Below are 57,671 nucleotides of genomic sequence, written 5' to 3' on the forward strand. Positions count from 1 at the left end.
CCCGACGCATAACCAGCCACCCCGGCTACGAGCTATTCGCCCGGTTCAGCCACGACGGCAAGCACATCGCCTTTACCGGGCATTACGACGGCAATACCGAAGTTTTCGTCATACCAGCAACAGGCGGCGAGCCAAAACGCATCACCTATACCGCCACCCTGGGCCGCGATGATGTGGCCGACCGCATGGGGCCGAATAATATTGTGATGGGTTGGACCGCCGACGACCAGCACGTGATTTACCGAGGCCGCGGCACCTCGTTCAATGCCTTCAAAGGTAAGCTTTACCTCGCCCCGCTCAGCGGTGACCTCAGCCGGGAACTGCCGTTTTCTGTGGCTTCATGGGCATCTTACAATGCCGACGGCTCCAAACTGGCGATGAACCGCGTATTCCGTGAGTTCCGTACGTGGAAATACTACCGCGGGGGAATGGCCGACGATATCTGGCTCGTCGACCCTGTGACAGGAACATCCGAGAATATCACCAACAATCCGGCGCAGGATGTATTCCCGATGTACTATAAAGATAAAATATATTTTGTGAGTGACCGCGATCGGATTGCCAACCTGTTCGTATACGATACACAAACCAAACTAACCGAGAAGGTGACGAGCTTCACTGAGTACGATGTGAAGTTCCCGACTTTGGGTGGCGATGCGATCGTCTTCGAAAACGGCGGTTACATTTACCACCACAATCTGCTGACTGGCCAAACCAAACAGCTCCATATCACCATTGCCGAGGATTTCGCCTCAGGCCGATCTAAACAGGTGGATGCGTCCAAATTTGTATACAGTGCCGACCTCTCCCCCGATGGCAAGCGGGCAGTGTTCGGCGCCAGGGGTGATGTATTTACCGTACCAGCCAAAACAGGGGTGACCCGCAACCTGACCCAAAGCAGCGGGGCACACGACCGAAACGTGGGGTGGAGCCCCGATGGCAAATGGATAAGCTTCATCTCAGACCGCACGGGAGAAGACGAACTGTACATCCAGCAGCAGGATGGGGCCTCTGCGGCAAAACAGCTTACCAAGGACGGGGGCGCGTATAAATTCAACCCCGTATGGAGTCCTGACAGCAGATACCTGCTTTATGGCGACCGTGGCCAAAACCTATATGCTGTGGATATCCAAACAGGCAGCAGCACATTGGTTGTACACGCAGATGAAGGCACCGTAGGTTCCTACACCTTTGCTCCCGATAGCAAATGGATCGCTTACACGTTACCAGGCAAAGCACGCGAATTTACCGTAATCAACCTCTTTAACCTAGATAGTAAAAAGACGGTGGCTGTAACCGACGCATGGTATAATAGCGGCCAGCCGGAATTCAGTCCCGATGGCAAGTTGCTTTATTTCGTGTCGCAACGCGATTTCAACCCGACCTACGGAAGCACGGAATGGAACCATGTATACAATGACATGAGCCGGCCATATTTCGTACGCTTGAGTGCCAATAGCAAGTCGCCATTTGTGGAAAAAAGCGACGAGGTAACGATAAAAGAAGATAGCGATGGCAACGACAAGGGAAAAGACGACAAGAAAGACCAAGACTCGTCAACGGACGAGGTCGCGGTAACGGTGGACGAGGAAGGGCTGGCCGACCGCATCGAGAGCCTCCCGGTTATGCCCGGGTCATATTTCGGCCTTGTAGCCACAGACGAGGGCCTCTACTATTCGAGCCGTGGGCGTGGCCGCGGCGGACTCAAGTATTTCAATCTTAAAGACAAAAAAGAAACCGATATCGGGGATTTTGGAAACTACAGCATCACCCTCGACCGTAAAAAGATCCTTATCCGTACCGGCGATGGCTTTTTTATCGAGGACCTCGGCAAATCGAAATTGACTCCCTCAAACAAAGTGGATTTAGGCGGGCTGAAAATAACGGTCGACTTGAAAGCCGAATGGAAGCAAATCTACGACGAAAGCTGGAGGCAAATGCGCGATTACTTCTATGCCCCCAACATGCACGGAGTAAACTGGGCAGCCATGCATGATAAATACGCACCGCTACTGCCCTATGTAAACCACCGTGACGACCTCACCTACATCATTGGCGAGCTGATTGCCGAACTGAATATTGGACATGCTTACGTGAACAGCGGGGACCGACCCGACGTGGACCGGATTCCAATGGGATTACTGGGTGCGGTATTGAGCCGTGATGAAAGCGGACATTACCGCATTGACAGCATACTCTCCGGCCAGAGCTGGAATAAGGACCTAGTGTCGCCGCTCCGTGCACCCGGCGTAGGGGCCAAACCAGGCGAATATATCATTGCCATCAATGGCACTTCGATGAGAGACGTAGACAATATCTACGAGACACTCATCGGCAAAGCGGGGCAATTGGTAGAGGTTGAAATAAGCGGTGATGCCTCGGGCCACGGTGCCCGCAAGGTATTGGTAAAACCTATAAGCGATGAATCGGCCCTATACTATCACGAATGGGTGCAGCAAAACATAGCCAAGGTGACGGCGGCCAGTGGTGGCCGTATCGGGTATGTGCACATCCCTGATATGGGTCCGGATGGCCTCAACCAATTCGCCCGGTATTTCTATCCGCAGCTGGACAAAGAAGCGCTTATCATCGATGACAGGGGTAACGGCGGTGGCAACGTATCGCCCATGATCATTGAACGGTTGCTCCGCAAGCCAGGCTTAGGCACGATGCGACGAAATAGCAAAACGGCATCCATCAAACCCGATGCACACGTGGGTCCAAAAGTGTGCCTCATCGACCAGTACTCCGCATCCGATGGTGACCTGTTCCCCTGGCAGTTCAAGTATTATGGTATCGGCCCGCTTATCGGCCAACGTACCTGGGGTGGGGTAGTGGGTATCAGCGGATCGTTGCCGTTTATCGATGGCGGCGACATGCGTAAACCCGAGTTTGCACATTTCGCAGCGGACGGTTCATCCTTCATAATCGAGGGAGAGGGTGTTCACCCAGACATCGAAGTGGTAAACGACCCTTACGACGAGTACCAGGGCAACGACAGCCAGTTGGCTAAGGGTATCAGTGTATTACTGGATAAACTAGCTGAAGGCGGTACAACAGGAGTCCCCACGATACCTGACTTTCCGGATAAATCAAAATAAAACAGAAAGGTTTCCCGATGGCTTTGCTCCCTTATCGCAAAGCCATCGGGATTTTTTATGACTTTATATCAAACCCGTGAGCCAGGCAGGATAAACACCGAGCAATAAGGTGATGAGCGCCGCCAAGAAAAACACCACACGATAAGGCCCACTAACCACTATTGCATCACGGTCCAACGGTTTGAAATACATGGCCACAATAACCCGGAAATAATAGAAGATACCCATGGCGGCATTGATAACGGCAAGCACTACCAGTAGCACCTGATAATCTGCCAATACGCCTGAGAACATCATAAACTTACCTACGAATCCTGCCGTAAGCGGTATCCCTGCCAACGATAACATGGCGATAGCGATGGCAAGCGACAAGTATGGGTTCTTTTTTGCCAAACCGTTGAACGCCTCAAAATGTTCGCTCCCCGTTGCCCTTTTAACAAGAATCAGTGACCCGAAACCGATAATGGTAGACAGTGAATATGCGGTGACATAAAACAACACCGAATTGGCTGAGGTAGCCCCGATGGCCACAATGGCGAATAATAAATAACCGGCGTGCGAAATACTGGAGTAAGCCAGCATCCGCTTCACACTCTGCTGCACAATTGCTGTCAAGTTACCTACAAATAAAGTGATAATGGTCATCACCAGAAGCACCGGTACCCAGAAGTCCTGCAAGGGAATAAAACAAAAATAGAATAGCCGTAGGAACCCGGCGATAGCCGCTGTCTTAACAACAGTCGCCATGAATATTGTAATCAATATCGGCGAGCCGTCGTAGACATCGGGAGTCCAGAAATGGAATGGCGCAGCACCCAATTTAAAGGCTAAACTAACAATCAACAGTAAGATACCGGCGTAAAATAATGGCGATATTCCTTGTGGATTTGATACAACATATTCCTTGATGGCAGCCAGATCAAACGAACCGCTGGCACCGTACAATAAAGCAATACCAAACAGCAGAAATCCCGTGGAATATGCGCCCATCAAAAAGTACTTTAATGCTGCTTCATTAGAAGCAAAGTCCTTCTTCCGGATACCTGCCAGAATATACAGTGCCACGGACATGATTTCTATTCCGATAAACAGCATCGCCAGGTTGTGGAACGACACGACCAGCACCGCACCGGTGAGCGAAAACAGGAGGAGTGCGTAGTACTCAGCGACATGCGGACTTGATTTATCGAAATAATCTTTGGATAATAGTAATACCAATATAGTCAGGATCACACATACTACCGAGAATACTACTGCAAAGTGGTCAAACAGCACCATACCGCTATACAGTGGTTCGGCGGTTTTACCCCATTGTACGCCGTATAGTACCACGGTGGCAACAAGGCCAAGCAGCGATACCGGCAACAGTGCTCTCCGGGCTTTAAATAGTCCTAGGTATAGCACTAATATAGCTAACAAAGACAACGTAATGATTGCACTCATGTTTCGTTTATTATCTTAATCCCTCCGGTAAATCTTCCGTGGGGTATGATTCTTTCGTTCTATTTAACCAGACTCACTTTATTGATTAATTCGGTAACTGCCGCCTCGGAGATACCCAGCAACGGCTTCGGATACACTCCGATACCGATCACCAATACCACTACCACTGCCAGTACAATCCATTCCGTCCCGCTGACGTCTGCAAAGCCACTGGTTTGGGCGTTCGGCTCGCCCAGCATCACTTTCTGATACATCCGCAACAGATACACGGCGGCCAGGATGATAGTAAGCCCACCGAATACAGCATACCAAATCCCGTATTGGTAAATACCTATCAGCAATAAGAACTCGCCGACGAACCCATTAGTAACCGGCAAACCGATTGCCCCCATCACAATGGTCAAAAACATAATCGCCAGTGCCGGTGCCGATTTGGCGATCCCTCCCATGGCTGCCAAATCACGTGTGCCCAACCGGCGGATAAGAATATCGGCAACAAAGAAAAGGCCCAATACGCTGATCCCGTGGTTGACCATCTGGATGATGGCTCCCTGCAATCCCTGTACGTTCCATGCAAAAACCCCGGCCCCTATGAGCCCTACGTGTCCAATGGATGAATAGGCAATCAGTCGCTTCGCATCGTTCTGCTTGAACGCGATGATGGATGCATAAACCACACCGATTATACACAGCACCAATGCCAACTGTCCATAGGCAGCTACCCCCAGCGGCGCAATCGGAATCAACCAACGGATAAGGCCGTAAACACCCATTTTGAGCATGATGGCAGCCAACAGCATGGTACCGGCTGTAGGTGCTTCGGTGTATGTATCCGGCTGCCAGGTATGGAAGGGGAAAATCGGCATCTTGATTGCAAAGGCGATGAAGAATGCCCAGAAAATCCACCGCTGCGTACTGGCGTCGAGTGCCAGCTGGTAAAACGAGCTAAGCTCATAATCGCCCGATGGTACTTGCACATGCAGGTAGATAATTGCAACCAACATCAATAGGCTGCCGAAAAAAGTATAGATGAAAAACTTAATATTTACACGGATACGGTTCTCGCCACCCCACAGCGCGCAGATAAAGTAAATCGGAATCAATGCCACCTCCCAGCCCACGTAAAATGCAAATGCGTCCAATGCGGTAAACACCAGCAGCAGCCCGGCCTGCATGAACAGCACCAACGCGTATAATCCACCTTTGTATTCGTAGCTGAACGCCGAAAGGATAATCAACGGAATCAGTCCGTTGGTAAGCAGCACCAATGGCAAGCTGATACCGTCAATACCGATGTGGAAGTTAATACCCAAGGCAGGTATCCACGCAAACCGCTGTTCGAATTGCATACTGGCATCGGGCACGAAATTGACCAAAAAAGGGATTGTAGCCGCCACGGAAATCAGCGAAACCAGCAACGCGAGTTGCTTAGCCGCACGCGGCTGCCTTACAAAGGCAAGTGCTATGGCTCCCAGTACCGGAATTAGTAATAGTATAAATAAGTTGTCCATGTACACGATATAACTTCGTCTCGATTAACCGTTAAAAACACCAAAGGCCAGAATCAGTACGGCCGCGATGACCATCATAAAGATATATGACCCCACATTGCCGTTTTGTAAGAGCCGTATCCCTTGGGCCGACTCGCCTACGCGCTTACCCAAGCCATTAACCAGACCATCGATTCCAGCCCTATCCACTATACGGTAGAAGAATACCGATAACGCATTAAGTGGGCGCACAACAAGGGTATCATATAATTCATCCACATAAAACTTATGGTAAGAGAGCTTGGCCAGTACCCCACGTGGAGCATCGTCTGCTTTCGGCACGGTACCTTTGACAGCATATTGCCGATAGGCCACCACGGCCATTACAATTGCCCCAACCGCCGAAACCGCCATAAGAACGTACTCAGTACTATGGTCTAAATGGAATGGCCCCGTAACTGCTGCGGAGTCGGCAAATACCGGGGACAGGAAATTGGCTAGCGCCTGACCTCCACCCAGTGCCGACGGCACATTCAGCAAGCCTCCCACGGCAGATAATACAGCTAGAATAATCAACGGTACCGTCATCGATGCCGGCGATTCGTGCAGATGATCGGCTTGCTCCGTGGTGCCCCTGAATTTGCCGAAGAACGTAAGGGATAACAACCGGAACATGTAAAATGCGGTAAACAGCGCCCCAACGAAACCAAGTACCCACAGCAGCTTATTCGCGGAAAAAGCATGGGCCAGTATCTCATCTTTGGAGAAAAAACCAGATAACGGCGGTATGCCAGCTATAGCAATTGTGGCTACTAACATGGTGACATAGGTGATGGGCAAATGCTTTTTCAGGCCGCCCATGTGGCGCATATCCTGTTCATCGCCCATGGCATGGATTACGGATCCCGCTCCTAGAAATAGTAACGCTTTAAAAAATGCATGGGTGATTACGTGGAAAAAAGCTCCCGTAAATGCGCCCACGCCGAGCCCCAAAAACATATAGCCCAATTGGGATACGGTGGAATATGCCAATACCTTCTTGATATCATTCTGTGTAATGGCAATGGCTGCTGCCAGCAGGGCCGTACAGATACCAATAGCGGCTACTATTTGAAGCGTGACCGGCGAGAGGGTAAATAGGATATTAGACCGAGCAATCATATAAATACCTGCGGTAACCATCGTAGCCGCGTGGATCAATGCCGACACCGGCGTTGGGCCGGCCATCGCATCGGGTAACCACGTAAACAATGGGATCTGGGCCGACTTACCTGTAGCTGCCACAAACAGCAATAGTGTGACTAACAACAGCGTGGTATCGCCCATAGCCATACCGGCAGCTTGGGGAAAGACACCGGTAAATTCCAGCGTACCGAAGGTATTGAATATCAAGAACACCGCAATCAGGAAACTGAGGTCGCCGATACGGTTCATCACGAATGCTTTCTTTCCGGCACTGGCAAATTCTTTATTCTTAAACCAAAACCCGATCAGAAGGTATGAGCACAGCCCTACGCCTTCCCAGCCAATGAACATCACGGCGTAGTTTGACCCCAGTACGAGCACTAGCATGAAAAAAACAAACAGGTTGAGGAATGCGAAAAACTTGGCAAACCCTGCATCATGTTTCATATAGCCTATGGAGTAGACATGGATAAGAAATCCGATACCCGTGACAATGAGCAGCATAATCGCACTCAGGGGATCCACCAAGAATGAAAGCGATACTTCCAAGCTTCCTGCAGCAATCCACTCGAAAACAGACTGTATAAAGACGGCGGGCTCACCAGCCTGCCGGGCTGTGTACACCTCGGCGAACACACCGCAGCTCAATAGAAAGGACGCCAGTACCACCCCGCTACCCAGCAGCCCTACCAAGGGCTTCGACAGCACATTCCTCCCCAATCCGTTGAGCAGAAAACCGACCAAGGGTAATAGTGGAATCAACCAAATTAAATCTATCATCTTTGTTAATCGTTCAAAATCTTCTATTCTCAAATCGCCAAGTCAACATTTCGCAATCACCCCCTTAGCCTGTTCAGCGCGTTGATGTCGACCGACCGTGTATTCCGATATACCATCACGATGATGGCCAAACCCACGGCAACCTCCGCAGCCGCCAGCGCCATGATGAAAAATACAAATACCTGCCCGGCTGCATCGCCATGGTGTACGGAGAATGCTGTCAGCAGTAAGTTCACCGAGTTGAGCATCAACTCGACGGACATCATGATGATAATGACGTTGCGTCGTATCAATACGCCCATAACGCCGATAGTGAAAATAATACTACAAAACAGGATATAATGATTGAGGGGCACACCCTGTATGTTTTGTACGATGGTTTCCATTTATACTTTCTTTGGATCGTTCTTGGCCAATAACACCGCTCCTACCATGGCGGTCAACAATAGAATCGAGGATATCTCAAAAGGTAACAGAAAATCGCTAAACAGCACCTTCCCGAGATTAGACACGAGCCCGATATCGGGGTTTTTAAGCACTACTGGATCTGAGATCTGCAATAGCCGGAAGGAGGCCGCTAAGGTCACCAGCAAGCACATCCCTGCAATTACACCCATAAATTTCACCAAGTTGGATTTAAGTGGCTCCGTATCCTTATTGAGGTTGAGCAGCATCAGCACGAAGAGGAACAGCACCATAATCGCACCCATGTACACGATGAAATTGACAACGGCCAGAAACTGTGCGTTCAAAAGGATATAATGCACCGTAAAGGTGAAAAAGGTGATAACTAGATAGAGTACGCTGTGCACCGGATTCTTGGTGAAGATGGTCATCAGCGCAAAAAAGATAGACAAAAAGGCTACAAAATAAAAAACGCTCATGCTGCTTTACTAGGGGTTATCCGCGGACTAAGCCGTGGGTTCATGTTTTTCTTTATAATCAAACCGGGGTTCCACCAATTTGTCTTTACCATAAATAAAATCCTTGCGTAAGTAATCGGCTGTCACATGCGGGCCATCCAAATAAATGGCCTCTTTGGGACATGCCTCCTCGCATAACCCACAGAATATACAGCGGAGCATATTGATTTCATATACCGCAGCATACTTTTCTTCCCTATACAGGTGTTCCTCCCCCTTTTGACGCTCGGCAGCGATCATGGTGATGGCCTCGGCCGGGCACGATAGCGCACATAATCCACACGCCGTGCACCGTTCACGACCCTCTTCGTCGCGCTTCAGCGAATGCTGCCCACGGAAATTCTTAGAATAGGGCCGCTCCACCTCCGGATACCTTACCGTAGGGATAGGTTTAAAAAAATGCTTGATGGTAATGGATAACCCTTTGAAAATTGCCGGGAGGTAAATGCGCTCCCAAAAACCCATGGGCTTCTGCTCAAAAACCTTCTTCCTATTACTTAGAGACTGCATATCGTTTCCCCCAACCAAATTTCATTAAAAAAACGTATCATTGATAATAGTAATAACTCCTGTCAGCACGATATTGGCTATTGCCAATGGAATCAAGACCTTCCACCCTAGATTCATCAATTGATCGTAGCGGAATCGCGGCAATGTCCACCGAATCCACATAAAGAAAAAAATGAAGGCAAAAATCTTCGCGAAAAACACGATGACGCCAATGATCGTAATCCAGTTCTGGGAGAGGCCAAGGTCGTACATGAAGGGGAAGTTATATCCACCGAAGTAGAGCGTAGCCATCAGTGCTGAGGAGACAAACATATTGATGTACTCGGAGAACATGTAAAGCCCGAGTTTCATCGATGAATATTCAAGGTTATATCCCCCGATCAACTCGGTCTCGCACTCAGGCAGGTCAAATGGTACACGGTTGCATTCCGCAAACGCGCACACCAGGAAAATCAGGAAACCCAGGGGTTGCACCCATATATTCCAGTTGACAAATCCCGATTGCTGCTCGACGATTTCCTTTAGCGAAAGGGTTTGGGTAACCATGAGCAACGCAATGAGGGCAAGGCCCATAGCCAGCTCGTAGCTGATGCTTTGGGACGCCGCGCGTACCGCACCCATCAGCGAAAACTTATTGTTTGAAGCCCATCCACCCAGCATGATGCCATACACACCCAAGGCAACCACTCCGAACATATACAGAACGCCGATATTCACATCCGTCACCTGCAGTTCTATCACGCGGTCGCCGATGGTAAGTGACTGTCCCCATGGAATGACTGCACTACCTATACAGGCGGTGATGATGGCAATGGTGGGGCCGAGGATAAACAGCGATTTATGGGCACCGGCCGGTATGATCTCCTCTTTGAAGAAGAATTTGCCTCCATCGCACAGTGGCTGTAGAATTCCAAAAGGGCCTGCTCGGTCGGGACCAAATCGGTCTTGCATGAACCCCGCCACCTTACGTTCGGCCAAAGTCGAATACATCGCAATCACCAAGGTGACCACAAAAATGAGGGTGACCAATACTACTTTTTCAATGACAAACGCCAATTCCATATCTTGTACTTCCAATTTTCCAAGTCAACACATTTTCTCTTCAACACGCCTTACGGTAGCAGCCGCTCTGTCCGTTCAAGCTGTTCCTTATTCGCCTCTTGCAGGGCTAAATTCTTTTTGACCACCGGTGGTGGATTGAACTGTTCGTAGTGGTTTGCAGAAATTACCGAAGTCCGCTTCACTTTCCGTGGTCCTTCAATGACCCAGTCGGCGGTCGCTTTCTTATCAAACCGGCATGTATTGCATATAAATTCTTCTGCCTCGCCGTAGGTATCCTTCCTTGCGGTAACTCGTAGCACCTCTTCTCCTTTATACCAGAGTGTCACCTTGCCGCTACATGTCGGGCAATCGCGGTGGGCCTCGACCGGTTTAGTAAACCACACCCTGTTTTTGAAACGGAATGTCTTGTCGGTCAGTGCGCCTACCGGGCATACATCAATCATATTACCCGAAAACTCATTGTCTACCGCTTTTTTGATATAGGTAGAAATCTCGGCGGCATCTCCCCGGCCCAACACACCGTGCACACGTTGTGGCGTAAGTTGGTCGGCCACCATCACGCAGCGGTAGCAGAGGATGCATCGCGTCATGTGGAGCTGTATTTTATCTCCGATATCAATCTTATCAAACGTACGCCGCTCGAATTCGTAGCGGGTATCTGCTAGACCGTGTTGATAGCTGAGGTCCTGGAGATGGCATTCTCCGGCTTGGTCGCATATAGGGCAATCGAGCGGGTGGTTAATCAGCAAGAACTCCACTACTCCTTTCCTGGCTTCGAGCACTTCCGGTGAGGTGATGTTCTGTACTTCCATCCCATCCATCACGGTCGTGCGGCACGAGGCTACCAACTTTGGCATCGGACGTGGGTCTTTTTCCGACCCTTTGCTTACCTTTACCAAGCACGTGCGGCACTTCCCGCCACTGCCTTCCAGTTTGGAGTAATAGCACATTGCCGGCGGCACCACGTCGCCACCGATCTGGCGGGCGGCATTCATTATCGTCGTTCCGGGAGCAACCTCAACCGGAATACCATCGATAGTCACCTTCAATTTAACATCTTCGGCCATATCATTTCCCCTATCAGCCAAGGCTTACGGTTTCCTGCCCGTGGCTATGTATTCAATCACTTTATACTCAGGCTACCGGTTCCAGTGGATCAGCGTAATGGGCCAGCCCATAATTACGGTGCTGGGCCTCCTGACCATGGCTCACGTGCCATTCAAATTCATCCCTAAAATGCCGGATAGCACTAGCTACCGGCCATGCCGCCGCATCGCCCAGTGGGCATATCGTATTGCCTTCGATATTCTTGGCTACATTCACCAGCAGGTCGATATCGCTTGATGAGCCGTGGCCATATTCGATATTATGCAATACTTTCTCCAGCCATCCGGTCCCCTCGCGGCAAGGTGAACACTGGCCACAGCTTTCGTGGTGGTAAAACCGCGAAAAGTTCCACGTGTTCCGCACGATGCACTGGTCTTCATCAAATGCAATGAACCCGCCGGATCCCAGCATTGTACCACTTTGGAAACCTCCATCGGCCAACGACTCGTAAGTCATCAGGCGCGGCTCGCCATTCAGTGTTTTCAAGATAAGATTGGCTGGCAATATCGGCACCGACGATCCGCCGGCCACCACCGCTTTCAGTCTTTTCCCATTGGCAATACCGCCGCAATACTCGTCGGAATAAATAAATTCCTCCACGGGCACCCCCAGTTCGATCTCATAAACCCCAGGCTTATTCACGTTGCCTCCGGCAGAAATCAACTTGGTTCCGGTGCTCCGTCCCACTCCGATTTTCGCATATTCCGCACCACCATCGTTGATAATGGGCACTGTGGCGGCGATAGATTCGACGTTGTTTACCACCGTGGGGCAATTATAAAGTCCGGATACGGCAGGGAACGGCGGTTTGATCCGTGGATTACCCCGCTTACCTTCCAACGATTCCAGCAGTGCTGTTTCTTCCCCACAGATATAAGCGCCTCCGCCGGGCTGTACATACAATTCAAGATTGTAACCGGTGCCTAGGATATCCTTTCCCAGGAAGCCGGCATTTTTCGCTTCGGCGATGGCCCTTTCGAGGATACGTATCTGGGGCATCATCTCACCGCGCACGTAGATGTATGAAGTATTGGCTCCCAGCGCATAACTCGACACGATCATCCCCTCAATCAACGCATGGGGGATATGTGTCATCAGATACCGGTCCTTGAACGTACCCGGTTCGGATTCGTCGGCATTACATACCAAATAACGGGGCACCCCTTCCGGCTTTGCCAGAAAACTCCATTTCATCCCCGTTGGGAAGCCTGCACCACCACGGCCCCGCAAGCCTGATGCCTTAACCTCTTCAACCACCTCGTCGGGGGTAAGCGTCTTCAATGCTTTCTCGACAGCCCGATATCCTCCCTTTTGACGATATACGTCGAAAGTCTGGATACCTGGAACATCGATATGTGTCAATAATAACTTACGAGCCATAATTATCAGCTTTCTGCTGTCAGCTCTCGCCCTTCAGCTTTATTCTTAAGTTCGTCAATCAGTTTGTCTATCTTTTCCTCGGTCAGGTTTTCATAAAAGGTGTATTCAGGCCCGATTTGCAGTACGGGACCGTAGCCGCATGCGGCCATGCATTCCACACCCCGCCAGCTAAACAACCCGTCGGGAGTAACCTCGCCTTCCTTCACCCCCAGCCGCTGCTCGATGTGTGCCATGATGCGTTCCGCACCCACCAGGCAACAGGGTCCCGTGCGGCATACTTCCAAAACGAATTTACCCGGTGGCTGCAGGAAGAACATGGTATAAAAGGTAGCCACCTCATACACCTCAATGGGTTCGAGATTGAGGTAAGCCGCTACGCTGTCCATCGCGGGTACGCTCAACCAGCCATATACCGCCTGCACTTCATGCAATATCGGTAACAGTGCCGACTTTTGCCTTCCTTCCGGATAGCGTGCTACGATTTCGGCAAATTTGCCCAGCATCTCTTCCGTGAATTCCACGGGCTCATTATGTTTTACACTAAGCATCCAATTCTCCTGCTATAATGTTTAAACTACTCATATTGATTATAGCATCGGACAGCAACATCCCGCTGCTCATCGGTGCATACATCTGATAGTTGATGAATGATGGCCTGCGGAAGTGCAGCCGGTAGGGCGATCTACCGCCATCACTGATCAGGTAAAAGCCCAATTCGCCGTTTGCCCCTTCCACGCAATGGTACACCTCATTCTTCGGTGGGTCAACCTCGCCCATCACAATCTTGAAATGGTAAATCAGGGCCTCCATGTTGTTATATACCTGTTCTTTTGGCGGCAGGTAGAAGTCCGGCACATCGGCATGGAAAACACCTTTCGGCTCCCTGTCAATTTTATCGAGCGCCTGCTCAATGATTTTCAGGCTCTCCCACATCTCGTTGTTACGAACGATAAAACGGTCGTAAACATCTCCTTTAGTACCCACGGGGATATCGAAATCAAACTCTTCGTATGATGAGTAAGGTTCGCTTACCCTTACGTCGTAATCGACTCCTGCTGCCCGCAATAGGGGGCCACTCCAACTGTAGCTCAACGCCGTTTTGGCGTCTACTGCTGCCACATCCGCCGTGCGGTCGATAAAAATCCGGTTACGGTTAAAAAGATCTTCAAATTCGCGCAGCACCGGTGGGAACCGCTTTAGAAACTCGCGGATCTTGGCAAATGCCGTATCGTTGAAATCGCGTTCAAACCCGCCTATCCGGCCAATATTGGTGGTGAGCCTGGCCCCACAAATCTCTTCGTATATTTCGTAAATGAATTCGCGTTCCTGCAACACATACAAGAAGCCGGAAAACGCTCCTGTATCCACACCCAGAATACCGTTACAGATGATGTGGTCGGTAATACGCGCCAGCTCCATGATAATCACCCGCATATACTGGACCCGCTTGGGTATCTCGATACCGAGAAGCTTCTCGACCGTCATATGCCAGCCCATGTTGTTAATGGGTGAGGAGCAATAGTTAAGCCGGTCGGTCAATGGCGTGATCTGGTAAAACGGGCGGTGCTCGGCAATCTTTTCAAAAGCACGGTGGATGTATCCAATGGTGGACACCCCACTGACGATGCGTTCCCCATCCACTTGAAGGACATTCTGGAATACACCATGTGTCGCAGGGTGTGTGGGCCCAAGATTGAGCGTAAACAGCTCGTCTTGCGGATCGTTATCGCTAAAAACAGGCTTATTGTGCGTTATTTTAGAAACCGAGTCGCTCATAATATCTTACCTTCCGAAGAAATAGTCTTTCTTGTCTACTTTATTGGAATCCTCCAACGGATACTCTTTCCGCATTGGGAACACCTCCATATCGTCTACATTCAATATGCGGCGGAGATCCGGATGCCCCACAAACTGTATCCCAAAAAAGTCGTATGTTTCACGTTCCATCCAATTAGCGCCATCCCACAGCGCTGTGGCCGTTGGTATCGCCGGGTACTTGCCATCAACGAAAACCTTGATGCGGATTCGCATCCTGTTGATCAGGCTGTGTACATGGTAAACCACAGCCAGTTCCTTATCCTTTTCAGGGTAATGCACTGCCGTAATGTCCGTTAGGTATCCGAATTGCAATTCCCCATCGGTTTTTAGGAATTCGAGGACATCCAATAGCTGCGTTGTATCGGTTTCAACGGTGAGCAAACCGAAAGGCTCCGACACATTGCGGATAGCATCGTCGACAAACCGCTCCTGAAGCCGCTGCAATATACCGTTATTATCGAGTTTAGCCATAAGTCTGTATTCCGTACTTTTCCAGCATCGCTTTGTACTCGGGCGAATTACGTCTGTTCAATGGTTCGTTTTTAACGATTTCCTGCAGGCGCATCACACCATCCAGTATGGCCTCGGGCCGCGGCGGGCATCCGGGCACATATACGTCTACAGGGATAACCTCGTCAATACCCTGCAACACCGAATAGGTATCGAATATCCCACCGCTCGATGCGCAAGCACCGACCGCGATGACCCAACGTGGTTCGGCCATCTGAATATATACCTGTCGAAGTACCGGCGCCATCTTCTTTGCGATGGTACCCATTACCAACAACATATCAGCTTGCCGCGGTGAAAAACTGGGTCGCTCGGCACCAAAACGGGCCAAATCGTAATGGGCGCCCATCGTTGCCATAAACTCAATACCGCAGCACGATGTTGCAAATGGCAATGGCCACAACGAATTGGCCCTAGCCAACCCGATGACCTTATCCAGCTTCGTCGCGAAAAAACCCGACCCTTCCACGCCAGGCGGCGCTGGCGCCAATTTAATATCACTCATGCTTACTCCGGTCTTACCTCAAAAAAAACTCACCTATATTTAGATATAGACGAGTCACAAAATTACAATATATTGACTGCTTATCGGGCTAATTGTATTATTTAGAAACGTTCTAACGTGCCCGGTTCAATCCCACTCTAACGCTTTACGTTTGATGATATAAATAAATCCAAGCAGCAATAACCCCATAAACACAAACATCTCAATCAGCCCAGACAACCCAAATTCTCGGAAGTTTACTGCCCATGGGTACATAAAAATCACTTCGATGTCAAAAATCACGAATAAGATGGCTACGATAAAGTATTTGATGGAAAACGGTTGACGCGCATTCCCGATTACTTCAACGCCCGACTCAAACGCTCCTAGCTTATTCTCGGTCCTTACCTTGGGTCCGATAAGGTGTGTGATGATAATTGTTCCTACGCCAAATCCGGCAGCTACAATCAATTGGATCAATATAGGTACAAAGTCTTGGGGGGTACTCAATAGTTCCGATTCCATCGCGTATACATTAATTAAGGTGGGACAAAGCTAAAAAATAAAGCGCTAATTCAGAAATCAGCGCTTTATTAGATTTGTTGTTCACTTAGCCCCCACGGGGGGACTGCTAATTATGCTATTCGCCAGTGGTGTCCGCTGCCGTTGCTTGTTCCAAGAATTGCATTGTTTGTTTAGCGTATGCATTCTCAGGATCCAGTTTCAATGTTTCCGTTAGGTAATCCCGGGCTTTTTGGTATTCACCGTTTTTCGCACTGATAGCAGCGAGGTTATTGTAAATCTCGATGAAATTGTTCTTGGCCTTTTGCACTTCTGCATCCCCTTTTTCCTTCACCACTTCGATATATTTTTCGAAATAAGGAACTGCCAGCCCCTTAGGTTGCTCATTGTCGTCCAACAGGTTGTTGATCCTGGCTTTGAACAGGTACGCATCTTGCGTGGTTGGTGCCTTTTCAATGACCACACCAAAAGCCGCATCCGCCTTATGCAATAATTCGGTTTCTGCCTGGCCCCGCTCAGCTACAGGTTTTGTAGCAACGGCATAATATGCAGCGTATCCAAGGTAGAAGTTATCGTAGATAAAATTACGCGACGCGGGGGTAGATGCGGCAATCTCAAACACTTTGGACGCATCCACGAATTTCTTGTCGGCGAAAAGTTCTTTACCCACATCGTTCAAGTCATCAGCGATGGACGAGTCGGCGGCAACCGCCTTCTTCAGCTGGGCAATCCCTTCGTTGAACAGCGCTTCTTCCGTAGGGTTACTTTGGGTTGCCAATTTAATATCGGCGAGCCCCAAGTGCAGGTAATCACGTGGAATGATCCGCTCAGCTTCCATACGGGTAAACAGCTTATCCAACGCTTCCTTACTTTCCTGGAATTGTTTGTTCTCATAGGCAGAATAACCCAGGTAGCGCAATACTTTCGGATTGACATCTTCCAGCTGTGCTAATTCCGCTGCCTGTACCTGCAGCTCTTCGTAGTCTTTTACATACACCAGGAAGTCTGCATAACGGATCCGCGAATCTACTGTGTAATCAGTTTTATCCATGTACTGTTTGTAGTACTTCACGGCTTCCTGGTTGCGCGCGTTATAATCTTCAATCGTTGTTGCCGTATTGGCCCACGCGTGGTAGGTCTCGGCCAGTTCGCGGAATGTAGGTGCGTAATCAGGCACCTCTTGGGCAATCTGGTTCAGTCCATCAATCGCTTCTTGCCATGCATGAGACAACCGCGTAATCACTTGCAATTGAACACGTGCGCGCGTCAGTGTGTTATCCAGCAGCGATGCATCGCGGTAGTTCACGTATGCCGGGCTAGCGCTCTCCAGCCCGAAATAAGCGTCGCCTAATGCGAGGGGAATCATGGGGTCGGTTGTGTTTTTCGCTTTCGCCTGGTCCAAGTACTCAACAGCTTTTTGGTAGTTGGGCTTGGGCGCATCAATATAGGCCCGCCCGATATGGTACAGTTCCAAGTAGTCCTTACGTTTTAGCTTGGTGGTCGCCTCTGCAAATTTGGCAGCGGCAGCCGACTCATTGCCTTCGTAAAGCGCAATGATTCCCTGTCCTACCTTATTCAAATTATTCTTTGGATCGGCTACCAACCCTTGATCGAAAAGGACTACTGCAGAATCCAAGTGGTCGTTATGTACGTATACGAGCCCCAAATAAAAGTAATTTTCACCATCTTTAGGCTTATTCTTTACAAGCGTCTCCAACATCTGCTTGGCTTTAGCGAACTGCTCCGCATCAATCGCTTTCTTCGCGTCGTCCAAGCTTTGCGCTTGCACTCCCGTAACCACAAAAGCAAGGGATATACCCCATATCATTGCTTTTTTCATCATTTTTACTCTATTTAGTGTTAAATCTATTACTTCCTAATAATCAATTCCCTCGGCGGCAGGCTATCCGGCATCAGCCCAGACTTCAAGATAATCCGCTGTCCCGACAATCCTGTGAGGAAAGCTGCAAACCCCATGCCTAAACCCTTACGGGGTTCGGCATTGATAATGTAGACCGAACGCGACAATGGGTAAATACCCTCAGCCAAATTCGACTGGGAAGGCTTGTAGAACCCATCCGACCCCGGCTTACCGGCCTGGTTGCGCACCCCGAGTACCTTTATGCCTTCTGCATACCGCTGCAGCGCACTATCAGGCCTTACTACCCAGTTCAAGCCCAGCACACCGATGGTTTGGGGTGTCTCATAGACGTATTTCAATACCTCGCTATTCGACTTCATCGCATATACCCCCTCTGCTGGCAACGAATCCACCTGGGCCAAATCCTTTAGGTAACGTACCGTACTGGAATTCGGGTTATCAAACACCAGTCTTACATCGCCTAACGAACCTCTTCCCCGCATCACATCGATGATGTCATCGACGGTGATTATCGAATCGGCACTGCTTGCATTCACCACCAGCGCGAGCGCATCTTCAGCAAACCGATGCACCCTAGGCCGAAACTGGCGGGCTTCAAAGAACGTCATTTCCTCCGCATTCAACAGCCGGGTCAGCACTGCGACCTCCACTTCGTTGTTCACTAGTTTGGTCACAATCTGATTCTCTTGGGCAGACGACAATTCCACGTCTGCGGCCCTATACAAGTGCTCGAAAACCGCCACTTGTTCTTCCATAATCGGAAGCAATGTCTCGTCTACCAAGACCTGCAGCTTACCGCCCACGATAGTTTGGTTTTCTTTCGGTTTCGGGTTGCTGCATGCCCCCAATACCACCAAGAGTCCAAAAATGTGCCGTAATATTACTAATTTTTTCATAGCTATGAAAAAAATAACCTTTTTTTACTAGCCATTCCTCCTATCGGTTTTGCCAGAGCCGCACAAAACGAAAGAACGAGTATACCACCAATAACAGGCCGAATAACACACGATACGTACTATCCAACTTAAGCGGAAAATCCTTCCAGAAGATAATCACGAGGCCTAATGCGAGGTAAAAACCAAACATAAACAGCCCTAAAATAGACAGAAACCGCTTGGTGGGCGATTTCTGTCTGCCATTATTATCTTTATGATAGTGCGGCACCTTTTTTTATTGCTGAAGGTTAAGCCGGATTGGCAGGGTATACGCTACCCGTACCGGCCTTCCGTTCTGGATACCGGGGCTCCACTTAGCGGCCTTTTGAAGCAGCTTAACCGCCGCTTCGCCCGTACCGTATTTCAAATCCCTCACGATTTTGATATCCGTTAAGCTACCGTCGCGTTCTACAACGAACGACACTTGAACCTGGCCATTCACACCGGCTTCAATAGCAGCCTGCGGGTAATCGTAATTCTTACCTACCCATTCCATGAATGCCCTCATCCCTCCTGGGGGATTCGGATCAATTTCCACCGATTGGAAAATATGATCTGATGCCGTTTCGGTCACTTCAGCGTCTATTTCGCCCTCACCTACCGGCAAATCAATCCGGATTTCTGCATTCGGGTCACCTTCGATGGTCTTCGACCCAGGGTCGGCCAGCTTCAACTGTTCGACCGTAGGCGGCTCTTCATCTTGTACCTGCTCGGCCGGCACCACTTTAGGTTCTGGCATACGCACCTGGTCTACCCGTGGTGGTGGGGGCTCTACTGGTGGAGGTGGGGGTGGCTCCTCCTCGTTCACCGGCGGCGGTTCCGAAAGCACAACTTCCGTCTCTATCAGCCGTTCGACCGGCGCATCTGACTTCATATCCACACCCAACCACCTTGCTATCGCGGGAGCCATGAGCAACAGCACAAAGGCTAGCGAGGCAACCACCAAGCCAATATTGGTGGCCTTGGATGAGAGTTTTCGAAGTTCATAGGCCCCATACTCCTTATTCCGCCCCTCAAACACCACATCGAGCCATTCCTTCTTAAAAATATCTAATTTATTCGTACCAAACATGATCTATTGTTTTGTGTGGTGATTGTTAATCATTGTATAAGCCATCCCGTTCCAACACTTCTATTTCCGGCTCGCTAATGGTTCCGATCATATATTGCTTAGCCCCCACAATGTTCATCTCGTCCAGTATATCCACGAGATTACGGTGTGTGGATTTATCACTGGGCCGTATCACCACGATGAGTCCCTCTCCGGTGCGTTGCGGTATCTCTTCCAGCTTCTGAAGCAAAATCGGGCGGATCCCGTCTTTACCATAGCCTACCACTTCCGGCCCCTCAATCGGGTTACTGTACTCACCCAAGTACCACTCGATTTTATTATTCGAGCCGAGCAACAGGGTCATTGTGCGGGTGTCGGCAATCTCCAACCGGTCTTCTGGATCCTCTTCGTTTTTATCCGGCATAGCCACATCCATGGCATTCGGCTTGTTCAAAGAGGTGGTCAGCATAAAGAAAGTAATAAGCAGGAAGGCCAAATCCACCATCGCAGTAAGGTCTACCCTTCCACCTTGCTTTTTGCTCCTTATCTTGCCGCCTTTCTTGTCGCCGCCGCTATCTTGATTTAATTCTGCCATTGCATTAAAATCTTAATCTATTTAAAAAAACCACCCTAGAAATCCTCATTCCGCAGCGCTGTGATCAGGCTGAACTTATTCACCTTCTGGCTTTGCAGGATATCCATCACCTTCTTTATAGATGGGTATTTCTCATCGGCATCTCCTTTTATCGAGAGCCGCATTTCCTCATTTTTCAGCTCTTTGGTAGCCACCCGTGCGGAATAAATCCAGTGGAACAGCTGATTGGAGAGCTCCTTGGTGGTATCGGCCGGGATACCCGGCTGTAACCCTGGGCGAACACGGTCATTGGCATCCATATTGATGATTTCCTTCAAATTTCCCATCGGTACACCAAATGTTTCCATAACGGCAAAGCGTGTCCGTTCTTCAGGGGTAAAGGGGATGGAGTACTTTTCTGACATCAACTCCAGCATCCGCTCCCTGATATCGCGTCCTTTTACACCGAAGAAAATCTTTCCGTTATCGCCTACGGTGATCAGCCCGAAGTTTTCATCCGGCACCTTCACTTGCGTTACAGACGCTGGCGTATCTACCTCCACTGGCTCCGGCTGTCTTGCTGTGGCCGTCAATATAAAAAATGTAAGCAGCAGAAAGGACACATCACACATGGCGGTCATGTCTATTGTCGTACTTGCTCTTTTAACTTTTGCCCTTGCCATAACGTTTTCCTTATAATTACTATTTACTGATAAGATGCATAGTTATCCGGCTTTCCATAAAACCGGATAAAAAATATGCTACTTGTGGCTCGCCGCATAGGTTTGTACGATGGAAAAGCCCGCTTCATCTATCGAGTAGGTGAGCGTATCTATCTTAGAAGTAAAGATATTGTAGAAAACGATTGCAACTGCAGATGTAGCGATACCTGTTGCCGTATTTACCAAGGCTTCAGAGATACCGTTTGCCAGCTGTGCCGAGTCTGGCGAACCGCCCGTTGCCAACGCTGCAAACGCCCGAATCATCCCGGTTACTGTACCTAATAGACCGGTCAACGTACCGATAGACACCAATGTGGCGATAATTGTGAGGTTTTTCTCAAGCATCGGCATTTCCAACGCGGTAGCCTCTTCGATTTCCTTCTGGATAGCCACGGTGGCCTGCTCGGTGTCTAGGTTCGGATTGGCAGATACATCTTTGTATTTCAACAGACCCGCCTTGATCACGTTCGCTACAGAACCTTTTTGTTTATCACATTCTGCAATAGCTGAATCGATGTTACCACCACCGATCAACGACTGGATGCGGCGCACGAAGTTGCCCACGTTGCCTTTACCTGAAGCCCGGCCTATCACGATGAAACGCTCGATCGCAAATACCCACACCATTAAGAACAGACCCAATAACACAGGAACAATCACACCAGCGTGATAAATCATTCCAAAATAGTTGCCCGGTTTTGGCTGGTTCTCCGGGTCATTATCGATAAAGTTGTTCGGATCGCCCATGATATACTTCCAAACCAATGCCCCGATTATAAAACAGATGATAATCGCCAGGCTTGCAAAGACATTCGAGCTTGAATTGCTTTTCTCCTTTTTTGCTGTACTTGTTTTTGGTGCGTTTGCCATTTTTCTGAATTTTAGACTTTAATGTTGTTAACTATGATTTTTATGTAATTTGTGCAATTTATTCCACGGTCGGCCGCCATCACGGCCAAAGCAAATATAGTGTTTTAAACCAATTATAAAATCTTCGTCAATAATTGTTTAGTAACCCTCTCAACATGCTAGGGGCACGCAGCAGCAGCATCAGCACACCCTAAACAAACCTTGCTTCCGTAACCCAGAGGCAATTTTTTTACAATGAAAACTATTTTTTTTTGTAATTGCAAATTAAACATTCAAATAAATTGGTTTTAGTTGGATACAAACGGCATTTATACATTTATTTTAATAGGCCTGATAACCTCCTGTTTCTACAATAGATTAGGAATCAATAAATTAAACTAACCCTGCCTTAATTACACCCACTCCTTATATATGTTACAATTGTTACGTATGTTGCTTCCTGCTTATCCGCCCACTGGTTTCACCCGGTAACCATCATCCGATAGAAGTTGCACAATGCGCTGTTTGAAATCGCCCTGAATGATGATTTCACCATCTTTTGTGCTGCCTCCCACTCCGCATTTTTGTTTCAGCTTTTTCCCCAGCGCCTCCAAGTCGGCCACAGAACCAACGAATCCTTTCACCAATGTCACCGTTTTTCCGCCGCGCATTTTTCGGTCCAGCATCACACGTAGCTCTTGCTGCCTATTCGGCCGCGTTTCCTCCGTTTCCGTTTCCAGCTCTTGGTAAGCGAAGTGTTCGTCTGTGGAGTATACAATCCCACTGTACCGTTGTCTCTTTTTCATATTTCCTCACGCTCCATGTTTTAGTAAACGATGGTTCTTCGAATAAATTGTCTATTGCTGGCCGATTCAGCAAAGTATGCGCAATGTAGCGGGTTTTATCACAATATCCAACACTGTTCCCATTTCCTTTGGCTCGCCGTCTATATGTACAGCGTCGGCGGTTTCCCTTTCTATGCGGATCTGCTTAGCCGGAATGATTTCCACATACTCGGATTGGTCGGCTGTTTTGTTAAACAGGTGGAACACCATCATCGGAATCGTATACAGCGGGAATTTGTGGATGATACAGACATCCAACATACCATCTGTTACGGATGCCTGTGGTGCCACATAAGCGTTGTTGCCGTACTGGGGTGAGTTAGCCACACTGATCATGAACGCTTCCCGCTCGATAACCTGTCCGTCTATATCCAGTCGATACCGCTTTGGTTTATAGGTGCTGATTTCCCTAAGTACAGCCCTCAGGTAGCCGATAGGCCCACGGATGCTGTCGTTTGCAAACCGATCGCTGACGGAGGCATCAAATCCGATACCGGCCATATTGAAAAACGGGAACTCATTTATCATACCGCTATCAATGGTCAGGTATTCGATTTTGTTCAGCCGCCGTATAGCGGCCCGCTCATTCAGCGGGATGCCCAGGTACAATGCCAATCCATTTCCCGATCCCTCGGGGATGATGCCGAGTACTGTTTCCGTGCCGTTAAGCGCTGCGGCGATCTCATTGATGGTGCCGTCGCCGCCTACGGCAACCACTACATCCACCCCGTCGGCTACCGCCTGAGTGGCCAACTCATTGGCATGGCCTGCATACTCCGTGAAATGGAACGAACTGTCGAACAACGCCGTGTCGAGTTCGGCCATCACCCGCTTCTCGAAACCGGTCTTCCTCCTTCCTCCCGATATCGGGTTGACCACAAATAGAATCCGTTTTTTCTTACCCATTCCGTCGGTATATTCCCTACAAATGTATCAGCATTGTCCATATGTTGCATGGATTGCCATCATAATTTATATAAACTTAACACGGACGACCGTTTTATTTCCATTTTGAAAAACACAAAAGTATCGTAGCTTTGCAACTTTAAACAGAACTGTACATGCCTTATTTATTTACTTCAGAGTCTGTCTCCGAAGGACATCCAGATAAAATAGCCGATCAGATTTCCGATGCACTTATCGATAATTTCCTTGCGTGGGATGCCGATTCGCGGGTAGCCATCGAAACGCTGGTCACCACCGGGCAGGTTGTCCTGGCAGGTGAGGTCAAGTCCAAGATATACCTTGATGTACCCAAAATTACCCGCTCGGTTATCGAACGTATCGGGTACACGAAATCAGAATACATGTTTGAGGCCAATTCGTGCGGTATCCTATCCGCTATCCACGAACAGTCGCCCGATATCAACCAAGGGGTAGACCGCAAAGAAAAGCAGGAGCAGGGTGCCGGCGATCAGGGGATCATGTTTGGCTATGCCAGCAATGAAACCGAGAATTTCATGCCCTTGGCCCTCGACCTCGCACATCGCCTGCTTTTCGAGCTCGCTGCCCTACGCCGTGAAAACAAACAGATAACTTATTTGCGGCCAGACTCCAAGGCCCAGGTCACGCTAGAGTATGACGACAACCACAAGCCCGTCCGTATCGATGCCATTGTGGTGTCCACGCAGCACGACGACTTCGATAGCGAAGCGGCTATGCTCGAAAAAATCAAATCAGACATCATCCATATCCTCATACCCCGGGTAAAGGCCCAACTGAAGCCTGAGCTGCAGCAGCTGTTCACTGATGACATCAAATACCACATCAACCCGACAGGGAAATTTGTCATCGGCGGCCCCCACGGTGATACAGGGCTAACCGGAAGGAAAATCATTGTGGACACGTACGGCGGCAAAGGTGGCCATGGCGGTGGCGCATTTTCGGGTAAGGATCCTTCCAAAGTAGACCGTTCAGCGGCATACGCCACACGGCATATCGCAAAAAATCTCGTAGCGGCAGGCGTGGCAGACGAATTGCTTGTCCAGATATCGTATGCCATCGGTGTAAAAGACCCAATTGGCATTTATGTCAACTCCTACGGTACGGCTAAGGTCGGCTTCACCGACGGTGAAATTGCCCGGAAAATCCACGAGTTGTTCGATATGACACCTTATGGCATCGAAAAACGCCTCAAATTACGCAGTCCGATATATTCCGAAACAGCAGCTTATGGCCATATGGGTCGCGAACCGCAAACGGTAACGAAGACTTTCGAAAACAGCAATGGCAAAACCGTCACAACGGAAGTCGAGCTATTCACTTGGGAGAAGCTCGATTACGTAGATAAGGTAAAAGTAGCGTTCGGTCTGTAACTACACCCTTTTTATAATACGGCAGCAGCTGTTTCCGCTTGGCGGTTTATCTTTTTGACCAATCCCTGCAACACGTTGCCCGGCCCCACTTCGATAAACGAGGCAGCTCCGTCTTCGATCATGTGTACGATGGTTTGTGTCCACCGCACGGGACCGGTAAGTTGTTCGATGAGGTTGTGCTTAATCGCTTCAGGGCTGGTGTATGGTTTAGCATCTACATTCTGGTATATTGGGCATACCGGTTCACTTATCGTTACCGCCTCAATAGCCGCCTGCAATTCCACTTTCGCTGCTTCCATCAGTGGAGAATGAAAAGCCCCTCCAACATTGAGTTTTAGTGCCCGTCTCGCCCCCGCTTCTAAAAGCAGCTCACAGGCCCTATCTACCCCCTCAACGGTTCCTGAAATAACCAGTTGCCCGGGGCAGTTATAATTGGCTGGAACCACCACGTCACTTACGCGTTGGCATACATCCTCAACGGTAAAATCGTCCAATCCCAAGATGGCAGCCATGGCAGACGGCTGTATCTCGGTAGCTTTCTGCATGGCGTTCGCCCTCGCTGCCACCAAACGCAGGCCATCTTCGTAGCCAAGTGCCCCGGCAGATACCAACGCCGAGAATTCGCCGAGAGAGTGTCCTGCCACCATGTTGGGAGCAAAACCTTGCCCCAACGCTTTCGCCAGGATGACAGAGTGCAGGAAAATAGCCGGCTGTGTGACCTTGGTCTGTTTAAGCTCTTCGTCCGTACCATCAAACATCACGTCTGTAATCCGGAAGCCCAAGATCTCATTGGCCTGCTCAAACAGGAATTTGGTTTCCTCGTTATGGTTGTACAGGTCTTTGCCCATACCTACGAATTGGGCCCCTTGCCCGGGGAAAATATATGCTTTCTTCATGTCGTCGTTCTAGTTTATTTGCATCGCCAATGCGTACGTGCAGGGGCAAAGATAGGGGAATATGCGGTAATTGTGGAAGAGATTCAAAAGAATAGTCCCATCAGGCTCCAATACGTTCAAAATCCTTAGGCAACACGCCAAACTGCTTTTGGAAACACTTCGAAAAATATGATGCCGAGTTAAAACCAACCAGATATGCAATCTCACTGATTCGGTAATCCTTCTCCCGCAGCAATTCAGCCGCCTTTTTTAAACGTACCAACCGAATAAAATCATTGGGCGTCAGCTCGGAGATCTGCTTAACCTTCCTATAGAAAGTTGCACGGCTCATATTCAGCGCAGCGGCTAGTTTATCCACATCGAGGTCTACCTCGTCCAAGCGGGCGTGAATTGTCTTGATCAGTTGGTTCAAGAAACATTCGTCGGCTTTGGAGTGGGCAATCGTTTCATAGGCCGTTTCCGGCCGCCGTTGGTAGGCTTCCCGTATCTTGCGGCGTCCCTCTAGGAGGTTTTCAATACGGGCACGCAAATAATCAATCGAATACGGCTTCTCAATATATTCGTCTGCTCCGGTTTTCAGTCCGGCTATCTTCGATTGGAGACTCGTTTTGGCGGTTAATAGGATGACGGGGATATGGCTAAATTTCAGGTCTTCCTTTACGCATTTACAAAATGTGATGCCGTCCATCACGGGCATCATGATGTCACAGATAATAATATCCACTTGCGTTTCGGCCAGTATGTTAATCGCTTCTCGGCCATGGTCGGCCGCTAGCACGTGGTAATCGCTCTGAAGCTGGCTAGCAACGAATTGCCTAAATTCGACGTTGTCCTCCACGAGAAGGATGGCCCTTTTTACGTCAAGCCGAAGCAATTCGTCCACTTCAGCTATTTGTTGAAGAGGATAATCTGCCGTGGCCGTTCCTATCGTATCTTCAACCCGTTCGTGGCAGGCCTGGCGGATGGGAAGCTCGAAAACAAAACAGGTTTCCGATGCAGATTGGGGCAAATACAAATCGCCGTTATGCAATTCGGCAAGTGACTTGGAGAAAGCAAGACCCAATCCCGAACCTTGGGTTTTCTCATCGAGTTTGAAAAACGGAAGGAAAATCTTGTCGGCAGCTTCCTGGGCGATAGGCTTGCCGTCATTTGCCACGGTCACCTTTACACACCCATCATGCTCGACCAACGAAACGCTGACGCATCTGTAAGCGTGCTTCAACGCATTGTGCAGCAGGTTGCTAACCACCTTACTGAAAATCTCGACGTCCAAATCGACGTAAACGGCTCCAGGAGGAAGCTCCATATCGATTTCAATCCGATTGAGTTTGGCCGAAGAAATGAACCGGCTGACCGTTTCGCGGATAACAAACACCAGGTCTGTTTGGACAAAGTGGACGGCTACACCCTTCGCTTCCGCTTTGCGGAAATCAAGTAGTTCGTTCACCAGTTTAAGCAAACGGTTCGTGTTGCGTTCCATAATCGAGAGGTTCTCCCAGTGAGTGTCGGTCGGGTCGGTATGCTTCATTATTTCTTCCAAGGGTGCTTTTATTAAGCTAAGTGGTGTACGTATCTCATGCGTAATGTTGGTAAAGAAATCGATCTTCGTGTCGTAAAGCTCCTTCTCCTTCCGACGGGCAATTGCCTGCAGCATTCGCTTGTTGCGCGCACGCGTACGATCGGTAAAATACCGCACCACCCCATAGGTTAATAAAACGAAGAGAACAAGGTAAATAAAATAAGCCCAGCCTGTGCGGTAAAAGGGCGGAAGCACACGAATAGTTACGTGGTCGCCCTCATCGTTCCATACTCCATCACTATTTGACGCTTTCACGCGGAAAATATAGTTGCCGGGCGGGAGATTCGAATACGTGACCCGCGGTTGATAATCCGTATATATCCACTCTTCATCCTTGCCTTCTAACCGATATGCATATTGGTTGCGTTGTGGTGACACATAACTCAATGCAGCAAAACTGATACTGAAAATAGAGGCATTGTGGGGGATCTCCAGCTCCCGCACACCAACCAGCTCCTGGTTGTGAAGTTGGATACCATTGATCACCACAGGTGGTGGCACTTCGTTCTGCCAAATAGTATACGGGGCGAAAGCGACAAACCCTTTGATGCCTCCGAAATAAAGCTTGCCTCCCCTGCTGCGCAAGCCGGATTTGTAATTAAATTGGTCGCCAAGCAGGCCATTCGCATGGGTGTAAACCGTGATACTACGACTCTTATTATCTAGCTTAAATAAGCCGTTATTTGTGCTGCCCCAAATATGCCCCGATAGATCCACAACCAGCTGGTAGATGACATTATTGGGCAGCCCGCTATCTTCGGAATAAAAATCGGTAAACACATCACGTTCGCGATCGTAGCGAAACAACCCTGCACCTTCGGTACCCACCCATAAATGGTTGTGTTTATCGAGCAATAGGCAGGTCACTTTACCACTGGTCGCGTTGGTAGGAATCGGTGTGGCATAATGTTTCCAAGTGTCCGTATTGCGGTGGTAGGCATAGAGGCCTCCGCCAATCGTGGCAAACCAAAGTACGCCCCTGTGATCTTCCACGATATCATTAACCTGGGCGGTAATCAATGAATCCTGTACCGGAACGAACCCGTCGGTCCGTTCATCATATCGACATAACCCCATCATGGTGCCTACCCAAATGACGTTCATGTAATCCTTGTAGATGGAATAGATGTTATTGTTAATCAACGAACCTCGGTCGGATGAACTCCTATATTGTTTGTATCGTTCGGTCTTCGAGTCCAACACAAATAACCCTTCGGTAAACGACCCCACCCACAACCTATCCCCGTCTTGCATAAGCGCATGCACGTTGGTGGCTGGCAAATAGCCATTCGTAAACCGCTTGGTCTCTGGGTCAAATCGGTGTAGACCAGCATCTTCCGTACCAATCCAGATATGGTCGTCATCCGCCTCACAGAATTCACTGATACTTTTGCCTTTAATGGAATTGCTCCCCGTGACGGGGTAATATTTCTCAAAGAGGCTATAAGGCTCAATATAATAATTGACGCCTCCAAAAAAAGTACCCAACCACATCCCTCCCTCGCGATCTTGGTAAACGGAGTGTACGGCATTGTCAGTGATAGAAAAGGTATCTCCGTTCACATGACGTAAGTTCTCGTACTGACGGGTTTGCGGATGGTAAATATAAAGGCCACTTTCCGACCCTATCCATAGATCGCCATTGTCTGCGCGGGAGATGTGTCGTACATACAGCGGTCTGTCGCGACTGTCTCGCTCAAGTAGCGGCGAAAATGACCGCGTACGCAGATTAAAAATCTGGACCCCACCGGTGGTCGTTCCTACGAGTAGGTTTTCGGCATCGAGCGGGGAGATGTCATTGACATCGTTGTCTTGCCCGGTAACCGAATTCGGCCGGATAAGAAACTGGGTGACGCGATCTTGCTCTGTATCTAGGCAATACATACCTTGGTGATACGTACCTATCCATACGTGGCCGGCGGTATCGAAGGCGATGCACCTGATCCATACCGGAGCTGGGCTACTACCGCTGGTCAAATCAAAATAAGTGAGTTGTCCCGATGGTGTTGCACGGAATACACCCTTATTAAAAACAGCCATCCAGATATTCCCATCGCGGTCTAGTTTGATGTCACGTACTAGTCCCGATACGTTTTTACCGTCAGCCGTCTCAGCGTTGTACCGCCGGAATCGTTCTGTACGCGGATTGTATAGATACGCGCCATCGCTCGTACCTATCCAGAGTATGCCGTCAGTGTCTTGAGCAATGGCCGTAACCGTATTGCTTCCCAAGCTACAGCTGTCACGGCTATTTTTCTTAAATACCTTGAAAGTCTGCCCGTCATACCTGTTGAGTCCGTCCTGGGTACCAAACCACATATATCCCTGACGGTCCTGAAATATAGTATAAACGGAGCTTTGCGATAACCCATCTTCTACTTGGAGACTTCGGAAATAGTAGTTGCCCTGGCCATCCCGTGGCTTCTGTCCCCAGCAGACCGCGCAATCCAACAAAATAAGCACCCCGACCAGCCATAGCCGGTATGCCTTCGATTCAATTAACATTTTCCTCATAATCCATCGCCCACGCTGCTTGTCAATGACTCGGATGCTGATCGATGCCCTCACTCGGCGTGTCTGAATACACAATATAATTCCGTAGGGTAATTGTATAATCATCATGCGGATTGGTTACCACCAAACGGACATCGTGATTACCTTTCGGCAAACCGTAGACCCAACACACTTCATACCGACGTGTATTGAAATCAGTAGGCATTTTAAATGTCGACACCTGATCGCCATCAATATGCAGTTCAACCTCAAACACATACTCCGGAAGTGTAGATTGTCGCTTAGCCGCTCCGCCTCGAACAACAAGTCCTGTCCCTTCAAATGCGAGCGAAAACGTATCGTCCAGCACACTGTTTATCGACCTTTTGGCTATCGGATACGTCCCTTCGAAGCTTTTTTCATACCGCACGGGGAGGGGAGCAGTATAAGGTAACGCAACGGAGTCAGCCGCTACCGTACCTCCATTTTTGTCGATCATACCCAGTGCATGGTTATAGCTAATCTCATACACATCATTCAATGAAAATTTGGTATGCATGAATTTCATATCTTCAATATCAGTGAGTCCCATTTTCCAGTAATCAGGAATACGGCTATACCCGAGCATCGTGCCTAATATGCCTGCGGCACTCGACGGGTTGCAATCGGAATCCTGACCAGCGCGCGTGGCAATTTCCAATGTTTGGGTAAAGTCGCCTCCGCCATACAGTAATCCCAGTACAATGTATGCTGCGTTGATTTTCGCATCGATATTATATGCGGCGAAAACGCCGTCCGGGCATCCCACTTCGGCCGACCATTTTTTTTGGATCTCAAACCAATTTTGCTTCCAATCGTCGGGGTGTGTTTGGTGCCATTGGATAACGTCAGCAATACACTGATAGAAATCACTTGCCTCTGGAATCGTTTTAAGGGCTTCTGAAACAATATATTGCACATCGTCCGACACGAATGCTAGCGTATACATCGCCCCCACATAAACCCCTCCGTACCAACCATCCCCGTAATTCATAATGTGTCCCACCCTATCGCTGAGTGCAGATGCTGAATTCGGCATACCGGGATTCATCAGCCCAGCAAAGTCTGACTCGATTTGGTAATCAATATCGTCTGCATGCGGGTTATTTAACCAATGCCCCGATTCGGGTGGGTTTATACCATTTAAAATATTATGCCGGGCCGCCTGATTCGCATGCCACAATGGGTACGCTGCCGTCGCAAAGGCCGCTGCGAATGAATCCACAGGTGCGTCCAAACCAACCCGTTCCAAAACATCCACAAAGGTAAGGTCCATGTAAATATCGTCATACAATCCCGGATGATTTTCCATGGTGGTTCGCAAATATCCATCATACCACTCCAACGGATGGTTGTCGTGGATGTAAGACCCTTGGAAATGAAATTCGGTAGGACCACCAAACGTGACACCGATGGTTTGGCCAGCCCACCCACCTTTGATTTTGTCTCGAAGCATGTCTTTGCTAAGCGTGGTTTTCAGCTGAGCTCTATCGGGGATATTGCAAGCAGCGACGCAGCCGAACACAGCGAGCATCATCGCCCTAACATGTACGGAAATCCGTTTAACAAGCATAGTCAAATCTAGCGATTTATATTAATGAATCAACCCCTATTTATCCTTTACGCATCGGAATCCCACCGTCGCGTTGCGTTCAAAGCCCTGTGATACACGCAATAGGTATTGCCGGTAATGCAATTCCCGTGGCCCACCCTGCACGTACCACCAGCTCGACGTGGGGTTGAAGTAGGAACCACCCTTCATCATAATGTAGGTGTATGAGCCGCTTTTGTACACATCATTGGTGAGCTGCCAAACCGACCCAACCAAATCTTCCAAGCCATAGGGATTGGCACCGCGTTTGTAGTTCCCAACGGGATACGGTTTGCCGCCCAGGTTGGCCAGCTTGGGGTCCATGCCTTTAATCTTGTAAACCGTCAAGCTATTGGTTACCGGTTCCAGTTCGCGGGTAATATTTTTGATATCTCCTGACCACGGCCACTCGCGGCAATCCGGTGTCTGTGCAGCGTACTGCCATTCGGTTTCGGTGGGCAGTCGCTTGCCGGCCCAGCGGGCGTAGGCTTGTGCGTCTTCATAACTCACGTAAACCACCGGATACCGTTCTTCACCCTTAACCGGCCGGCCGTCGCGCCAGTGCTTCAGGAAGTTTACTGTATCGCTAGGGTGGTAGCCGCTTGCCCGCATGAACTGCAGAAAATCGGCATTCGTGACTGGATGTCGGTCCATCCAAAATGCTGGAAACTCGAATCCCTTGCCTTGGTTATGCTTGGGGTAGGCAATAAACTCGTCACCATTAGTGGCGTTAAATACGAAAGATCCGGCCGGAATTTCAACCATGCCATCCGTGTTACCCACTTTGGGTGACGGCGACACATGGCTGGCCAGGCGCGGTGTGCCGGCTTCGATGGTCACTACCCGCTCGTCGAGCAGCCTGCCGTCATCAAACAGCTGAACCACCAACTTGCCCTCGTGTCGACCGAAATGTTCGAAGATGTCCAGTTCATGGTGGCCTATGGCCAACTCCACCGGTTTCTTTTCGTAGTCGGGTACACCGGCCCATATTTCGATTACGTTCCCCCGGGAAGCACTCACGCGCAACACATTATTATGCATGGCCACTTCGAGTTCGATGGGCAACTGAGCTATACAGCCCACTTCGCCTTCGTTATTGGTGCCGAGGTCGAACCGATCGAACGCATGGACTTTAGCCACCGTGTAAAACCTACCGTTGCGCTCAACGGGTGTAACCTCTTCATGGTTCCATAGGTCCACAAAGTGGGTACCCTCGGAGGGATTAACCTCGAATAGCGGCTCATGCAGTCCATCCGGCTTTATACTGTAGATAGTGTAGATGGTCTTTTCCGCTGTGGACCATTGGTTTACATACACACTATCCACCAAGGTGGGAATCAAAGGCGTATACCCACGGCTCAGAAAATTATGCGTATTCTGGCGCAATATTCGGCTGGTGCGGCCCAGGTAATGGTACTGCTCATCTACCCAGTCGGGTTGACCGGGCGCAAAGATATTAAGTTCAGTACCGTATCCATTGAAAAAAGCCGTAGCGAACTCGCGCTTTATGGGTTCCTTGGCCAACTCAGCCACCCTGTAGATGGTGAACTCTGGCTTGATAAATTTATTGAGGTTGAACATGGGTGGGTAGTATAACGCATTATGCACGCGACCAGACACAATGCCCTGCATATCTTTCGGCACGGCGAACCCTTCGCTGTACATAATAACACCGGGCTTGGCCCGGTCTGCGGCTTCCTGCAGCTCCACACTCGAGCCTCCCTTGGTATCAAGAACCACCCCATCCGCCCCGGTATGCATAATGAGGTCATATAAGCCATCCATGTGCCCCTCATCGCGGGTGCTTTCATCCCAGGGGTTGTAGCATAAGAAAAACGCCGTGCCCTGACTACGGCAGTATTCCGCATCCCGGCGTATTCCCTCCATGCCCCCCGGTAAATCGCGAAACATGTCGAATTGGTTTCGCTGGTCGATGCCCAATGTGGGCCATGTGGGCCACAGGCCAATGACATCGTCGCCTCCGTAGAGTCGTTTCCCACGCTCGATGAAGGCGGGCAATCCCGACTGCCCGGTTTCACTGTCGTAGTAAAACTTGTCCCATGCCATAATCAGATGCATCACGTAGGTGTGCCTTATCCATTTGAGGTCCTCGCGTTCAAATAAGCTGTTGTCAAATGTATCGACATCGTAGAGGTAGCGTTCCTGAAAGATTTTCTTCAGCCCCGCCTGCCAGTCGCCCTGATAGGTATCGGCGAAAAAGGTATAATCGATGGATCCTCCCGGTGCAAGCGTGGTTTCAAAACGGCGGAGCGTGGCATTTTGACCACTTGCCCGGTCGCGGCGCACGAGTGCGCACACCGACAGGTCGTCGCCGAGCGGGGAACCGCTGTAGCCGAGCTCCCAGGCGTTATCTGGCAGGATGCAGTTTACCGGGGTCCTGTTCGGGAGAAATAGGTGCGACCGCGAGAGACCATGCTTCCCCTTTCCTGTAATGTATGCAGATTTGCCGGTCCGGCCTAAAGGAACGACGTTGGCTAATACGACGGTATCGGCCGAAACATTGGTGAACCGTAGCATCCCCTTAATACCCGGTGTGAAATCAGGGTCAGGCTTAAAGACGACTTCCATTACCTCTTTTGCTGTATTGGCGGTCAGCTGGCGATCGTCCACTTCGAATACAACCAGCGGCAGCGGTTTCACATTGACCAAGCTGGCGCCACTAGCGTCCACGAACCCCGTTACCTCGCCATGCCCAGGCGATAACGACAACTGCTTCAGCTCCTGAGCGTTCAGAGCGGAATCTGCGCACAAAGCCACGTATAACAGGAATAAGCAAGAGATGAATTTCCCAGTAGTATCAGATAATGTTTTAATCATAACGTGTTGAGTTTAATAAGGGACAATGAGTGGGAAAGCCGAAATCCGTAACGTGGTAGCACCATAGGGGATAAGGGTAATCTCCTCCTCGGGCATTTCGTTAGTCGATTCGATGCCATAGATGATCCCACTATGCGGAAGTGGTCCGGCCATGCCGTTATACAGCTTCCAGGAGGGCATCCGCTTGCCAGTGGCTTTGATTTCGATCGGTGCGTTTTCCGGGTTCCACGGATAGGATAAATCAACATTCTTCCGCTTAACCACCCGGAACGCATCACCCATGTCTTTGTTCGAGAAGTCCATGATCCCATAGTTCCATGGCGACTCGGGATATACCTCGTAATATTCATTGCCGTAGCGATCTGGGTGATCGGTGATAGATTTTCTCTCCCAACGCTCCGCAATCTTCAGGGCATATACAACAGGGCCCCGTTCCACGGCAACCGAATTCTCGTGCCACGTACTTGTGGTGACCTCCATGGGCAAAGCGAGCTCCACATGGTCGCCCGACTCCCATCTCCGTTCAATTACGGCAATGTTACCTGCCTCGGTGGCACCATCCCATCGCTCTCCGTTTATCCGAATTTCTGCACCGTTACACCAAGTAGGTATGCGTAAATGGAAAGGAAATACCACGCTTTCTTCACCATTGGGGAAATGGAAGCTGAATCGAATGGCCTCATCAAATGGGTAGTGGGTCTCCTCTTCCACGGCTATGGCGACACCGTCAGCTACCTTGGCCGTAACCGCGCTGGGCGAATAGACCAATGCCGCTAGCCCACCGTCGTGCGTGGCGTACCAGAGGTTCTGCGTAAACTTCGGCCAACCCTGATGCATGTTTGAAGTGCAACACGGATAACCGGTAAGCAGCCCGAACACGAGGTCTGTCTCACCGTGGTTGATATTGAAGTTGTAGGCGCGCCGCTGAATCTGCACCTGGTTAGCCTGTTGGAAATATTGTCGGTTCATAAAATCATCCGTGATCTGCGTAGGCAATGCATTAAAAGCCACCTTTTCCAAGTGCTCTGCAAAATCGACATCACCCGTGATTTCCAGCATCTTCTCCAAGGAGAACATCAATTCCACCGCCGAGCAAAGCTCAGAGCCCTGCGTAGGATTGTTACCATGCAAGGCCTCATCGCCTCCATACATGCCCTGCGGTTGCCCATTAAACTTTCGGATATCGTGGAAACCCAGCTTCACCGCATCGATATAGCGTTTGTCGGGGTTCTGCTGGTAATAGATAATAGGTTCTTTGAGGCCTTGGGCGAGATTGACACAATGGATGCTACCGACGGTAGTCAGCATTCCGCGCTGCTCAAACTTCGTGGTAAAGTCCTTGCCTTGGCTGTGAATCAGTTCCGCCAGATCTAGCAGGAATTCGTCTCCGGTAATGTTATACAGCCAATATACAGCCTGCAGGTTGTCGCCCGATCGGAACTCGGCCCAAAAGGTCCAGTGACCGAGGGGCTCCTCTTTCAATGTTTTCAGCTGATAATCGAAGTATTTGGTCATCAAGCGGACCACCCGCTCATCGCCTGTAGCTGAATAGTATTGCTGAAGGATTTTTAACACCACCATTTTGGGCCACCAATCATGTGCGTTGTTACGCTGTAGACCGGGCTCGGGTCCATAATCTGTATCCGGCCCGAAATAGCCATTCGATTTCTGGCTGTTAATCGCCCATTCCACCCACGGTTGCACCTTTGCTTTCAGTGCATTGTCATCGAGAATATAAGCAAGGGGCAATAAACCATCTATCCAGTAAGGTCCACGTTCCCATTGGTCGCCGTCACCACCCAACCAACCATTGCGCGGACCCATCACCTCTGGGTACAACGCATCGAGGTGACCGGTGGCTCCTTTTTTCTGTCGTACCAGCATCTCGTGCAGCCACCCTCGCGGTTTAATGTCGCCCAGCGGCAGCTCAATATAGGGCCTCTCGATAAGGGGCGCCCGGTTGTTCCGGTAGTTTTGAGCCGTGGTTTCCATACTATATAAACATGCGATTAAAAAAACGCATATCGGATACATCCTTCGTGCAAAAGTCATATTGTCTGTCTTGTGTGTCATTCATTACATCCGGGTATCCATCATCATCCGATTGATAATCCCTGCCCAGATATACGTTTTATGATAACCGCCCCACGCCACGTCGGGGCTATAAAATTCCCAGAGATTGTTGGTGTCCTTCAATACCGAAATCATCCCCTCGGCTACGCGGTCTACCAACTCACGGGCCTCTTCATGGTAGCCGTAATCCTGCAAACCCAGCATAATCAGGTAGTTCCACTGCACCCAAACTGGGCCATTCCAATACCCTTTGTCGTTATAGTAGCTATCTTGTGCAGATAAGGTGGGAACGCCGTATTCGCGCCAGAACTGCGCCGTATCCGTGAGTTTGTTTACCAATCGTGCGGCGCGTTGCTCATCGGCTACGCCCGCCCACAACGGCAGGAAACCGATGATCTCGTCGCGTTTCAGATCATCGACCTCCTTATAGGTAAATGTATGCGTGTCCTTGTCAACCTGATAATAGAACCCGTTGGTCTCGTCCCAAAAAGTATCGTTGATCAACTGTGTACGCCGCTCGTGATCGGCCCGCCATACCGCCGCCTCGCCATCGAGACCCAACACCAGCGCCATCTGCTCCAGCGATTTTGCTTCTTTAACGAGCATGCAATTGAGGTCAAGGCTCTCGAAATTAGTGGGGAAGCCCACTTCATCCCATACGGCCACCAATGCATCCCGTACGGATTCGAGCACAGCATGGCCACCCCATTCACAAAGCCCATCTCCGTCGCTGTCGCGATTATCGACGATAAAGTGGAACAGCTTTTTCGACGATCCGTACATTTCGCGGAGAAACGCGGTATCTTGCGTAATCTGATATACCTCCCAGTTGAGCCAAGCATACCACGGTGCCGATGTCGTGAGTTGCCCGTTGTGCTCGATGATCTCATCGAGGTACCCCCCCGTACGGTAGTTGATGTATCCATTCGGGTATTGCCGTTCCAGATACACGCGTTGCGAATTCATCGCCCCTCGGGGGTCGATGTCCGCGTAGGCCAGCATAGCAATGCTTTCATGGAATACCTGCCCACCGTGCCCCCAGCCCCAAGTTGGCTCGCGCGAGAAGACATAGTAATTGTAGCTGGATTTACCTTCAGGCGGATAAAACACCTGCCGCATCATATTAGCCGCGCTCCAGTACAAGGCTTCCTTATCGGGATCATCGAAGTCCGGACGGGGAGTATTGGCAAAGAACGCCTCGTTCTGCCGTTGGTAGGGGTCTAATGCCACATCTAACAATGGCCGTGCCGCGGACACCAGGGAGTCGGCGGGTGTCGCGATGGGCGCGACGCCACGGACAAACCGCAGATGCTTCGTGTCTCCGCCGGCTAATTGAAGGGCATGCTCGAAAGCGACCACCTTAGCATAAGGCACTGCATCTTTAATCAACGTTTCTTCAGTTCCCCGCTGTACAAATCCCAGGAACGCAGTGTGACTAACAGTAGTTACTTCAGGCTGGTGGATGCCTAGTTGGCCGTCTTCGCTGACGGGAATCACCAGATACCCGTAGGTATTATCCGGCTTCGCTGTCGTGTCCACGTAGGTATGAGCATCCACCGTTGCTACCCGCTCGTAATGCGGAGCAGGGTAATGGCGGCGGTATACCGAAAACGAACGCAGCGCGGGGTTGGCGTCCCACGTTAGCCTGACGTGGTTATGGTCATTCCGCTGCAAGTCAACACGATCCACCATCGGCAACGTAGCGGTACGTGAAAGGTCCACATCGTACCGCTGACTCGTGGCAGCCAACCCGCCAGCTATGCGGCCCGAAAGGCCACTCGTCTCGTCATATGTCTGGATGGTGAACTCCCTTGCCTCCCGGTTTAATAAGGCTGCCTCCAACCTGAAAAATCCGCCTTGATCCACTGCTGCGTGCATCCCTCCCCATACCGGGCTATTCTCGGTGATGAGTTTGGCTGGGTTATCGTCCACAAAGAGCTGGAGGCGTAGGGTGTTCCGCGCACCGGCGATGCGCTGCTTTCCGGGCAGATAGGCCCGGCCATTGACCTGAAGCATCGGTTTGCGATCGTTCTCAACCGAATTGGGTAGCTGGAAAGGTTCACCGGCCTCGCTGGTGAATGCCCCCGTAGTTGTTGGCTTCTCAGATGACAACCAGACATTGCGAATGCTGTCCGTGTAGGGCACGTCGTGACCAAGGGTCCATGCATCCGGGTACTCTTGGTGTTCAAATAGAAGGTGGTCTCCGCGCGATACTATGTGCTGGAACGCCCGGTTAGCATTCCGCATGTAGGGGTACATGGTTAGCGCAACGGCCGTATCCGTCTTATTCGTAACCCGCAGATCCAGCAACGCCATCGTGGAACTGTGCACGACGAACCACGCCTCCACTTCAATGCCAGCGAATGGGTGGTAGTTATACCGTACCATGTCGGGATAACTCGCCGTTATAGTCGGTGGGCGATGCATATCAGCCACGCGGTACACCCAACGGTCACCCAGTTTGAAGCCTAAGGCAATGTCGCCACCGGTATCGGTGAAAAAGTCGGCTCCCAGACTATCGACGTTATACCGGAACGCGTAACCTTGGTCGAGCACAAAATTTGACCGCTCCGGCACTGCCGCATAGGTCGTGTACAAGGGGTAGTCTTCGCCGGCGCTCAAAGACGAAAGATACGGGCGCTGGCGCTCTTGGCAGCAAGCAAAAAAACCTATCAATATCACGACGACAGCCTCTCTCACCGCCCTCAGCTTACTTCGATTCATTTCGCAGCTGCTCCTCCATTCTTAGGGCATCGTTGTAATCGACTACATAATGCCACCAGTTGTTCAGATGGCCATCTGCTTTGTTTAATCCTTTGAAATGGGGGATATGTCTATACCACCAACACATGTAGCCCAAATGACTGCAATCCCATTCTTCGCAGTTCACCGCGCGGGGATTCTCTGCCACAAGGTTTGGGTAGAAAGCCCACGAGTCGGCAAAGGTATTGACGGTCGTGGTGTTGCGGTAATCGTAGTCCGCGGTGCCGTTAGGCGGGAAATGGATGTTGCCAATATGGGCGCCCCCCGGCGAAATACTATCGAAGGTGGTATACAGTTCCCAGTTATTCTTGTCTTCCGCTTGGCCGTCCCACCGCCCGTATACCTTTCTCATCACCGATTCGAACCGATGGCCGTAGCTTTCCATCGCCAGAGACATTTCGCGCTCATAATTTAGCCCCATCACAGTCAGTAAGTCGACGCATGACGTCCCCTCGACGGGATTGGAGTTGAGCCAAAATGCCCCTTCGCCAGCATAGGTCGACTCCCACATACCAGCATAGGGGAATGTCCAGACCCACACTTCATGAATTTCGCCGCGGTCGCGCATACCACAGAAACCGTAATGGTCGATCAGCGCCGCGTAGTCGAAGGTGGTCCCCCTTTCCCGAAAGGTTTCCCAATTCGGGTCCGCAAGGTAAGTGAACACCTCGTCTTTCGTCATCAAGGTATCAGCCTCCTTGAATCTCGTAAAAAAAAGATCATCGTCTATCACTTCTACGATTTCGTACTTGACCGCCCCACCGCTCACTGAGATAAGCGTATCCCGGTAATCTTCCATCAGTTTGCGAGGGTCGTGCCATGTAAAGGTATAGCCGGGCGTTTTGAACACCTCATGTAACCGCTTATTGTCAGCTGAAGGAACCCTGGGATCTTGGATTACCACGGCTACTTTGACCGTGATGGGATCGGCCACCTCAAGCGACGTTTTTGACCCATCGGATACGCCGTCTTCTGTTGTGCCAACACCCCCCGAACATGCCATGGCGCCTAGCAAGGAACACGTAATTATAAATCCAAATGTAAAGAACAGCTTGTTTTTCAAACGCACGCACCATAATAGTAGTTTCTGATGAGCTTGAGCCATATCGCAAGTATGTTAAAAGAAATTAGTCGAATGTTTTGTCTAAATGAGTATACGGGAACGTGCAGGAAATGACGTACGTCCCGCTCTCCCTAAACAATATCCTTGAACGCAATCGGATATACCACTGCTTCGCTCCCCATTCTGGGTCGGGCCAGGGATTCAGGAACGGATACTTCTCCTCTTCGTAAATCTCACGGCGTAGGGTGGCTGTATCCAACACCGTATAATCCATCGTTCCCCCTTTAAGGTAGGAAAGCAAGTCTTGGCGAGTAGGCCACGGCGTAACCGGAAACTCCAACCAGGCCCCTTCTTCGGTGTTCTGCCGGTTCACAGCATAATCTAGATAACTTTCGGTTCCTTCTGAATAAGTTTGATATTCTTCAGAATCAAAAATCCGCCCCTCAGCATCCTTGTACTGGATGAGCACCTTTATGCCCACGGAGGGTTCATCGTTCACTTTATAAACCTCCAAAAACTCTTTCCCATTCCGCGCGATAATGTTTTCGCGCCGTTCGAGATCATTTTCCGTAATGTCGTCATATAAGGTGAAAATACTTTCGCCGGCTTCGTTTACCAACAAGATGGAAGTGGTAACCCAATAAACTTCGAAAGGTCTGCTTTTTTCGGAAAGTTTCAAGACTGCATAATCTGGGTAGATACGTTCACCAGCTGTATTTTTCGCTCTTACATCTACATGGTACACATCACCAGGGCTTTGCAGGTTGTTTGTGATTTCCAAATATTGCAACATCCCATTGATTGGGTTGATGAACAACGGTGTCGTCGGGATTTCCGCAATTTTAGCGTTGACCAGTTCTAACGTAGTATCCGTCTTATTGTTATAAGGCTGAACCCAAGTACGGTAAGGATAGGTCACGAAGAATTGCTCCGAACGCTGGCCGTTAGCGTCGCGTACGTTTTCGATGCTGAATTCCACAGGCATGGTGGAACCGTCAAGCCATGCCACATCGGTAGAACCTTTGCTACCTAGCGGTAAGTACAGCGTATCCATCCCTTTCAGGTAGAGGTCCGGACTTAGGAACCCTTTCTCGGAGGGTATTTTCGTGCATGCCGATTGAAAAAACAGCAGTACAGCAGTTATGTGGAATAGTGTCCTTTTCATCTCATTCAGTCTATGTGGTTTTACAATAAGTCGTCTGCCCTGGTGCCAAAGAAAAATAGGGAATGGTAATAATAATGTTCGGTGTATGAATAATTACCAGAGTAAATAATGTGTACAGCACCGGTTGTGGTCAACACGTCCGACAGGTACATCTGGTATACTTGGTCGCACTCGGGGTTGTCATATCCCAATGCAAGGCGAGCAGTTAATGTATTCTCCCACGAGTCGCCCCGCTTGAAGTGAGCTTCGATAAGTTTGGGTGTCGTTTGCATGAAATTGGGATATTGGTAACCGGCTCCGGGTGAACTGCCCCCATCCCACGCCGCACCTGGGTCGGCTGTCACTTCCACCAGCCGGATCCGTACCGAATCACCCTCACTAAGCGTAGATATTTCAAGCCCCTCCTCGGGAATAGTCTCCCGCCAGATTTTGCCCGGGACCAGGTAAATTTTCAACTGCTGCAACTCTTCCTGTGTGATGTCATCGGCGGTCATCAACGGACTATCTGGATTTAAGCGTAGACGCCTGTTATTCTGGCGCCGCAGATACCTGTTTATCGCATAGATACTTGGGGCCAAAACTGTGACATCGCCGTTCACAACAGATGATAACCCGGCTCGTTCAAACAACTTAGCAGTTTCTTGGGTAACTTCGTTGGCAGCCAAGTATTCCATCGTCGTCACATCAACCCGATTGGTTGGGTTATTCTCGCCGCCGATAATGTAGTCGGTCTTTTCGCAAGACAAGAATACAAGTGGAGTGGCCATTAATATTAATATGAATAACTTTTTCATCTTCTCATAATTTGATTTTACCACGTGGTTTTTCCATTCCAGTAGGGTGTTTGCTGCACCATTTTGTTATTGGTGAGGATAATTCCGCTTACTGGCCAATAGTATCCCTGCTGCGCATAACGGTCAGCATTCATAGCCGATGAAGGATCGGGAAAATAATTGTTCCGCACATAATCGAAGAAAATCTTTCCCTCACCGATGAGCTCAGCTGTGCGTTGCCGCATAATTTCCTGCATATAGTCACTACCGGTGTAAGGTAATAAGCCGGCCCGTTCCCTAATTTCGTTGATGATGGGAACAGCCAGTGCCGCTTGTCCATTTTTCACGTAAGCTTCGGCGAGCAACAACTTGACATCGGTGAACCGGAAAATAGGGATGTTCGAATCGGCGAAATAGGCAACATACTCGTTCCACTCGCGCGACGGATCGACCATGAACGATGCGAACTTTGTCATCCACGTGACCTTGGTGCGGTCAGTAGCAACCTGACTAACATCCGAAAAGGGCTCATTGTATGGCGAATCCCACGCGTCGAAGAACAGGTCGCCCCGTTTATCTTGCGGGTACTCAGGATAAATAAACTGCTTTTTTGATGCCGGTACGAAGTTGATATTGCTAGCTCGGTCTTTATTCACATCACCATCCAAGGGTATTAACTTCGTGGTTAGCGCTTGAATACCACCATAGTCGGCCCGGTAAGTCTCTCCCTGCTCGTAGGATATATTGAGTTCGAAAACCGCTTCGTTGGATTGCCCTTGGTATATCGCCTTGACAGCCGATTCACTGCTATAGGGTTCCAATGCATACCGGCCGTTTTGCACCGCATCCGTGAGCTGTTGCAGGGCAGCCGAGCGGTAAGTCTCATTGGGCTGGCCGTCACGTTCCTTGAGGAACGCCATCCACAGATTCGCATATCCACCCAACGCGAGTGCGCCTCCCTTATTGGCTCGGATACCCCATGCTGCAGTGCCGGGAGTACCGTAGTCAAGCCGGCTGATTGCTTCGGTGACATCGCTAAGTACCGATTCGACTACCTCGATATCGGTAGACCGTCCTTGGTAGATGGGCACACTTTCGCCATCGATAACCTGGTTGGAATTTTCGATTGCGTCAAGCACCAATGGGGCGTTACCCCAAATGGTGGCGATATGGTAATAGATAAGCGCCCGTAAAAAATACGCCTCGCCCAGTAACTTGCTTTTGGCTCCCGAAGCGAACACATTGTCGGCCATTTTCGGAATGTAGCTGATGCATTGATTCAATTGGGCAATTACCTTGTAATAACCTCCCCAATTAGCAAAAGATTCCAGCGCACCCCATGACTTCTGTGTACCACTTACATTGGTGAAATCGGGGATATGGTAAAACGCATTGCTGGAACCACCGTTCCATCCGCGGTTGAAATACCCCGTTGTCACATCCCCCCGTTCGTAAAGCTGTGCGTTGACCATAAGGCCGCGGTACAGCGCATACGCACCTAGCACCGCTTTTTCCGCATCCTGCTCACTCGACCAGTACACATCGTTATAGACCAGATTGACTTGTTCGGGCGACAGAAAATCCTTGCCGCATGATGCCGCCAAGAGGCTAAACACCATCATACCCGTCATCAGTTTCTTCATTGTCTTTTTCATATTATTTCGACTTAAATATTGATGTTCAGACCAATGACCATATTGCGAGAGATGGGATAACCCTGCCCATTATAATAGCCCATTTTGGTGATAACACGTGGGTCTGGCACCGACGATTGTTTCCACATGTAGACGTTACGCATGGTCCCGTATACATTAATGCCGCGCACCCGCAGCCGCTGGATAAATCTCTGCGGAAGATTGTAGGAGAGAGTGACGTTGTCAATACTCCAATAATCGCCTCTTTCGATGAACATGGATGACTCCCGGAACGAACGGGCACTCCCACCATCGCTATACGTAATATAGCGCATGGGATAGTAAGCGTCATCTCCCGGCTGCTCCCAGAATTTGACATTGTCCGACAGATCATACAATGCACGGGTAAAAAAGAGCGTTTGATCATCGTAGCTCCAGAGCATCTGCTGGAGGTTTGAATTGAAAATGTAGTGACCAAATGCAAAAGACGACTGGATACGTAACGAGAAGTTGTTGTACCTGAAGTTGGTCTGAAACCCACCCATGATTTTTGGTTCAGGCGATTTCCCCTGAATAATCTTACGATCGTTACCGTAATTGTGTCCATCAATCTGATAATCTCCATTGACATCGGTAAACAGCGGCATCCCAGGGAAAATTTTTCCTTGTTGGTTGAGTGCCAAGCCGGCATCAGCACCATAATACTTCATCGGCTCGCCCGTCATCGGATTCACTGGCAGATCATTGACGTCCTGCAGGGGGCCGAGGTATTCATACGTATAATATTGGAACGCTGGCTGGCCCACCACAAAAGCATAATTTGAACCGAAGTAATCCCTGCCGCCATTGCCAAGTCTGGAAATCACAGTTTGGTTTCGTGCCAAATTCAAGGTGAAGTCCCATTGCGTAGACGAAGTGCGGGGGAAAAGGTAGGTCGTAAATGAAGCCTCCCAACCGTTACTGATCATATCCACCAAATTAGACCGGATGGAATTGTAACCGACAAACTGTGGTAATACAGAGGTGTATACCGCTCCGGAAGTATGTCTTGAGTAGACATCTGCGATTATATAGAGCCGACGATTAAACAGCTCAAGGTCAACCCCGAGGTCGGACTCGGTAGATTGGCTCCACGACAGTGATCGGTTGGCGATTTTGTCAAAGTCGGACACCAATGTACCGACTCCCCCATATGTCTTGATGTCGAATCGGTTTGCATAGATATTGTTGATACCCGCACCGATATTGGAAGTAGAGATGAACGAATTGTACTGTAACAAAGGGTCTGGATCGATACTTCCTGAAGACCCATAGGACAACCGAATCTTCCCGAAATTCAACACCGATTTGGCCGACTCCAACCAAGGTTCGTCCGAGAAAATCCAATAGGTTTTGACAGAAGGAAAGGTAGCCCATTTATTGTTGGCCCCGAACCTTGAAGACCCATCCCTACGTAGCACACCTTCTATTTTGTAACGGTTTTTGTACCCGTACGAAACGTTGGCGAAGTACGAAAGCAGATTGCTTTTTACAATGTCGCTGATTCCCGAGGTTTCCTCCACCTTATAGTTCTGGATTACCTTTACATAGTCGCTCGGCCCATCTTGGCCATACAGATTGGTCGCATACTGCCGCTCCATATTAACTTCTGTTCCCAACAACGCTGTAAACTCATGATCTTCGAACGTTTTATAGTAACTCAATAGAGAGAGGCCGTTTAAAACAAAATTCTGGCTGTTGAGTGATTGCCCTTGTGAAAGGCCATTATTAGACGCCGTACTCGGCACAAAATAATCCCGACGACCGAAATTCGCGGATAAGCCACCACGATTATCCCACGTCAAGCCGTCCACCAACTTAATACGGAGACTCTCGTTCAGATTCAACATGTAACTGTTATTGGATTGATACGTATCTCCCAATTTACCTGAAAGCAAATTGAGCTCATCTGGTGTCCGGTAGAAAAGCGATGACGGCAACTGCGTAGGATCAGTGGGGAAAGAACGCAGCTTGTCAGTTTGACCACCTTGTCTGCCCGAGCTAGTGAGCATAATCGACAAATCGTTATGGAGAAACTTATTGATATCGTTGGTGAGGCTAGCGTTCATCGTGATGCGCTTGAAATCGAAACCAACCAGCACACCTTGTTCATCGTAATACCCCAAACCTACCCGGAAGGCGCTTTTCTCAGTGCCGCCGTCCATACTCAAATTAAATTGTTGGTTAAACCCAGTTTGGTAGAACAGGTCTTGGTAATCATACGCCCCGTTGAACGCAGGGTTGTACTTATCCGTGAATACCGCCGGGTACATGTAACCCTCGATTTCCAGGCCGTTCCGTACGTCAACAGCTGCCTTGTCCCCAAATAACGCTTGGATTGTTTGGTTATAAAGCCGCATTTTTTCTTGGCGCTCTGCCTCCCCGATGAAGACCGGTAGCCTGCTCGGCTCGAAATTCCATCCAGAAGCACTGCTGAAATTGAAGCGCGTAGCGCCCTTGGTACCCCGCTTCGTCTTAATAACGATTACACCGTTTGCCCCTCGCGAGCCGTAGATTGCGGTAGCAGCCGCATCCTTCAGCACGGTGATGGATTCGAAATCATTCGGGTTCATCGTAGCGAAAAAATCATTTTGCGTAACGTCAAATCCAGCAAGATCCGAGAGTGACATCGGCACCCCATCAACAATATATAATGGATTGCTCAACCCCATCACATCACTTGATTCGGAGAGGTTAGTATTGCCACGGATTACCAAGCCGCCGCTGGCGCCACCGGGCATACCCGTCCGCAGGACCGACTGCATACCGGGCACCTGGCCGGCCAGTACTTCTAGCATCGATGCCGCGGGAATATCCTGCAGATTATCCATCTTTACCGTAGCTACAGAACCCGTAAGGTCACGGCGGGTAACGGTTTGGTATCCCAGTACAGCCACTTCGTCGAGCACGTTCTCGTCCGTTTCAAGGACGATGTTTAGCGTAGCCCCCCCGGCAACCACTTCCTTGGTGGAATAGCCTACCCGGGATACAATCAGCACTGTACCCATAGGCACTTCGATTGTGAAATCACCAACTGCATTCGTTACGACGGCCCTGTCAAGGCCCCTGGCTTTTATAGAGGTCCCTTCAAGAGCCTCGCCCGTTACTGCATCCGTCACTTTTCCGTGCACCAACGTTTGCTGGTGTACCGGCGTGGGCAACAGAGACCCTACGACGGGTTCGATGACCATGGCGGACAGAATAGCAGTTAGCCATACCAAATGGAGTTGGCCAACCACCACGTGGAAATACAAACGGACTTTACATGTGCGTTTAGTTGTCTTCATAATTTTTCATACGTTTAATTAGTTAAGTAGGATTTCCTCATCGCTGGCCATGGTAAACTGAGCGACCATCGTTGCGGATTAATAGTTTGGCGCTTCACAAAACGTCCATTCGTGATACATTTCCTTTCCATAATTGAAAATTTTAATGACGATGAACCATGGTTAGTACACGGCACCCATATCGTATCACAAAGAACCGTATTAATGGCCCATTTAACTACTAGAATCGTCTCAAAAAAAGAAAATATCATATCATCACCGGCCGTGAAGACTAAAAAAGGGTAGCCCGGATGTATCCGAACTACCCTTTACGGCAAACCGACAAAACTGCTTTTAAGCGCCGCCTAGCTTAACTACATGCCTGGAACCGAATATCCGTCGGGCGTAATCATCATCGAATTGATGTAATAAAAGCGGTCACCATTATCATTGTTGGGCCCGGCGGATACCACGATATCAATCGTGCCATCAGCAGCCGGTTTTATGCCTCCCACAATCGCCAGTTCCGAATCGTTGTCGGAAGCATTTAGCAATGCGGAGCCTTCGGTGGCACCTTTCACTACATACTGCGTTTCGCGATTGTCGCCCACCCCCCAACGTGATGCATAGAACACAAACTGATAGGTGGCATCGGTATTGAGGTTATAAACTGTAAATCCACTTGTGGGATTGCCTCGATCACCCCAGAAGGCGTCCCGACTTACCTCACCAGGCAGCCCGAGTGTGTTGGTGGGTGCACCGGAATGGTTCTGGTCGTTAAACCGGTCGGTAACGGTCATCGAAAAACCGGTATTGGTGCCTTGCTCATCCTTCAGATCAAAAACGGGGGCACCCCACGGCGAATCGAAAAAGTTAAAGGGTGCACTAGCCTGCAAGGTTCCGAAGTCGACATAAACGGGGTGTTGAAGCTCAAAGGCGTTCTTGGCGAAAGGTACATCCATCCCTTCAGGCAATATCAACATCGCGTTTACGCCAAAGAAGCGGGCCCATTGGCTATTATTAGGGCCTGCAGACATCTTTATGGAAATCGTGGCGTCATCGGCGGGCTCAATATCCCTGATGACAACCAGTTTTGCCAAGTTATTATCGTTGTCCAACAGTCCCGTGCCCTCATTTTTACCGGTTACCGTATACCGGGTTTCCGTGTCGTTATCACCTATTGCCCCATAGAATACGAACGTGTACTTTTTGCTCGTATTCAAATTTGAAACGATAAATCCGCTCTGAGGAATATGTATGCCATCACTGAAGAACATATCTTGCGATGCCGTGGTAGGCATTCCCAACGCATTCTGAAGCCCACGGTCCAGCATGCCAGAAAATGGTTCAGATACCTCAATGGCAAAGCCCGAGTTAGCCCCCTCGGCATCTTTCAACTCACTTAACTTCAAATCATCCGGATGCCTGAAGTTGTTGAACGGTGCGCCGGTCTCGACGGTGCCAAAGTCGATGTATATCGGTGAATTCAGTTCAAAATAATTAGGTTCCGGATACAGGAACTCGGTCAGCTCCGTCACCGCTGTTGGCGTGGCTACTGCTGTAGCTGCCGCATTCTTCACCAGCATGACATCGTACTCCGAAAGGTTGTCTGGCACGAACGAATTGCCCAGCACATTACCAAAGATCGCTTCAAACCAGGTTGCCGCTGCGGTAAGCCTACCCGCGCCCAAGCTTAAGTGATACCCATCCCGGGTAAATTTATCACCCAAGTAACTGGTTCGTGCATTTTGGATAGCCGTCCCCGATGGGATGACCATATCCATGCCAGCAAGGTCTTTGGCCTGCCACGCCGCATCCACTATTGCCTCGTACATCTTCGTTTGGTCGCGATCGTAGTTACTGAACCCTTCGTGATTCGAATCTTGGGCATACGCCCATGTTTGGTGCAAGATAAATTTGACCTCCGGATTGGTGGTCAGCGCCCGTGCATAATCAACAAGTTGAGGAAGATACTCTTGATAACCATCGATGATTCCTGAACGTTGGCTAACTTCCTGAAAACTGATATAATCCCAGTTTTCACTAGCGATGGCTTCTTGGAGTGTTTGGTTGTTTATGCTACCGCGGCTCCCATCCACCGCTATTCGCCTCAACTGATAAGCGTCCCTGTTTTCCGAGGCGTTCAGCCAATGCCCTTCCAACGACTGCCCACCGATATACATGTTTCCGATAAGTACTTTTTGCCCCGTGGCAACGACAAAATCATGCAGGTAATTCTCAATGGCATCTTCAGAGAAGCTATTGCCGATAGCCAATATCTTGAAGACGCGGTCCTTACCTACGGTAAGGTCAGAGAAATACTTCACGCTCCCGTCTGTCGACTCCACCTGTATCACGGTGCTCCCCTCGCTTAAACCGGTGATGACGGCTGTTTGGTCTTCGCCCGCTGCTACACTGGCGACCTCCGGGTTAAGGATGCTCCACGTCAAGGTCTTGGATGCGCTTCCCAGGGTGTCGGGGATGGCCTTGATGGTGTATTTTTCACCCACGGTGATTGAGACGGCTTGTTTATTTAACCGAATAAACTGCCTATCTGACAAGTCTACCGAGAAGTTTTCCTCGCAGGCTGTGCAGCACAGCAAGATTGCCAGTATACCGAATAATTTTTTTATTGATCTCATAAGAAAGTTCATTAATAAAAGACAGATACAGCCATTAATCCCCGTAGCCCGGCGCTTGCCTCAAGTTGGGGTTTATATCCATTTGCCCTTGCGGGATGGGCCATATATACATCCTTTTTGAGAAATACCGGTTCTTGTAAAAAGTCCGCTTGTAGAATGCTTGCGCATCGTCCTTATCGTCGCTTTTGCGCGTACCGTTGAAATTCATCCCATAGAGAGTAGTATTGAAGAACTTCTCGCCCAGCTTCCACCTCCGCACATCGTTGAAACGTATGCCTTCGCAGTTGAACTCGATTCGCCGCTCATGCTGGATGGCGGCTCGCAGCTTCGTCTGGTCCAGGCCCGGCTCCAAATTGGGGATACCGGCGCGCTCCCGCACCAAATTGACGTAATGGTAGGCTTCGTCCGATGGCCCCTCCGCCTCATTGAGGGCCTCGGCATAACTTAGATATGCTTCTGCCAACCGATATAAGATACCAGGCTGGTAGGTAAATCTTCCCTCGCGCGGGAACACATCCAAGCTAATCCGTTTCCGTACGTTGTATCCATTTTGGGGTGCGTCAAATGTCGGCCCCGTATCTCTCCCGCCCCCCTGTAGAAATTCGGTCCGCCTATTGGCAGCGCCCAACCAGGCCTCATTGAATATCACCGACACATAGAATCGAGGTTCACGGTTACAATACATATTATACGTACCGTCCATCGTAACCGGTCTCAAACCGTTTTCTGCCAAGCTTTCAGGCCCTCCACCGGCCCACGCAGTTTCCCGCCTATCCACTTCCGTAGAGAACCCGTTCTCTATATAACCCGAAGCCGGGTTGATAATGGGAGATCCATCGTCATTGTAGCCGGTAATCGGTGCCACACCATTCTCCATATAAAATGCATCCACCAATTCCTGGGTAACACCCATGCCCGCGTTCCCGCCGATACCTTTCGGCAAATGGTGCGCCTGGAAGCCATTCAAATCCCAGTTTTCCGGCCGGCCGAAAATGATTTCGCGGTTACCGGCACTGAACGACTTGAGGGACATGTTATAATAAGACATAAACGGATCGATGGAACCATCGGGATTGTATTCCTTATACAGCGCATACCCCGCACCGTGTGCGGCATCGATCAGCTCCTTATGTGCCGTTGCGGCCCGTGCCCACTTCTGGACATCGTGGTTAGGATCAAAGAGGTTTACACCTTCGGCATTCTGCCACTCGCTCAAGTCGGGGTTACCGTTATATAGCGGGCTCGCGGCAAAGAGCAACGTCCGTGCCCGGACAGCTAGGGCCATTATCGACGTTACCCGCCCCCAGTCGTTGCGATCGGTATAAACTGCCGGAAGCTTAGTTGATACGTCTTTCAGTTCCTGGTCAATCCAATCTACGATTTCATCATAAGGCGTTTGCGTTGTCAGCAGTTCAGAAGCTGGCGCATCGATGGCATACACCACCCCCGGCGCAAACGGAATCGCACCATACAATTCGATCATAAGCGAATAATAATAGGCAATCAGAAAACGCACCTCGTTTTTCATCTGGTCTACATACTGTTGCGTAAGTCCAGCTTCGGGGATAACCCGTACTTCTTCTAGGAAAATCAATCCCGTACGTATCCGCTTGGGCAATTCCACCCAATAGTTGGGGTTCCAACCCGAGTTGGGGTTCCAGTTTGCCATGGTATAGGCGTACACATTGGCCCACCCAAATTGCTGCCATTCTTGCGGAATCGTAATGTCATCGGCCATGATATTAAACCCTTGATCTTTAAAGTAGCCCCACATTGGGCTGGGTACCGAAGAGTAAACGCTGGCGAGCCAGTCTTCCGTTCTGATCTTATCGGTAAATATCATTTCCATAGTCAGCTGATCATCCGGCATTTTATCCAAAAAATCAGAACAACTTGTATTCAGGAACAGAAACAAGGTTGTTAAAATCGTGATAATGTGAAACTTTTTCATCTTACACCTAGTCGTTAAAATTAATAGTCAACCCAAACGAAACCGATTGCATCTGCGGGTATCTCAATCCGTCAGTGGTTTCCAGCTCGGGGTCCCAAAGTTTGAAGTCGGAGAACGTAAGCAGGTTGGATCCCCTCGCAAACAACCGGCAATTGCGTATGCCAATTTTTTCGGTGGCCTTACTGGCAAAGGTGTATCCTAATTCAATGTTTTTGAGGCGTATGAAACTCATGTCGCGCAACCACCACGTCGACCTCCGGTCGTTGTTCGCTGTCGCCCTGTTCCCCAACCGTGGCCAGAACACATCTTGGCTTGGGTTTTCGGGCGTCCACCGATCGTCGATATTCGAAAAGATATTCCCAGCACCCAGCACGGACCCAGGCAACCAGTTTTCACCGCCCAGCAGTTGGTAGGTTTTGCCGGTGCCCTGGAAGAAAAACCCGAAATCAACTGCTTTATACCGTACATTCGCACCGAAACCGTAGACAACCTCCGGCACCCTGGTTCCGCCAATCGCGGTCTCATCCAAGGTATTAATGACACCATCGTTGTTCATATCCCGGTATCTGATATCCCCTGGACGCAGGTTATTGACATCACTGAAATTTTGTACGGGAATTCCCTCCTTCAACCTGCCGTCCGCATCAAAATCATCTTCGGTAAACAGCCCTTCAGCTATCAGTCCGAACATTTGTCCAACCGGTTTTCCCGTTGCAGAGCGATAGGTCCCGATAATCGACAGTGGCTCGTCAATTTCGATAATCTTATTATGTGCGTACGTGTAGTTGGCTATCCCTGAAACAAACCAATTCCTGTTGAGTTGTTTACTGATGTTCAGCGACATGTCAACACCCTGGTTATCTACCTTGCCGAAGTTAGCCCAAATCGCCCTGTTGAAACCGGCACTGCCGGGCACATTGCGGCGCTCCATGAAAATATCCTCGCGGCTTTCCTTAAATATATCTACCACGTAGTTCACTGAGTTATCCCAAAAACCCAGCTCCAAGCCAAGGTTTCGCTTGGTCACCGTTTCCCAAGTCAGGTTGGGAACACCCACGTCGCCTTCTGCCCGGCCCAGGCGATACACAAACGGCGGCTCGGTACCCCAATTGTAATAACCGGTATTGACGATAGTCGAGATGTAAGCAAAACGATGGGTCCCGATATCAGCACCTAGGATACTATTACCTGCCTTGCCAATCGACCCACGAAGTTTCAGGTTGGAAACAACACCACGGAGCGGATTCATAAATGCTTCCTCCGATACAATCCAGCCTAATGCTACGGCGGGGAAGAAACCGAAACGCTTCCCCTTGGCAAAGTTTTCCGAACCGTTATAGCCGAAATTAAACTCCCCCACGTACCGCCGATCGTACGTATAGGAGAATCGGCCAGCTATCCCTTGGTTGCGATAAGGGAGTGCATCACCACGGTCAAAATCTTTCTGGTTATACAACAACATGGTGTTGATATCGTGGGTGTCGTCGAAGAGGCGGCTATAGGAGAGCATCCCTTCCAAGTAGACGCTCTGATCGCCCCACTGAGATCCAATGCTATGCCCTAAAAACTGTTGTCCGTGATGCGATATCGTGGTAATGAGATTTCCGTTGGCGTCCCGTGCCGATGCGGGGTTGTAGTAATCGGGAGTCTTAGCACGGGTTACCGAGTTGCCCGAAAACTTATCGAAAGCAAAAGTCAATTTAGCCTTCAAACCCGGTGTTACAAACCGCAGATCCTGCTCAATGGCTGTCAACGCTTCGACCTTAGAATGGTTCATCTTCTCGAAGCCTCGCTGGGTAGCCCACGCCCACGGGTTCTCCTTGGCAAAAACCCTGGGGATACGCCCATCAGCATAGATCGGGGGATGAATATATGGAGGTATCCGCATCGCTTGGTAGAAAATCCCGAAATTAGACTCATCATTGCCCGGAGGGGCATTCTTCGTTTGCAAGAATCCCCCAAGATTAACCCGCAACAATGTCGTGGGCGTCACATTGACATCAACGTTGGATCGCACGGTAAACCGCTCCACCTCCAACGAAGAATCCCACGCTTGATTCGGATCACGCCGGATGATTCCGTCTTCATCGTAATACCCTAATACCAATGCATACCGTAAAATACTCGACCCTCCATTCACGCTTAAGTTGGCTTTCATGGCTTCCGCATTGTCTTTAGCCACTACATCCCACCAGTTAATGTCTGGATACAATTCAGGGTCGGTTTGGTGTTTATAGTTTAATAACGTGGCGTCACTGACGAACGGCGCCTGCCCGTTATCCAAGTTCATCTCGTTCATCAGTTCCAGGTATTTGACACTCCCCACGTAGTCTAGTAATTTGATGGGCGATGTGTACACCTTCTCATAACGTGCGTTGATCTGCGGTTTGCCCACCTTTCCACGCTTTGTATTGATCATAATCACGCCGTTAGCACCGCGTACGCCGTACACGGCACTGGCAGCTGCGTCTTTCAACACCGAGAACGATTCAATTTCTTCGGGATCGATGTCGTGGAGCGACCGCTCAACACCGTCAACAAGCACCAACGGGTTGGCATTGCCCGTAAAAGTACTGATGCCCCGGATCCAGAAATCAGAATTATTGAACCATGGGTTACCACTGCGTTGAACAGCGATCACGCCGGAGACCATACCGGCCAAATTATTACTGAGCGACCTGCTTGGTGTCATCTGCAGCTTAGCCGGGTCTACATTACTGATGGCGCCAACCACAGAGGCCTTCTTTTGGGTACCGAACCCGACTACGACGACTTCGTCCATAGTACCTTGGTCGGTTTTCATCTCTACGTCTACCGTGGTTGATTGCCCGATACCGATTTCCTGAGCAACGAAGCCAACCGAGCTGAAAACCAACGTGGCCTCTGGCGGAACGTTATCGATGATAAACCGGCCATTCGCATCAGAAGACGTACTCTGGTTCGGGTCGTTTTTTACCCGGATGGTCACCCCTTCTAAAGGATTCCCCTGTTCGTCGGAAACGCTGCCTGTAACCGTTCGTTGTTGCACTTCCATCGCTGCGCCAGTCGTCACGGCTTGCGGAATTTCGGGCAGCTCCGTAATCACGATAGTATTCTCGGTAATTTCATAGGTCAATGACATGGGCTCCAACAGCGATTTCAGTGCACGGCTAAGCGGTGCGTTTCTCACCTTGATGGATACCGGATCTGCCGGATCAAGAAAACGGTCATTGAAGACTACCATCAGGTTGGTTTGCTGCTCGATGGACTCAAACACCTCACTGATGGGTTGGTTCCGCATGTTAATAGAGACCGTCTGCGATCGCGTTTCAGCACTCAGGTGAATACAAACGACAAGAAGCAATACGGAAGTTAATCTCATAATTCGAAAGAATTGCTCACTACCTCGAATAGGTATATTTTTTCCCCATAATGGGAGAAAATCATAATTTATCATTACGTTTGGGGGTTTAGACAGTTAACTGACTAGTTTAAATACTCCAAATTTACTACTGGTTGTGTCTGAACAACAAGGGGGGTGTTCGCAGCACTTCCCTTTGTTCGTGATTGGGTTATGTATCTCTCTTCATACTGATAAGCTTTTTGTTTTCAAATTGGTTATTGAGTTCTTATTGATTTATAATTAGTATTCGGTCTTTTAATTCTACATTTATCGCAGACAACCGCAGAATATCCAAAACGCCCATCAGCGATACATCCCGCCTGATTTTGCCGCTGAATGTTTCTTCGGGGATTTCACCGTTATACGCCACCTCCACGTCATACCACCTCGACACCTGCTTCAACACGTCCGCCAGTGGGGTTTTCCGAAAATGGAACTTTCCGCTTTTCCACGCGACAAATAGCTCGGTATCAACAGGGTCGACACGTAGCCCTAATCCGCCAATGCTGACTTGAGCTTGCTCACCCGGTTGGAGGAGGATTGCTCCTTCGTTCGACCCCACCCTGACGCGCCCCGTAACCAGCGTGGTCTTGGTCTCAGCATCGTCTGGATAAGCTGATACATTGAACTCCGTGCCCAACACTTCGATCTGTTGGCCATCCGATAAGACGACAAACGGCCATAACGCACCGGTTGACGAACTCACTTGTTCACGGACATCAAAATAAGCCTCGCCGGTTAATTCCACGATTCGCCGTTCACCCTCGAAACGACTGGGGTAGGTCAGTAATGAGCCCGCATTGAGCCATACCCTGGTCCCATCTGGCAAGGTGATCTGATAGGTGCCCCCCCTGGGGGTTGATAACTGATAGGTGGTCGCTGATTGTGACCTTTCCGGGATACTTCCCTCAACCATCAACCCTGCTTGGTCGACCACGTTGCTTCCGTCAGCATATGTAGTAATCCCTTTACCCACGATAATCCCTTCCTGCTCCTCACTCAAATCTATCACTCGACCATCTGTTAATGTCAATGTGGCACGGTTTCGCCCCGGGGGTATGTCTTGTACCGCCTGCGGGTCGACAGGGGCTGCCTTCTCTGGCCAGCCGGTCCAAAAATAGCCGACCCCCAATACAACCACGAGTATGGCGGCCGCATAAGGCATCATTCTTATCAATACGGAGCGCTTTGGCTTGGTCCGTACCTTAGCCATCAACTGTCTGTACATTCGTGCTTTCAATTGGGCCTCCGTATTCTGATGGGCTGCCGGTAAAACAGTTTGGGTATCATCCAGGCTATTGTACCAATCGATCAAGATAGCTAACTCCTCGTTGGTAAGTGTGCCAGCTGCCAACTTGGCAAGTAAATTGTCGATGGTGTTTTCTTGGTACATTACAAGCGGGTTCTTTCACAGTAATAGACACCAAAAAGAAACAGGGGGGTAGGTGTATGTTCAAAAAAAACAAAAAACAGCCACCAACCATACGGTTGTGCCGAGTTTTCCGCGGATATCTCGATTGGCTTTCTTCAGATGGTATTTCACGGTGTCTTTAGAGATTGCCAATTCGTCGGCAATTTCAGCCGTAGTCTTACCCTCTTTCCGACTCATTTGGAAAACGATCCGACATTGGGTGGGAAGGGCTTGTATCGCTCGGTCTATACGCTCTTGCAACTCACGTGCAATCATTTCGAGTTCAGGCGATGGATGGGCCGTATAATCTACTACATAACCTTGTGCACGCAGCCGCTCCCGGTGCCGTTTCAACCGCCGGTTAAACACCTGGTTGCGCACAGCAACAGCGAGGTACGCGGATAAATCTGCATTCACAATCGTCAGCCGCTCCTTCTGTAACCAGAGTTTGTACAAAACATCCTGAACGCACTCTTCGGCTTCTTGTTGATCGCCGATACGATTCATGGATACAACAAACAGTTTGTCCCAGTAGCGATGGTAAATTTCGGAAAGCGCGGCTTCATCGCCGTGCCGTAGCCGAGC

At 49.7% G+C, this 57,671-nt stretch carries 41 protein-coding genes (2 of these 41 only partly in view); 2 read left to right on the forward strand and 39 right to left on the reverse strand.

Translation table 11 applies throughout. The annotated features are described in order from the left end of the window. On the forward strand, positions 1–3,101 hold the 3' portion of the coding sequence (locus NGM62_RS00900) for a S41 family peptidase (protein ID WP_262245216.1). Its footprint begins 160 nt before the window's first position; only the last 3,101 of its 3,261 coding nucleotides appear in the window; its start codon lies off the left edge, out of view; it ends in the stop codon at positions 3,099–3,101. 63 nt (positions 3,102–3,164) lie between these two features. Here the strand turns inward: NGM62_RS00900 and NGM62_RS00905 are convergent, their stop codons facing one another. The 23 genes from NGM62_RS00905 to NGM62_RS01015 form a co-directional block, all read right to left on the reverse strand. Next, positions 3,165–4,544, reverse strand: a complete 1,380-nt coding sequence (locus NGM62_RS00905; RefSeq protein WP_262245218.1) for an NADH-quinone oxidoreductase subunit N — start codon at positions 4,542–4,544, stop codon at positions 3,165–3,167. A 59-nt stretch (positions 4,545–4,603) separates the two neighbouring features. Continuing rightward, on the reverse strand, positions 4,604–6,055 hold the full coding sequence (locus NGM62_RS00910; RefSeq protein WP_262245221.1) for a complex I subunit 4 family protein: 1,452 nt from the start codon (positions 6,053–6,055) through the stop codon (positions 4,604–4,606). Between the two features lie 24 nt (positions 6,056–6,079). Continuing rightward, on the reverse strand, positions 6,080–7,999 hold the full coding sequence (gene nuoL / locus NGM62_RS00915) for an NADH-quinone oxidoreductase subunit L (RefSeq protein ID WP_262245223.1): 1,920 nt from the start codon (positions 7,997–7,999) through the stop codon (positions 6,080–6,082). 56 nt (positions 8,000–8,055) lie between these two features. Further along, positions 8,056–8,385 carry an NADH-quinone oxidoreductase subunit NuoK gene (gene nuoK / locus NGM62_RS00920; RefSeq protein ID WP_262245225.1) on the reverse strand — a complete coding sequence of 110 codons (330 nt, stop codon included), beginning with the start codon at positions 8,383–8,385 and terminating at the stop codon, positions 8,056–8,058. Next, positions 8,386–8,883, reverse strand: a complete 498-nt coding sequence (locus tag NGM62_RS00925) for an NADH-quinone oxidoreductase subunit J family protein (RefSeq protein ID WP_262245227.1) — start codon at positions 8,881–8,883, stop codon at positions 8,386–8,388. Positions 8,884–8,910: 27 nt separating this feature from the next. Further along, entirely contained in the window at positions 8,911–9,432 is a 522-nt protein-coding gene (locus tag NGM62_RS00930) for a NuoI/complex I 23 kDa subunit family protein (RefSeq protein WP_262245229.1), read from the reverse strand. A 24-nt stretch (positions 9,433–9,456) separates the two neighbouring features. After that, a complete protein-coding gene (gene nuoH, locus NGM62_RS00935; RefSeq protein WP_262245232.1) occupies positions 9,457–10,494 on the reverse strand; it encodes an NADH-quinone oxidoreductase subunit NuoH in 1,038 nt (345 codons plus the stop codon). A gap of 50 nt (positions 10,495–10,544) precedes the next feature. Next, entirely contained in the window at positions 10,545–11,561 is a 1,017-nt protein-coding gene (locus NGM62_RS00940; protein WP_262245233.1) for a 2Fe-2S iron-sulfur cluster-binding protein, read from the reverse strand. 67 nt (positions 11,562–11,628) lie between these two features. After that, entirely contained in the window at positions 11,629–12,981 is a 1,353-nt protein-coding gene (nuoF, locus tag NGM62_RS00945; protein ID WP_262245235.1) for an NADH-quinone oxidoreductase subunit NuoF, read from the reverse strand. A gap of 5 nt (positions 12,982–12,986) precedes the next feature. Next, complete coding sequence (locus NGM62_RS00950) at positions 12,987–13,529, reverse strand: NADH-quinone oxidoreductase subunit NuoE family protein (protein WP_262245237.1); 543 nt, start codon at positions 13,527–13,529, stop codon at positions 12,987–12,989. Next, a complete protein-coding gene (locus NGM62_RS00955) occupies positions 13,522–14,757 on the reverse strand; it encodes an NADH-quinone oxidoreductase subunit D (RefSeq protein WP_262245239.1) in 1,236 nt (411 codons plus the stop codon). The genes NGM62_RS00950 and NGM62_RS00955 overlap by 8 nt, the downstream gene beginning before the upstream one ends. 6 nt (positions 14,758–14,763) lie before the next feature. Further along, complete coding sequence (locus tag NGM62_RS00960) at positions 14,764–15,270, reverse strand: NADH-quinone oxidoreductase subunit C (protein ID WP_262245241.1); 507 nt, start codon at positions 15,268–15,270, stop codon at positions 14,764–14,766. Next, positions 15,263–15,814, reverse strand: coding sequence for an NADH-quinone oxidoreductase subunit B (locus NGM62_RS00965; protein ID WP_262245243.1), 552 nt, complete (start codon positions 15,812–15,814; stop codon positions 15,263–15,265). The genes NGM62_RS00960 and NGM62_RS00965 overlap by 8 nt, the downstream gene beginning before the upstream one ends. Before the next feature lie 126 nt (positions 15,815–15,940). Then, positions 15,941–16,318: an NADH-quinone oxidoreductase subunit A gene (locus NGM62_RS00970; protein ID WP_262245244.1), complete on the reverse strand. Its 378-nt coding sequence runs from the start codon at positions 16,316–16,318 to the stop codon at positions 15,941–15,943. 115 nt (positions 16,319–16,433) lie between these two features. After that, positions 16,434–18,158 carry a tetratricopeptide repeat protein gene (locus NGM62_RS00975; RefSeq protein WP_262245246.1) on the reverse strand — a complete coding sequence of 575 codons (1,725 nt, stop codon included), beginning with the start codon at positions 18,156–18,158 and terminating at the stop codon, positions 16,434–16,436. A gap of 26 nt (positions 18,159–18,184) precedes the next feature. After that, complete coding sequence (locus tag NGM62_RS00980; RefSeq protein ID WP_262245248.1) at positions 18,185–19,093, reverse strand: PstS family phosphate ABC transporter substrate-binding protein; 909 nt, start codon at positions 19,091–19,093, stop codon at positions 18,185–18,187. A 40-nt stretch (positions 19,094–19,133) separates the two neighbouring features. Continuing rightward, positions 19,134–19,361 (reverse strand): hypothetical protein, encoded by a 228-nt coding sequence (locus NGM62_RS00985; protein ID WP_262245250.1) that lies wholly within the window; start codon positions 19,359–19,361, stop codon positions 19,134–19,136. Between the two features lie 6 nt (positions 19,362–19,367). Next, positions 19,368–20,204, reverse strand: a complete 837-nt coding sequence (locus NGM62_RS00990; protein WP_262245251.1) for an energy transducer TonB — start codon at positions 20,202–20,204, stop codon at positions 19,368–19,370. Positions 20,205–20,229: 25 nt separating this feature from the next. Then, entirely contained in the window at positions 20,230–20,778 is a 549-nt protein-coding gene (locus tag NGM62_RS00995) for an ExbD/TolR family protein (RefSeq protein ID WP_262245261.1), read from the reverse strand. A gap of 35 nt (positions 20,779–20,813) precedes the next feature. Continuing rightward, positions 20,814–21,440: an ExbD/TolR family protein gene (locus NGM62_RS01000; protein ID WP_262245263.1), complete on the reverse strand. Its 627-nt coding sequence runs from the start codon at positions 21,438–21,440 to the stop codon at positions 20,814–20,816. 78 nt (positions 21,441–21,518) lie between these two features. Then, the gene (locus NGM62_RS01005) at positions 21,519–22,349 is read right to left on the reverse strand and encodes a MotA/TolQ/ExbB proton channel family protein (protein ID WP_262245265.1); all 831 of its coding nucleotides are present in this window, start codon (positions 22,347–22,349) and stop codon (positions 21,519–21,521) included. Positions 22,350–22,792: 443 nt separating this feature from the next. After that, complete coding sequence (locus tag NGM62_RS01010; RefSeq protein WP_262245267.1) at positions 22,793–23,134, reverse strand: translation initiation factor; 342 nt, start codon at positions 23,132–23,134, stop codon at positions 22,793–22,795. A 66-nt stretch (positions 23,135–23,200) separates the two neighbouring features. Beyond that, positions 23,201–24,079, reverse strand: coding sequence for a diacylglycerol/lipid kinase family protein (locus NGM62_RS01015; RefSeq protein ID WP_262245269.1), 879 nt, complete (start codon positions 24,077–24,079; stop codon positions 23,201–23,203). Between the two features lie 155 nt (positions 24,080–24,234). On the opposite strand from NGM62_RS01015, the gene metK reads away from it, so the two are divergent. Continuing rightward, positions 24,235–25,488: a methionine adenosyltransferase gene (metK, locus tag NGM62_RS01020; protein ID WP_262245271.1), complete on the forward strand. Its 1,254-nt coding sequence runs from the start codon at positions 24,235–24,237 to the stop codon at positions 25,486–25,488. Positions 25,489–25,499: 11 nt separating this feature from the next. On the opposite strand, the gene fabD is transcribed toward metK, so the two are convergent. From fabD to NGM62_RS01100, 16 genes are all read right to left on the reverse strand, one after another. Next, positions 25,500–26,384, reverse strand: a complete 885-nt coding sequence (gene fabD / locus NGM62_RS01025) for an ACP S-malonyltransferase (RefSeq protein WP_262245273.1) — start codon at positions 26,382–26,384, stop codon at positions 25,500–25,502. Between the two features lie 100 nt (positions 26,385–26,484). After that, positions 26,485–30,477, reverse strand: coding sequence for a hybrid sensor histidine kinase/response regulator transcription factor (locus NGM62_RS01030; protein ID WP_262245274.1), 3,993 nt, complete (start codon positions 30,475–30,477; stop codon positions 26,485–26,487). A 22-nt stretch (positions 30,478–30,499) separates the two neighbouring features. Continuing rightward, positions 30,500–32,068: an ADP-ribosylglycohydrolase family protein gene (locus tag NGM62_RS01035; protein WP_262245276.1), complete on the reverse strand. Its 1,569-nt coding sequence runs from the start codon at positions 32,066–32,068 to the stop codon at positions 30,500–30,502. Positions 32,069–32,104: 36 nt separating this feature from the next. After that, positions 32,105–34,924, reverse strand: a complete 2,820-nt coding sequence (locus NGM62_RS01040; protein WP_262245278.1) for a formylglycine-generating enzyme family protein — start codon at positions 34,922–34,924, stop codon at positions 32,105–32,107. A gap of 12 nt (positions 34,925–34,936) precedes the next feature. Next, entirely contained in the window at positions 34,937–36,916 is a 1,980-nt protein-coding gene (locus tag NGM62_RS01045) for a glycoside hydrolase family 127 protein (RefSeq protein ID WP_262245280.1), read from the reverse strand. 84 nt (positions 36,917–37,000) lie between these two features. Next, entirely contained in the window at positions 37,001–39,721 is a 2,721-nt protein-coding gene (locus NGM62_RS01050; protein ID WP_262245282.1) for an MGH1-like glycoside hydrolase domain-containing protein, read from the reverse strand. Beyond that, on the reverse strand, positions 39,708–40,763 hold the full coding sequence (locus NGM62_RS01055; RefSeq protein WP_262245284.1) for a hypothetical protein: 1,056 nt from the start codon (positions 40,761–40,763) through the stop codon (positions 39,708–39,710). The genes NGM62_RS01050 and NGM62_RS01055 overlap by 14 nt, the downstream gene beginning before the upstream one ends. A gap of 124 nt (positions 40,764–40,887) precedes the next feature. Continuing rightward, complete coding sequence (locus NGM62_RS01060; protein WP_262245286.1) at positions 40,888–41,988, reverse strand: DUF5007 domain-containing protein; 1,101 nt, start codon at positions 41,986–41,988, stop codon at positions 40,888–40,890. Between the two features lie 20 nt (positions 41,989–42,008). Next, positions 42,009–42,782: a hypothetical protein gene (locus NGM62_RS01065; protein WP_262245288.1), complete on the reverse strand. Its 774-nt coding sequence runs from the start codon at positions 42,780–42,782 to the stop codon at positions 42,009–42,011. Positions 42,783–42,799: 17 nt separating this feature from the next. Next, complete coding sequence (locus tag NGM62_RS01070; protein ID WP_262245290.1) at positions 42,800–44,416, reverse strand: RagB/SusD family nutrient uptake outer membrane protein; 1,617 nt, start codon at positions 44,414–44,416, stop codon at positions 42,800–42,802. Between the two features lie 11 nt (positions 44,417–44,427). Then, positions 44,428–47,721, reverse strand: coding sequence for a SusC/RagA family TonB-linked outer membrane protein (locus tag NGM62_RS01075; RefSeq protein WP_262245292.1), 3,294 nt, complete (start codon positions 47,719–47,721; stop codon positions 44,428–44,430). Between the two features lie 353 nt (positions 47,722–48,074). Beyond that, positions 48,075–50,342 carry a DUF4886 domain-containing protein gene (locus NGM62_RS01080; RefSeq protein WP_262245294.1) on the reverse strand — a complete coding sequence of 756 codons (2,268 nt, stop codon included), beginning with the start codon at positions 50,340–50,342 and terminating at the stop codon, positions 48,075–48,077. A 34-nt stretch (positions 50,343–50,376) separates the two neighbouring features. Continuing rightward, positions 50,377–52,293, reverse strand: a complete 1,917-nt coding sequence (locus tag NGM62_RS01085) for a RagB/SusD family nutrient uptake outer membrane protein (protein WP_262245296.1) — start codon at positions 52,291–52,293, stop codon at positions 50,377–50,379. 7 nt (positions 52,294–52,300) lie between these two features. Next, the gene (locus tag NGM62_RS01090; RefSeq protein ID WP_262245298.1) at positions 52,301–55,654 is read right to left on the reverse strand and encodes a TonB-dependent receptor; all 3,354 of its coding nucleotides are present in this window, start codon (positions 55,652–55,654) and stop codon (positions 52,301–52,303) included. 247 nt (positions 55,655–55,901) lie between these two features. After that, complete coding sequence (locus NGM62_RS01095) at positions 55,902–57,068, reverse strand: FecR family protein (protein WP_262245300.1); 1,167 nt, start codon at positions 57,066–57,068, stop codon at positions 55,902–55,904. Between the two features lie 60 nt (positions 57,069–57,128). Continuing rightward, on the reverse strand, positions 57,129–57,671 hold the 3' portion of the coding sequence (locus NGM62_RS01100) for an RNA polymerase sigma-70 factor (RefSeq protein WP_262245302.1). It continues 42 nt past the right edge of the window; only the last 543 of its 585 coding nucleotides appear in the window; its start codon lies off the right edge, out of view; the stop codon is at positions 57,129–57,131.

Origin of the sequence: Parapedobacter soli (assembly GCF_025460835.1) — a bacterium.
GTDB lineage: Bacteria > Bacteroidota > Bacteroidia > Sphingobacteriales > Sphingobacteriaceae > Parapedobacter > Parapedobacter soli.

Bases quoted from the DNA above. Each gene is read 5' to 3' on its own strand.
- NGM62_RS01045 (WP_262245280.1), bottom strand. From the start codon at position 36,916: ATGGAAACCACGGCTCAAAACTACCGGAACAACCGGGCGCCCCTTATC.
- NGM62_RS01005 (WP_262245265.1), bottom strand. From the start codon at position 22,349: ATGGCAAACGCACCAAAAACAAGTACAGCAAAAAAGGAGAAAAGCAAT.
- NGM62_RS01080 (WP_262245294.1), bottom strand. From the start codon at position 50,342: ATGAGATCAATAAAAAAATTATTCGGTATACTGGCAATCTTGCTGTGC.
- NGM62_RS00950 (WP_262245237.1), bottom strand. From the start codon at position 13,529: ATGCTTAGTGTAAAACATAATGAGCCCGTGGAATTCACGGAAGAGATG.
- NGM62_RS00970 (WP_262245244.1), bottom strand. From the start codon at position 16,318: ATGGAATCGGAACTATTGAGTACCCCCCAAGACTTTGTACCTATATTG.
- NGM62_RS00975 (WP_262245246.1), bottom strand. From the start codon at position 18,158: ATGATGAAAAAAGCAATGATATGGGGTATATCCCTTGCTTTTGTGGTT.
- NGM62_RS00980 (WP_262245248.1), bottom strand. From the start codon at position 19,093: ATGAAAAAATTAGTAATATTACGGCACATTTTTGGACTCTTGGTGGTA.
- NGM62_RS01040 (WP_262245278.1), bottom strand. From the start codon at position 34,924: ATGATTAAAACATTATCTGATACTACTGGGAAATTCATCTCTTGCTTA.
- NGM62_RS01060 (WP_262245286.1), bottom strand. From the start codon at position 41,988: ATGAAAAGGACACTATTCCACATAACTGCTGTACTGCTGTTTTTTCAA.
- NGM62_RS01075 (WP_262245292.1), bottom strand. From the start codon at position 47,721: ATGAAGACAACTAAACGCACATGTAAAGTCCGTTTGTATTTCCACGTG.
- NGM62_RS00960 (WP_262245241.1), bottom strand. From the start codon at position 15,270: ATGGCTAAACTCGATAATAACGGTATATTGCAGCGGCTTCAGGAGCGG.
- NGM62_RS01070 (WP_262245290.1), bottom strand. From the start codon at position 44,416: ATGAAAAAGACAATGAAGAAACTGATGACGGGTATGATGGTGTTTAGC.
- NGM62_RS01055 (WP_262245284.1), bottom strand. From the start codon at position 40,763: ATGGCATGTTCGGGGGGTGTTGGCACAACAGAAGACGGCGTATCCGAT.
- NGM62_RS00905 (WP_262245218.1), bottom strand. From the start codon at position 4,544: ATGAGTGCAATCATTACGTTGTCTTTGTTAGCTATATTAGTGCTATAC.
- NGM62_RS01010 (WP_262245267.1), bottom strand. From the start codon at position 23,134: ATGAAAAAGAGACAACGGTACAGTGGGATTGTATACTCCACAGACGAA.
- NGM62_RS01035 (WP_262245276.1), bottom strand. From the start codon at position 32,068: ATGCTTGTTAAACGGATTTCCGTACATGTTAGGGCGATGATGCTCGCT.
- NGM62_RS01085 (WP_262245296.1), bottom strand. From the start codon at position 52,293: ATGAAAAAGTTTCACATTATCACGATTTTAACAACCTTGTTTCTGTTC.
- NGM62_RS00925 (WP_262245227.1), bottom strand. From the start codon at position 8,883: ATGAGCGTTTTTTATTTTGTAGCCTTTTTGTCTATCTTTTTTGCGCTG.
- NGM62_RS00940 (WP_262245233.1), bottom strand. From the start codon at position 11,561: ATGGCCGAAGATGTTAAATTGAAGGTGACTATCGATGGTATTCCGGTT.
- nuoH (WP_262245232.1), bottom strand. From the start codon at position 10,494: ATGGAATTGGCGTTTGTCATTGAAAAAGTAGTATTGGTCACCCTCATT.
- fabD (WP_262245273.1), bottom strand. From the start codon at position 26,384: ATGAAGAAAGCATATATTTTCCCCGGGCAAGGGGCCCAATTCGTAGGT.
- NGM62_RS00965 (WP_262245243.1), bottom strand. From the start codon at position 15,814: ATGAGTGATATTAAATTGGCGCCAGCGCCGCCTGGCGTGGAAGGGTCG.
- NGM62_RS01015 (WP_262245269.1), bottom strand. From the start codon at position 24,079: ATGGGTAAGAAAAAACGGATTCTATTTGTGGTCAACCCGATATCGGGA.
- NGM62_RS01030 (WP_262245274.1), bottom strand. From the start codon at position 30,477: ATGAGGAAAATGTTAATTGAATCGAAGGCATACCGGCTATGGCTGGTC.
- NGM62_RS00930 (WP_262245229.1), bottom strand. From the start codon at position 9,432: ATGCAGTCTCTAAGTAATAGGAAGAAGGTTTTTGAGCAGAAGCCCATG.
- nuoF (WP_262245235.1), bottom strand. From the start codon at position 12,981: ATGGCTCGTAAGTTATTATTGACACATATCGATGTTCCAGGTATCCAG.
- NGM62_RS01000 (WP_262245263.1), bottom strand. From the start codon at position 21,440: ATGGCAAGGGCAAAAGTTAAAAGAGCAAGTACGACAATAGACATGACC.
- NGM62_RS00995 (WP_262245261.1), bottom strand. From the start codon at position 20,778: ATGGCAGAATTAAATCAAGATAGCGGCGGCGACAAGAAAGGCGGCAAG.
- NGM62_RS00910 (WP_262245221.1), bottom strand. From the start codon at position 6,055: ATGGACAACTTATTTATACTATTACTAATTCCGGTACTGGGAGCCATA.
- nuoK (WP_262245225.1), bottom strand. From the start codon at position 8,385: ATGGAAACCATCGTACAAAACATACAGGGTGTGCCCCTCAATCATTAT.
- NGM62_RS01065 (WP_262245288.1), bottom strand. From the start codon at position 42,782: ATGAAAAAGTTATTCATATTAATATTAATGGCCACTCCACTTGTATTC.
- NGM62_RS01090 (WP_262245298.1), bottom strand. From the start codon at position 55,654: ATGAGATTAACTTCCGTATTGCTTCTTGTCGTTTGTATTCACCTGAGT.
- nuoL (WP_262245223.1), bottom strand. From the start codon at position 7,999: ATGATAGATTTAATTTGGTTGATTCCACTATTACCCTTGGTCGGTTTT.
- metK (WP_262245271.1), top strand. From the start codon at position 24,235: ATGCCTTATTTATTTACTTCAGAGTCTGTCTCCGAAGGACATCCAGAT.
- NGM62_RS00990 (WP_262245251.1), bottom strand. From the start codon at position 20,204: ATGTTTGGTACGAATAAATTAGATATTTTTAAGAAGGAATGGCTCGAT.
- NGM62_RS01050 (WP_262245282.1), bottom strand. From the start codon at position 39,721: ATGAATCGAAGTAAGCTGAGGGCGGTGAGAGAGGCTGTCGTCGTGATA.
- NGM62_RS00955 (WP_262245239.1), bottom strand. From the start codon at position 14,757: ATGAGCGACTCGGTTTCTAAAATAACGCACAATAAGCCTGTTTTTAGC.
- NGM62_RS01095 (WP_262245300.1), bottom strand. From the start codon at position 57,068: ATGTACCAAGAAAACACCATCGACAATTTACTTGCCAAGTTGGCAGCT.